Raw genomic sequence first — 56,200 nt, forward strand, 5'->3', positions numbered from 1 at the left:
CCGAGCGCCTTGAGCCGGGAGAGATCGTCGCCGCGCTCGGCCGCCGCGCCGAGGAGCTTTTCCACCACCACCGTGCCGGCGACGCCGCGTCGTCCCCGGCTGCGCACCGAAGGTCCATAGGCGGCATCGTCCTCGACGATCACCATCTCGATGCGGTGGCGCCCAGCGGCCATTTCAGCCGCCATCTCGAAATTCATGACGTCGCCGTCATAGTTCTTCACCACCAGCAGGCAGCCGGCGCCGGTATCGGTCTCGTCCATCGCCGCGACGATCTGGTCGGGCGTCGGCGAGGTGAAGACATGACCGGTGCAGGCGGCATCCAGCATGCCGGCGCCGATGAAGCCGCAATGCAGCGGCTCATGCCCCGCCCCGCCGCCGGAGATCACCGCCACCTTGCCGGGGCTCAGCGTCCGGCGGCGTACGAACTTGCCCTCGCGACCGAAGGCGACGAGATCCTCATGCGCGGCGACGAAACCGGCGAGACTCTCCGCCACCAGCGTCTCGGCCGCGTTGATGATCCGCTTCATCCGACCATCGCCCCGTCCCGCACCGCCTCAGCCGCGCTGGCCGAGAAGGAAGCAGCGTACCTGTATCGCGCGCATCATTCGCCTCCGTTCACCAGCGCCGCCATCTTCGCCACGAAGTCGGAGACGGCATCGTCGAAGCTGCGGTTCTTCTTCTCGTCGCCGAAATCCGGCACCATCATCGAGAGCGTGCGCATCTTTTCCGCCCCGCCGACTTCCGTCAGCCGGCCCGGATGCGCCGCCTGATAGGCTGCCAGGAACCGTTCCTGCTCGGCCGGGCTGAAATGACAGACCCGCAGGATGGTCGGCAGATGGCGGGCCGGCAACGGCGTATCGTAACCCGGGCTGGTGACCTGCGTCACGAAGCTGCGATGCTTGCCCAGCGCCGCCGCCAGGCGCTGGCGCGTGCCGGATGGCCGGTTGTCGAGAATGCCGGCGAGGATCGTCTTGTAGGCGATGACCGCCTCGTCGCTGGTTTCGCGCGCCATGCCTAGCCTTCCGCTTCCCGGCAGGCACTGGACGCGATCGCCGCGCGCACCGCTTCCAGACGCGACGGCGCCACCGACAGGCTGCCAAAGCCGAGGGCGAGGAGACGGCCGGCCGCCTGCGGCTCGGCGGCGAGGTCGCCGCACACCGACACCGGCCGATCCATGACTCGGCCCATCGCGCAGATGTGGTCCAGCAACCGGAACATCGCCGTCTCCGCCCCCGCATAGAGATGCGCCACCGCCGGATTGTCGCGCGCCGCCGCTGCGAGATACTGCATCAGGTCGTTGGTGCCCACGGAAAAGAAGGCCGCCTCGGCGAAGAGGTCGAGCGTGAAAGCGGCCGCCGGCACCTCCACCATGAGGCCGAGCGGCGGGCGTGTCCCGGCCACGCCCTGGCGCTGGAGCCGGGCCGCCTCCTCGTCGAAGAGCTGCGCCATCGCCGCCAGTTCGGAGGGCAGCGTCACCATCGGCAGCAGCACGCTGACCGGGCCGAGCGCCGCCGCGCGGATGAGCGCGCGGGCCTGGATGCGGGCGAGATCGGGATGGGCGAGCAGGAAGCGCACCCCGCGCTCGCCGAGCACGCAGGCCGGATCGCCCTCGACAAGACCGGGCAGCGCCTTGTCGCCACCGAGATCGAGCATGCGCACCGTCACCGGCTTGCCGGCGAGATGCGCGAGGATGCGACGGTAGCAGAAAAGATGGCGTTCCTCGCTCAGAACCTCGGCCGCAGTAGCCAGCAGGAACTCCGTGCGCACCAGCCCGACGCCGTCCACGCGCGCCGGATCGAGCGCGTCGAGATCGGCCAGCGTGTCGAGATTGGCGAACAGCCGGACCGGGCCGGCCGTGCCAGCCGGAGCCGGTCCCGCCGGGAGCGCACCGGATGCCCCGGTCGGCGCCGTGGCGGGGGGCGGGGCGGACAGGCGCTCTTCGGGCAGGCACTCTTCGGGATGGAGGCGGACGGTTCCCTCCGTGCCGTCGACCAGCAGCGGCTCGCCCGGCTCGCCCGGCGGCACACCGAGGCCAACGACCATCGGCACGCCGCGCGAGCGCGCCAGCATGGCGACATGACTGGCGGCGCTGCCGGCACCGAGGGCGATGGCGCCGCCCTTCGACCAGTCATGGGCGAGGAAGACGCTGGGCGGCATGTCGCGCCCGACATAGACCGCGCCCTGCGGGAAATCGGCGCGCCTACGGCCGGCGACGGCGTCGAGCACGCGGTGCTGCAGATCGGCCAGATCGATGGCCCGCAGCGCGAAGGCGTCGCCATCGGCAGCGAGCGCGTCGATATGGTCGTTCATCGCCGCCGCCCAGGCGAGCGCGGCGCCCTCCCCCTTGGCGATGCGCTCCAGCGCCGGGGCGAGCAGTTCGCCGTCGAGCAGCAGCTCGATCTGGAAATCGAGGATCCCGGCGCTCTCGGCGTCCGATCGTTCCGACAGCTCGCGCAGTTCGACGACCGCCCGCGCCACCGCCGCCTCGAGCGCGGCACGGGCGTCACCCTCGCCTGGCGCGCCGCCGGATGGCGCCGGCAGCTCGCGGGCCCGATGGACGGGTCCCGCCGCCCGGCCGGGCGAGGCGGGGCGGCCGCGAAAATCACGCGGAGCGGCCATCGGCACGCCCATCGGAACGGCCCGCCTTGCGGTCCTCGTCGAAATTCCGGCGCACCAGCTCGCTCAGCGCGGCGATCGCCTCCTCCGCCCGCGCGCCCTCCGCCCGGATCCTCAGCCTCGTGCCGCGCCGGATGCGGGCGCCGATGATCTTCACGATGCTCTTGCCGTTGAGCCAGTCGCCCGACCCGTCCACCGCCACCTCGATGGTGCAGGGGAAGGTCTTGGCGAGGCGGGTGAAGGCGACCGAGGGGCGGGCATGCAGCCCGACGCCATGGGTGACCTCCACCTCGGTCTGCCAGCGATGGGCGGAAGGCCGCCCGATGACGGGAACGATCTCGGCCATCACGCGGACAACTCTTCCGCCGTCGCCACCACGCGGGCCAGCGTCGAGCCGCCCGAGGCCTCGGCCGCCGCCACCACCGCGCCTTCGACCAGCGGCGCATTGCAGATGGCGACCTTGGCCGCGCGGGCCGGGCCGAGCAGTTCCACCGCCGCCTCGCTATTGGTCTCCGCGCCGCCGAGATCGACGAAGACGGCGACGCCGGCCTCCGACCACGCCGCCTCGATCGCCGCCCGGATGCCGGCGACATTGGTTCCCAGCCCACCCTCGACATTGCCGCCGGTCCAGGCGAGCGGCACGCAGTCGCCGACCATCTGGCGCACCATGTCGGCGGCGCCCTGCGCCACCAGCGGCGAGTGCGACACGATCACGATCCCCACATTGGCGAGGCGTGCGGTCATGATGGCGCGTGCTCCTTGAGAAAACGGCAGATGGTGACGGTGAGCAGGGCGCAGCTCGACGCGCCGGGGTCCTCGTGACCGACCGAGCGCTCGCCGAGATAGGACGCCCGGCCGCGCCGCGCCAGCATCATTTCGGTGGCCCGCGCCGCGACGCTGGCGCATTCGGCGATGCGCGCGGGGGCGGCGTGGCTGGCGACCTCGGCCTGCACCGGATAGAGCACGTCGAGCAGCGTCTTGTCGCCCGGCCCGGATCGCCCGCGCCGCGCCACCGCCGCGACCGCCTGGGCGAGGGTGGCGGCGAAGTCGGCCTCGTCCTCGCGGGGAGCGAGACCGCGCCCCAGCTCCATCAGCAGCGTGCCGTAAAGCGGGCCGGCGGCGCCGCCGATGCTCATCACCAGCACCAGCCCGATGCGCTCCAGCGCCGCCGGCAGCGGCAGGACGGCGATGTCGGCCCGCTCGCGATACACCGCCTCCAGCCCGCGCCGCATATTGGCGCCGTGGTCGCCGTCGCCGATGGCGCTGTCGAGCCGGGTGAGGTGATCGCAATGCCGGTCGATCTCGGCGCGGCAGAGCCCGATGAGTTCGGTGAGAGCGGCGGCGTCGAGCTGCATCGGCCTCATCCCCTGTCGCCCGCCCCCGTCTCAGCCGCGCGCGGCCAGCGCCTCGAACACCCGCGCCACCGCCACCGCGCCGGGATCGGGCGAGCCTTCCAGATCGCGCGTCCCGACATAAGCGGCACGACCGGCACGCGCGCGCGCCATCCTCCGCGTCGCCTCCGCCCCCGCCGAGGCGGCGGCCGCCGCTTGCGTGAGATTGCCGGCGGCGAGCGCCCTCAGCGCGGGATCGAGCGCGTCGATCATGGTCCGGTCGCCGGGCGCCGCGCCGCCATAGAACACCACACGGTCGAGCCCGGCGAGAAGGGCGGCGGGCATCGCCGCGCCTTCCGCCAGTGCCTTCGCGGCGGCGGTGAAGAAGATGGAGAGCAGGACGCCGCTCGACCCACCCATGGCGGTGCCGAGTTCGCCGCCGATCGCCTTGAACGTGGCGGCGGTGTCGGCCAGCGGCAGCCCCGGCAACCGCGCTTCCACGGCGCGGGCGCCGGTGGCGACGGTGGAGCCGGTGTCGCCGTCGCCGGCCCGCGCATCGAGCCGGTTGAGCTCGTCCTCAAGGCTGACCAGCGTGGCGCAGACCGCGCGGATGAGCGCCTCGCTTGCGCCGTCCGTGCTGGCGGGGGAGATTTCGCCGCGCGGCGCGGCGGGGGCCGGCCGCACCTCAACCGTTCCGGGCGCGACCGCCGGGCGCCAGGCGAGCGGTTCGGCCGGGGAGGCCAGCGCTGCCGCGCGGGCGGCATCGAGGCGCAGATAGGAGAGCGAGAAGCCGTTCATGTTCAGCGCCGTCATCAACGCCGCCGGGCCGATGACCAGCTTCACCCCGCGCCCGAGCTTTGACGCCAGCAGCGCCTCGGCGATCAGGCTCATTTCCAGCGGCGGCACGGCGCCGAGATTATTGATCAGCAGCGCGTAGTCGGCGGCCGGATCGAGGCGCGCGCCGAGGCGCTCGCTCATCAGCGCGACGATGTCGCCGGCCGGCTGCAGCGGGATGCGCTCCACGCCGGGCTCGCCATGGATGCCGAGGCCGAGCTCGCCCTCGTCGGCGCCGAGCCGTGCCTCGAAGGGCTGGCCGGGGATCGAGCAGGAGGATAGCGACACGCCGAGCGAGGCGATATCGCCCGCTGCCGCCCGCGCCGCCTGCGCCACCGTGGCGAGGTCGGCGCCCGTCTCGGCGAGGTGGCCGGCGATCTTGTGCACGAACAGCGTGCCGGCGACGCCGCGCGGCTGGGGAATGTCCGGCAGGGCGATGTCGTCGGCGACGATCGCCATCTCGACCTTGAAGCCCTCGGCGCGGGCGCGCTCGGCGGCGAGGCCGAAATTCAGCCTGTCGCCTGTGTAGTTCTTCACCACCAGCAGGCAGCCCGGCTCACCGGTCACGGCGCGGATGGCGGTGAGCACCGCCTCGACGCTGGGCGAGGCGAAGATCTCGCCGGAGACGGCGGCGGTGAGCAGGCCGCGGCCGACGAAGCCGGCATGGGAGGGCTCGTGCCCGGCGCCGCCGCCGGAGACCACGGCGACCTTCGATCTGTCCCAGTCGGCGCGCAGCACGACCTTGATGTCCGGATAGGTGTCGAGCCGGGCCAGCCGGCCGGGCGGCGTCGTGCGCAGGAGCCCGTCCAGCGCCTCGGTGACGATGCTGTCGCGGCGGTTGAAGAAATGTTTCATGGCTGCCTTCCCATCCGTTCGACGCGACATCCGGCGCGGGCGCCGTCCGTCCTAACGCACGTCGCCTGCTATACGAGCCGCTGGCCGTCCTGGCCGAAATAGAGCGGGTTCTTCAAAGACACGCTGATCCGGTCGCCGGGATGCACCGCCAGATCAGGATCGGCGAGCGTCACCAGCTTCTGCTCGCCGACCTTGATGTGCAGGTGGTTCTGGTCGCCCAGATGCTCGATCCAGTCGACCCGCGCATTGCCCTCGTCGGTCCGCGCGATGGCGATGTGCTCGGTGCGGGCGCCGACCGTCCGGGTACCCGGCGGGACCGGCACGCCGGGGAGCAGGTCGGCCGGCAGGAGATTGATGTGCGGCTGGCCGAGCCGGGCGGCGACGTGGAGATTGGCCGGATCGGCGTAGATCTCGCGCGGCGTGCCGATCTGCACCAGCCGGCCCTCCGCGAGGATACCGATGCGGTCGGCCATGGTCATCGCCTCGATCTGGTCGTGGGTGACGTAGAGCAGCGTCGCGCCGAGATCCTTCTGGATGCGCTTGAGCTCCAGCCGCAATTCGCCGCGCAGCTTGGCGTCGAGCGAGGAGAGCGGCTCGTCCATGAGATAGATGGACGGACGGCGCACCAGCGCCCGGCCGATGGCGACGCGCTGCATCTCGCCGCCGGAAAGCCGGGTGGAGCGGTTCTCCAGCTTGTGGTCGATGCGCACCATCTTCGCCACCTCGCGCACCCGCGCGTCGATGGTGGCGCCATCCATCCGCCGCGCCGGCGAGCGCAGCGGGAAGGCGAGGTTCTCGTAGACCGTCAGGTGCGGGTAGAGCGAATATTGCTGGAAGACGAAGGCGACGTCGCGGCTCGCCGGCGCGAGCCCCGCCATAGGCCGCCCGCCGATGCTCACCGTACCGGCATCCGGCGTCTCGATGCCGGCGATGAGGCGCAGCGTCGTGGTCTTGCCGGCGCCCGTCGGGCCGAGCAGCACCACGAACTCGCCATCGGCGATATGAAGGTCGATGGCGTCGACGGCTCGCTTGTCGCCGAATCTCTTGGTGACGCCCTTGAGAACAACCTCAGCCATGGCGGGCCTCCCGATGCAGTGCACCTTCGTGCAGGGATGAGGGAATGACGCGGCCGGAGCGGGCGTCGAACAGCGACAGCCGCTCGCTCTTGAAGGTGAGGCCGACGGGCTCGCCGATGCGGTAGCTGTGCTCGGCCGGCAGGCGCGCCCGCACCAGCCCGCCCTGCGTCTCGACCGTGACGATCTGGTTGGTGCCGAGATATTCGCTGCCATAGATCGCCCCGCGCAAAGGCGAGGCATCCGAGAAGCGCACATGCTCGGGCCGCACGCCGAGCGCCAGTTCGCCCGGTTCGACGTCCTGGCGGATCTCCGGCATCGCGACCTCCGCCGTGCCGATGCGCGCCGCCCGCGCGCCCTTTTGCAGCGCGCCGTTGAAGCGGATGAAGTTCATCGGCGGCGAGCCGATGAAGTCGGCGACATACATGGAGGCCGGACGGTCGTAGATTTCCTGCGGCGTGCCGAACTGCTCGATGATGCCGTGATTCATCACCGCGATCTTGTCGGCCATCGCCATGGCCTCGATCTGGTCGTGGGTGACGTAGACCGTGGTGGCGTGGATGCGGTTGTGCAGCTCGCGCAGCTCGCGGACCATCACCTCGCGGAACTCGGCGTCGAGCGTGCCGAGCGGCTCGTCCATCAGGAAGCACATCGGCCGCCGCACGATGGCCCGGCCGAGCGCCACGCGCTGGCGGTCGCCGCCGGCGAGGCCGGAGACCGGCCGGTCGAGGATGTGGTCAATCTGAAGGAGACGGGCAGTCTCCTCCACGCGCGCCTTGATCTCCGCCTTCGCCACGCCCTGCGCGAGCAGCGGGAAGCCGATGTTCTTGCGCACATTCATGTGCGGGTAGAGCGCGAAGAGCTGGAACACGAAGGCGATGTCGCGCTCGCTGGCGCGCCTGTAGGTCACGTCCTCGCCGCCGAGCCGGATGGTGCCTCCGGTCGGCAGCTCCAGCCCGGCGATCATGCGCAGCGTCGTGGTCTTGCCGCAGCCCGAAGGGCCGAGCAGGGCGAGGAATTCGCCGTTCTCCACCGTGAAGCTGGAATCCTGCACGGCGACGAATTCGCCGAACGCCTTGCGCAGATGCTCGACCCTGATCTCGGCCATGCGCCTACTCCGGGAACTTGGACACGATCATGAACATGAACGTGCCGGCGAGAAGGGTGACGAGGGAATAGGTGTAGAGCACCAGTGCGAAGGGCTGGAACAGCATGAGGAAGCCGAGCGCGATCACCGTGACGGCGACCGCTTCCATCGGCCCGCGCCGCAGGAAGAAGGGACGGCGCTTGGGGAGTGCGGAGCTTGGCGGGGTGAAGATGGGATCGTTCATTTGCGCACCGCCCCGAAGGTGATGCCGCGCAAGAGCTGTTTGCGCAGCAGGATGGTGAAGACGAGGATCGGCACCAGGAAGATCGTCGTGCCCGCCGCCACCGCCGGCCAGTCCTGCCCGCCCTCCCCGATGATGGTGGGGATGAAGGGCGGCGCCGTCTGGGCACTGCCGGAGGTGAGCAGCGAGGCGAAGGCGTATTCGTTCCAGGCAAAGATCAGGCAGAAGATCGCGGTGGCGGCGATGCCGGTGGTGGCCTGCGGCAGCACCACCTTGCGGAACGCCTGCAGCCGCGAATAGCCGTCGATCATCGCCGCCTCCTCATATTCGCGCGGGATCTCGTCGATGAAGCCCTTGAGCAGCCAGACCGCCAGCGAGACGTTGACCGCGGTGTAGAGCAGCATCATGCCCAGCGCGGTGTCGGAGAGGCCGAGCTGCCGGTACATGAGGTAGATCGGGATGGCGACGGCGATGGGCGGCATCATCCGGGTCGACAGGATGAAGAACAGCAGGTCGTCGGCCAGCGGCACCTTGAAGCGCGAGAAGCCATAGGCCGCCAGCGTGCCGAGCCCCACCGCCAGAAAGGTCGAGCCGAAGGCGATGATCAGCGAATTGGCGAAGCGCGGCAGGAAGTTGGACGAGCCGGCGATCACCATGTTGCGCTTGCGGGTGACGGCGTCGCACACCCCGTCCGGTTCGGGCAGCGAGGCGATGTATTCCGGCGTCTGCCGCGTGCGGGTGGTGAAGAGGTTGCAGTAGCCCTCGAGCGAGGGAGTGAAGAGGATCTTCGGCGGATAGGAGATCGAATCCGGCGGCGACTTGATCGAGGTGAGGAAGATCCACACCAGCGGGATCATGGTGATGAGCGCGTAGACGATCACCAGCGCCGCGGCGATGCGCTTGGAGCGGGAGCTGGGCTCGACGACCGAATGGGCGGCGGTCCCTGAGGCTGTCTTGGCCGAGCTCATCGCTGCTTCACCCTGTTGAGCGCCTTGACGTAGATGTTGGCGAGGCCGAACACCGCGACGAACAGCACGATGGCGAAGGCCGAGGAACGCCCCGTCGCCCAGGCCTCGAAGGCGTCGCGCTTGAGCGCGATCGAGGCGACCTCCGTGGTCGAGCCGGGCCCGCCGCCGGTGAGCAGGTTCACCATGTCGAACATCTTGAAGTTCTCGATGCCGCGGAACAGCACCGCCAGCATGATGAAGGGCAGCGCCATCGGTACGGTGATCGACCAGAACTGCCGCCAGTTCGAGGCGCGGTCGACCTCGGCCGCCTCGTAGATGTAGTCGGGAATGGAGCGCAGCCCGGCGAGGCAGATCAGCATCACATAGGGCGCCCACATCCAGGTATCGACGATGATGATGGCCCAGGGCGCCAGATGCACGCTGCCGAGCATCTGGATCTCGGAGGTGGGAATGCCGCTGACGAAGGACACCGCATAGGCGAACAGGCCGATCTGCGGCTCGTAGAGGAAGCGCCAGAAATTGCCGACCACGGCCGGCGACAGCATCATCGGAATGAGGATGAGCGTCGTCCAGAAGGCGTGGCCACGGAACTTGCGGTCGATGAGATAGGCGAGGCCGAAGCCGATCACCGTCTGCAGCACAATCGTCCAGAAGACGAAATGCGCCGTGGTCTGCATCGACGCCCAGATGTCGGGGTCGTTGAGCACGCGCGAGTAATTGCCGAGCCCGACATGCTTGACCTCTGCATTGGGCCGGTTGGCGCGGTAATTGGTGAAGGACAGGTAGATCGCCCAGAACAGCGGGAAGATGTTGATCGCCAGCAGAAGGGCGATGGTCGGCGCGATGAAGAGCCAGGCGATCGCCCGGTCCGACAGCGCGCGCATCCTCACCACGATCGGCTCGGGCGTCGCCCGCACGGCCGCCTCGGCGGCCTTGTCGGCGAAGGTGTCATGAGATGTTGTCACGCTCATACTCGCTGGCGTCGGCGGTTCGACGGGGGCGGGCCGGGGTCAGGTTTCGGGTGGAACCCGGGCCGCCATCGGAGATGGTGATCCTGCGTGTCAGGAGGATCTCGGCGGGCAGGTCGTGCGTCCTTCGAGGCCCGGCTAAGCCGGGCACCTCAGGATGACGAAGCCGTACAGGGACAAAACCCTCGTCATGCTGAGGAGCGGGGCGACGCCCCGCATCTCGAAGCACGCACACCGTTGCCGGCATACTCTCGTCAGATCTTGCCGTCTTCCTTGAAAATCTCCGTCCAGTCCTTCTCGAGACCGTCGAGAGCTTCCTTCGCCGTGCCCTTGCCGGCGATGACGTAGTCATGCACCCGCTTCTGCATCGCCTGCAGCAGCTCGGCATAGGACGGCTCGGCCCAGAAATCCTTCACGATCGCCATGGATTCGAGGAAGGCGGGCGCATAGGGCTGGCTGGTCTTGAAGTCGGGCGCGTCGACCACCGCCTTCAGGCAGGAATAGCCGCCGAGCTGCCACCACTTGGCCTGCACCTCGGGCTGGGCGAACCACTTGATGTATTGCAGCGCCGCGTCGCGCTTGTCGGAATAGGACACGACCGAGATGCCCTGCCCGCCGAGCTGGGCGAAATGATACTTCTCCGCCGGGTTGGGGAAGAAGCCGATGCGGTCGCCGCCGACCTTCTCGTCCTTGTAGAGGCCGGGCCAGGTGAAGGCGAAGTTCATCTGCATCGCCACCTGGCCGGATTTGAAGGCGTCGGCCGATTCCACCATGTAGACGTTGGAGGCGCCCGGCGGGGTGCAGCAATCATAGAGGGCCTTGTAGAATTCGAGGCCCTTCACCGCGTCCGGCGAATTGACGTAGCCCTGCATGTCGTAGGGCTTCTTGGGGTTGTCATACATGAAACCCCAGTCGTAGAGGACGTTGGTCACGCCCATGGTGATGCCTTCCGAGCCGCGCTCGGTGTAGATCGAGGCGCCATAGACGGTCTTGCCGTCGATCTCGCGCTTCTGGAAGAACTCGGCGATCTGCTTGAGCTGGTCGTAGGTCTTGGGCGCGGCGAGGTCCCAGCCATACTTGGCCTTGAACGCCTTCTGGATCTCCGGACGCTCGAACCAGTCCTTGCGGTAGGTCCAGCCGACCACGTCGCCCATCGCCGGCAGCGCCCAGTAGTTCGGCGTGTTCTTCGGCCATTCGGAATAGCCGACGACCGTCGCCGGAACGAAGTCATCCATCTTGATGCCTTCCTTCTCGAAGAAGTCGTTCAGCTTGACGTAGTGGCCGTTCTCGGCGGCGCCGCCGACCCATTGGCTGTCGCCGATGATGAGGTCGCACAGCTTGCCGCGCGAGTTGAGCTCGTTGAGGAAGCGGTCGGCATAGCTCGTCCACGGGACGAACTCGAACTTCATGTCGATGCCGGACTTGGCGGTGAAATCCTTGGACAGTTCGACCAGCGCGTTGGCCGGGTCCCAGGCCGCCCAGCACAGCGTGAGCTGCTCGGCCTTCGCCGCCTGCGGCGCGGACATGAACGCGCAGACGGCCGTCGCCCCGAGAAGGGGTATCCACTGCTTCAGCATGCTCTCCTCCCAGAGAACGAGGGGCTTTCTGCCCCCTCCATTGCCTCAAGCCGACGCGGCCTGCGCCGGTTCGATTTAGCTTTATGTTTAGTTATGTCTCATTTGCTCAACATGACAAGAGCAATTCGTTGCTGCATCGCAACGCGCGCCGGCGAGGTAACTCAACAAGCGCCGGCGGTCATCTGAGCCGGCAAATCAATCCTCCTCCGCGAGGGGCGCCCGCCGGCGACGCGGCATCACCCGACCGTGGCGGCCCGCTCGCTTTCCGCAAGCATGGAAGGGACTTCGCTTGCCGGGACAGGTACGGCCGTGTCCTTCGGCGCGACGGCCCGCGCCCGTCCCTGCCGGTCGCGGACGGACCCGGCTGCAGACCGCTTCACGAAGGTTGCCCGCTCCTCCGCCACATACGAAAATCCGGTTGCCCTGGCATGCCAGAGAAAACCTTCCGATTGCTGCGCCGCACCTAAACGAAAGTTCGATTCTTTCGAATCTACGGTGGTTGCCGTCGATATGAGTTTCATATAGCGTCAATACGAACATAAAAACGAAAGCGCCCCAACGTAAGGGAACGCTGCCTGGGAGGCCTGATTTGGACGCTCGCACGCGGGACGAGATTTACGACCTTGCGATCATCGGCGGGGGCGTGAACGGCTGCGGCATCGCCCGCGACGCGGCGGGCCGGGGCGTTTCGGTCGTGCTGCTCGAACAGGGCGACTTTGCCGGCGCGACATCCTCGGCCTCGACCAAGCTGATCCATGGCGGCCTGCGCTATCTCGAGCAGTACGAGTTCCGTCTCGTGCACGAGGCGCTCGCCGAGCGCGAGGTGCTGTGGGCGATCGCCCCGCACATCATCCGCCCGCTGCGCTTCGTGCTGCCGCACCATGCCGGGCTGCGGCCGGCTTGGCTGCTGCGTCTCGGCCTGTTCCTCTACGACCATCTGGGCGGGCGCAAGCGGCTGCCCGCGACCCGCTCGCTGGACCTGACGCGTGACCCCGCCGGACGGCCGCTGCGCGAGGGCTACCGCCGCGCCTTCGAATATTCCGACTGCTGGGTGGAGGACAGCCGCCTCGTGGTGCTGAACGCGCTCGATGCCGCCGAGCGTGGCGCCGACATCCGCCGCGGCACGCGCGTCGTCTCGGCGAGCCGCGAGCCGGAATTCTGGCGCATCGAGTTCGAGGAGGATGGCGCGCGCCGCGTCGTCAATGCCCGCGTGCTGGTCAATGCCGCCGGCCCGTGGGTGCACGAGGTGCTGGCACAGGTGGTGCGGGCCAACTCGCCGGCCAATGTCCGCCTCGTGCAGGGCAGCCACATCGTCGTGCCCCGGCTCTACGAGCACGACCGCGCCTACATTTTCCAGAACGCCGACGGGCGCATCATCTTCGCCATCCCCTACGAGCACGACTTCACGCTGATCGGCACCACCGACCGCGATTTCGGCCGCACGCCGACCAAGCCGGTCGCGAGCGAGGAGGAAATCGCCTATCTCTGCGCGGCAGCGAGCGAGTATTTCCGCCAGCCGGTGACGCCCGGCGACGTGGTGTGGACCTATTCCGGCGTGCGCCCGCTCTATGACGACGGCGCCTCCAAGGCCCAGGAAGCCACGCGCGACTACGTGCTGGAGCTCGACGACGCGGATGGCCGGGTGCCGGTACTCTCGGTCTTCGGCGGCAAGATCACCACCTATCGCCGCCTCGCCGAGCACGCCATGCAGAAGCTCACGCCCTTCCTGCCCGCCGCCTCGAAGGCATCCTGGACCGGCTCCTCGCCGCTGCCGGGCGGCGACTTCGCGGTGACCGACCAGCCGCGCGTCGTCGCGCAGCTGCTGCGCGCGCATCCCTGGCTCGACGAGCGGCTCGCCCGGCGCCTCGTCGTCGCCTATGGCACGCGGGCGATGCGCATCCTCGACGGCGCCCGCTCGGCGCATGATCTCGGCCGCATTTTCGGCGCCGACCTCACCGAGGCCGAGGTGCGCTATCTGATGCGTGAGGAATGGGCGCGCACCGCCGAGGACGTGCTGTGGCGCCGCTCCAAACTCGGCCTGCGCTTCTCGCCGGAGGAAACCGCGGCGCTCGACGCCTTCATGGTGGAGAATGCGCTGCCGCGATCGGCGCCGGCCTCGCTGCAGGGAGCCGCGCGATGACTCTGGAACTCGAACATGTCAGCCGCAGCGTGCACGGCGTGCCCCACATAAGGGACGTCTCGCTGCGCCTGGAGCGCGGCAGCATCAACGTGCTGCTCGGTGCCACCCTTGCCGGCAAGACCAGCCTGATGCGGCTGATGGCCGGCCTCGACGCGCCGACCTCCGGCCGCATCCTCATCGAGGGGCGCGACGTCACAGGGCTGCCGGTGAAGAAGCGCAGCGTCGCCATGGTCTACCAGCAGTTCATCAACTACCCCTCGCTGACGGTCTACGAGAACATCGCCTCGCCGCTGCGGGTGCAGGGGCTGGCAAGGGCCGAGATCGCGGCGCGCGTCGCCGAGGCGGCAAGGCTGCTGAAGCTCGAACCCTATCTGCAGCGCCTGCCGCTCGCGCTCTCCGGCGGCCAGCAGCAGCGTACGGCGATTGCCCGCGCGCTGGTGAAGCGCGCCGACCTCGTGCTGCTCGACGAGCCGCTGGCCAATCTCGACTACAAGCTGCGCGAGGAACTGCGCGAGGAGCTGCCGCGCATCTTCGCCTCGACCGGCGCGGTGTTCGTCTACGCCACCACCGAGCCGACCGAGGCGCTGCTGCTCGGCGGCAATACCGCCGCTCTCATGGAGGGCACGCTGACGCAGTTCGGCCCGACCGCCGAGGTCTATCGCCGGCCGGACGACCTCGCCACCGCACGCGTGTTCTCCGATCCCCCGCTCAACGCGTTGCGCGCCGCCAAGTCGGGCCACACCGTGCTGCTCGAAAGCGGCACCGTGCTGCCGGCGACGGGCGCGTTCGCCAGCGTGCCGGACGGCGCCTACACGATGGGCGTGCGCGCGCATCATCTGGAGGTCGAGGACGTCGCCACGGCCGAGCGCACGGTCCATGCCGACGGGCTGATCCGCCTCGGCGCCGTCATCGCGGTGACCGAGGTCACCGGTTCGGAGAGCTTCCTGCACATGGACATGGGCGATGAGCGGCTGACGGCGCTGGTTCTGGGCGTGCGGCGGCTGGAGCCGGGCGCGCCGGTGGAGGTGCTGATCGACCCCCGCCATATCCTGCTGTTCGACGCCGAGGGCCGCCGCGTGGCGCCCGTCCTCGACGCCGCGGCGGCCTGAGGGAGGGGAAGATGGCCAGCATCACGCTTGACGGTCTCGCCCATGCCTACCGGCCCGATCCGCGCGGCCCGCAGGACTATGCGCTCAAGGAGATCAACCATGTCTGGCGGCAGGGCGGCGCCTATGCGCTGCTCGGCCCCTCCGGCTGCGGCAAGACCACGCTGCTCAACATCATTTCCGGCCTCGTCATCCCGACGCGCGGACGTATCCTGTTCGACGGGCGCGACGTCACCCAGCTGCCCACCGAGGCGCGCAACATCGCCCAGGTGTTCCAGTTCCCGGTGGTCTACGACACGATGACCGTGCGCGAGAACCTGGCCTTCCCGCTGAAGAACCGGAAAGTGCCGCGCGAGGCCATCGCCCGGCGCGTGCAAGAGATCGCCGACCGCCTCGACCTGACGTCGGTTCTGGACCGGAAGGCCTCGAACCTGACCGCCGACGCCAAGCAGAAGATCTCGCTGGGCCGCGGGCTGGTGCGCGAGGACGTCGCCGCCATCCTGTTCGACGAGCCGCTGACCGTCATCGACCCTCACCTGAAATGGCAGTTGCGCTCGTCGCTGAAGGAACTGCACCGCGCGCTCGACCTCACCATGATCTACGTCACCCACGACCAGACCGAGGCGCTGACCTTCGCCGACACGGTGGTGGTGATGCATGACGGCGCGGTGGTGCAGACCGGCACGCCGGAGGAGCTGTTCGAGCGCCCCGCCCACACCTTCGTCGGCCATTTCATCGGCTCGCCGGGCATGAACGTGCTGCCGGCCAGGGTCGAGGGCCGCACGGCGCGCGTGGGCGACGTCGCCATCGCGCTGGCGCAGGCCTATACCGCGCTGCCGGCCGGCGAGCGCATCGAGCTCGGCGTGCGTCCGGAATTCGCCACCCTCGCCGCTCCCGGCACCGGCCTGCCGGTGAAGGTGACGCGGATCGAGGATATCGGGCGCGCCCGCATCGCCCGCATCGAGATTTCCGGCCATCCCGCCGCCGCCATGATGCCCGAGGCGCTGTCGCTCAACGGCGACGAGGCCGGGCTGCGGCTCGATCCCCGGCACATCCACATCTATGCCGGCGGCGTGCTCGTCGCGGGCGAGGGAGCGGCGTGATGGACAAGCCCGTCAACAACCGCGCCTGGCTGCTGGTCGCCCCGGTCTTCCTGATCGTCGCCTTCTCGGCGATCGTGCCGATCATGACGGTGGTGAACTATTCGGTTCAGGACACCTTCGGCAACAACCAGTTCTTCTGGAACGGGCTCGGCTGGTTCCAGGAACTGCTCGATCCCTCTACCGAACTCGGCGGGCGCTTCTTCGACGCGCTGTGGCGCAACCTGCTGTTCTCCGCGATCATCCTCGCCATCGAGGTGCCGCTCGGCATCCTGGTCGCGCTGTCCATGCCGCGCGAGGGCTGGAAGGTCGCCGCCACGCTGGTGATCATGGCGCTGCCGCTGCTGATCCCGTGGAACGTCGTCGGCACCATCTGGCAGGTCTTCGCGCGCGCCGACATCGGTCTGCTCGGCTGGGGCCTGAACGCGCTGGGCATCCCCTATAATTACACCGGCGACCTGCTCGCCGCCTGGATCACCATCGTGGTGATGGATGTCTGGCACTGGACCAGCCTGGTCGCGCTGCTGTGCTATGCCGGCCTCAAGTCGATCCCCGATGCCTATTACCAGGCCGCGCGCATCGACGGCGCGTCGCGCTGGGCGATCTTCACCACCATCCAGCTGCCGAAGATGAAGCGGGTGCTGCTGATCGCGGTGCTGCTGCGCTTCATGGACAGTTTCATGATCTACACCGAGCCCTTCGTCCTCACCGGCGGCGGCCCCGGCAACGCGACGACCTTCCTCTCGATCGACCTCGTCAAGCTCGCGCTCGGCCAGTTCGACCTCGGCAAGGCGGCGGCGATGTCGCTGGTCTACAACCTCATCGTGCTGGCGCTGTGCTGGGTCTTCTACACCGTGATGACCAATACCGGCACCGAGCGCGTCAGGGAGGAGACACCGGCATGAACCGCTCCTCGCGCTCCGGCACCGTCGTGATGGTGCTCTATCTGGTGTTCCTGATCCTGCCGATCTACTGGCTCGTCAACATGAGCCTGAAGACCAATTTCGAGATCAACTCGTCGGTCACGCTGTGGCCGCGCGAGATAACCTTCGAGCACTACATCAAGATCTTCACCGATTCGAGCTGGTACTCGGGCTACATCAACTCGCTCAGCTATGTGGTGCTGAACACCATCATCTCGATCTCACTGGCGCTCCCGGCGGCCTATGCCTTCTCGCGCTACAGCTTCGTGGGCGAGAAGCACCTGTTCTTCTGGCTGCTGTCGAACCGCATGGCCCCGCCGGCGGTGTTCGCCCTGCCCTTCTTCAATCTCTATTCCGCCATCGGCCTGTTCGACACGCCCTGGGCGGTGGCGCTCGCCCACTGCCTGTTCAACGTGCCGCTGGCGGTATGGATCCTCGAAGGTTTCATGTCCGGCGTGCCGCGCGAGATCGACGAGACGGCGGCGATCGACGGCTATTCCTTCCCGCGCTTCTTCGTGAAGATCTTCATGCCGCTGATCGCCAGCGGCATCGGCGTCGCCGCCTTCTTCTGCTTCATGTTCTCCTGGGTCGAGCTGCTGCTGGCGCGGACGCTCACCGCCACCAATGCCAAGCCGATCGCGGTGACGATGACCCGCACCGTCTCGGCCTCCGGCATGGACTGGGGCCTGCTCGCCGCCGCCGGCGTGCTGACCATCATCCCCGGAGCGCTGGTGATCTGGTTCGTGCGCAACTACATCGCCAAGGGCTTCGCCCTCGGGCGGGTGTGACGGGAGGATGTGATGGAAGACACCGCCACGCGCCTCTCCGAGAACTTCGCCTGGATGGCCTGGACCTGGCCGACCGCGCTGTTCTTCGCCGTCATCGCCAGCCTCCTCGCGGTCTTCACCGTGCTCGCCCTGCGCCGGCCCGAGCGGGCCCGCGTCGGCGTGCTCGGCATCCCCACGACGCGCGGCGACCGGCTGTTCATCACGCTGCTCGGCAGCGCCTTCATCACTCTCGCCTGGCTCGGCCTGGTGGGACCCAATCTCGGCTGGGCGCTCGCGCTCTGCCTTGTCTACGCACTGGCGGTGTTCCGCCTCGTGTGAATTCGCCTAAGCGGTGGAAAGCCGCGGAATTCTGGGAAGAAACGGGAGGAAAGACCCATGTTGCCGTCAAAGAGCCGAGGCCGGCTTCTGCTGGCCGCCAGCGCCATGGCGCTGATCGCTTTCGCCGCCCCCGTGCGGGCCGACGAGGCCGCCGCCAAGAAATGGATCGACAGCGAATTCCAGCCTTCCACGCTCTCCAAGGACGAGCAGATGAAGGAGATGGAATGGTTCATCAAGGCCGCAGAACCCTTCAAGGGCATGGAGATCAACGTCGTCTCCGAGACCATCACCACGCATGAATACGAGGCCAAGGTCCTCGCCAAGGCGTTCTCCGAGATCACCGGGATCAAGCTCACCCACGACCTCATCCAGGAAGGCGACGTGGTCGAGAAGATCCAGACCCAGATGCAGTCGGGCAAGAACATCTACGATGCGTGGGTGAACGATTCCGACCTCATCGGCACGCATTTCCGCTACAAGCAGGCGGTGCCGCTGACCGACTGGATGGCCGGCGACGGCAAGGACGTGACCTCGCCGACGCTCGATCTCGGCGACTTCATCGGCATCGCCTTCACCACCGCGCCGGACGGCAAGGTCTACCAGCTTCCCGACCAGCAGTTCGCCAACCTCTACTGGTTCCGCTACGACTGGTTCACCAACCCGGACATCAAGGCCAAGTTCAAGGCCAAGTACGGCTACGAGCTCGGCGTGCCGGTGAACTGGTCGGCCTATGAGGACATCGCCGACTTCTTCACCAACGACGTCAAGGAGATCGACGGCGTCAAGGTCTATGGCAACATGGACTACGGCAAGAAGGACCCCTCGCTCGGCTGGCGCTTCACCGATGCCTGGCTCTCCATGGCCGGCAATGGCGACCGCGGCCTGCCCAACGGCAAGCCGGTCGACGAATGGGGCATCCGCATGGAAGGCTGCCGCCCGACCGGCTCCTCGGTCGAGCGCGGCGGCGACACCAACGGCCCGGCGGCCGTCTACTCGATCACCAAGTACATCGAGTGGCTGAAGAAATACACGCCGGCCGCCGCCAACGGCATGACCTTCTCCGAGGCCGGCCCGGTCCCGGCGCAGGGCAACATCGCCCAGCAGATGTTCTGGTACACCGCCTTCACCGCCGACATGGTGAAGCCCGGCCTGCCGGTGATGAACGCCGACGGCACGCCGAAATGGCGCATGGCTCCCTCGCCGAAGGGCGCCTACTGGAAGGAGGGCATGAAGCTCGGCTACCAGGACGTCGGTTCCTGGACCTTGCTGAAGTCCACCCCGGTCGACCGGCGCAAGGCGGCCTGGCTCTACGCCCAGTTCGTCACCTCCAAGACCGTCTCGCTGAAGAAGAGCCATGTCGGCCTCACCTTCATCCGCGAGAGCGACATCTGGGACAAGAGCTTCACCGAGCGCGCGCCCAAGCTCGGCGGCCTGATCGAGTTCTACCGCTCGCCGGCCCGCGTGCAGTGGTCGCCCACCGGCGCCAACATTCCGGACTATCCCAAGCTGGCGCAGCTCTGGTGGCAGAACATCGGCGACGCCTCCTCCGGCGCCAAGACCCCGCAGGCGGCGATGGACAGCCTCGCGGCGGCGCAGGATTCGGTGCTCGAGCGCCTCGAGCGCTCCGGCGTGCAGGGCGACTGCGGCCCGAAGCTGAACGCCAAGCACCCGATGGAATACTGGGTGAAGCTCGCCAAGGAGTCCGACAACCTCGCCCCCCAGCCCAAGCTCGCCAACGAGAAGCCGCAGGGCGAGACCGTCGACTACGACACGCTGATCGGCTCCTGGCCCGCAACCCCGCCGAAGAAGACGGCAAACTGAGGCCCGCCGCGATCTCCACACCGGGGCTCGCAGACCGGCCCCGGCCCCTCGTCCCGGGCGCGCGACGCGCGCCGCCCGGGGCGATCTTCTCCCGCCGGGCGCCGACCCGGCCGGCCGTCGCCGCTTGATACGGACCGTCATCCCGGACAGGTGTAAAAGCCGTTCCGGGATGACGCCTTTTCGCGGAGTGCAACGTGACCACCTATCTTCTCGCGATCGACCAGGGCACCACCTCCTCGCGGGCGATCCTGTTCCGCCCCGACACCTCCATCGCGGCGCAGGCGCAACAGGAATTCCCGCAGCACTTCCCCGCCTCCGGCTGGGTCGAGCACGAGGCGGAGGATCTCTGGCGCACCACGCTCGCCACCTGCCGCGCGGTGATGGAGCAGGCCGGCGCGCGCGCCGCCGACATCGCCGCCATCGGCATCACCAACCAGCGCGAGACCACCGTGGTGTGGGACCGCAAGACCGGCGCCGCCATCCACCGCGCCATCGTCTGGCAGGACCGGCGGACCGCGGAGCTGTGCGCCCGGCTGCGCGCCGAGGGGCACGAGGCGCTGGTCAGCGAGCGGACCGGGCTCATCCTCGACCCCTATTTCTCCGGCACCAAGATCGGCTGGATCCTTGACCATGTGCCCGGCGCCCGCGCCCGCGCCGAGCGCGGCGAGCTCGCCTTCGGCACGGTCGACAGCTGGCTGCTGTGGCAGCTCACCGGCGGCACCGTGCATGCTACCGACGCCACCAACGCCGCGCGCACGCTGCTGTTCAACATCCACACCGGCGCCTGGGATGACGACCTGCTGGCACTGCTGCGCGTGCCACGCTCCATGCTGCCCGAGGTGAAGGACTGCGCCGCCGCTTTCGGCACGACGCGCGCAGAGCTGTTCGGCGGCGCCATCGCCATTGGCGGCATCGCCGGCGACCAGCAGGCCGCCACCGTCGGCCAGGCCTGCTTCCAGCCGGGGATGATCAAGTCGACCTACGGCACCGGCTGCTTCGCCCTCTTGAACACCGGCCCCACCGCCGTCGTTTCGCAGAACCGCCTGCTCACCACCATCGCCTACCAGCTCGCCGGCCGGCGCACCTACGCGCTGGAAGGCTCGATCTTCGTCGCGGGCGCGGCGGTGCAGTGGCTGCGCGACGGGCTTGGCATCCTGAAAACCTCGGCCGAGAGCGAGGCCCTCGCGGAAGCGGCCGATCCGGCCCAGCAGGTCTATCTGGTGCCGGCCTTCGTCGGGCTCGGCGCGCCGCACTGGAACCCCGACGTGCGCGGCGCGATGTTCGGCCTCACCCGCAATTCCGGCCCGGCCGAGTTCGCCCTCGCGGCGCTGGAGAGCGTCTGCTACCAGACCGCCGACCTGATCGAGGCGATGAACGCCGACTGGGCGCGCTCCGGCGCGACGCATAGCACCCCCGTGCTGCGCGTGGACGGCGGCATGGCGGCCTCGAACTTCGCCATGCAGCGCCTCGCCGACCTGCTCGCCGCCCCGGTCGACCGGCCGGTGATCCGCGAGACCACGGCGCTGGGCGCCGCCTATCTCGCCGGCCACCACGCCGGCATCATGCCGGCGCCGGGGCGCTTCGCCGATTCCTGGCGGCTCGACCACCGCTTCGATCCGTCCATGCCGGCCGAGACCCGCGAGGCCAAGCTCGCCGGCTGGCGCGACGCCGTCCGCCGCCTGACCATGCCGTAAGCGCCGCGCCTCCGGCTGCCTGGAGGCGCGGGCGCCCAGCCCGCCGGCGGGCGGCTTGAGTCTCGGCGCGGTTGCCACCATTCTGCGCCGGTGCTCAAGCCGGAAAACCGGAAGCAAGGGTGGGAAACGTCTTACGCATTCGCTGCGCGCGGCTTCTGTGCGCCATGGCTTTCTGCGCCGTCGCGCTGACGGCCGGTGCGCAGGCGCGCCCGCTGCGCATCGTCACCTCGTTTCCGCCCTCGATGATCGAGGTCTATCGGCAGGCCTTCCGCGCGGCGCGGCCGGACATCGATCTGGAATTCGTGCAGCGCAAGACCACGGCGGCGGTCGCGCAGCTCGCCGCCGGCGACCGCCTCGACGCCGACCTGTTCTGGGCGTCGGCGCCGGACGCCTTCGAGCTTCTGAAGCAGGAGAACCAGCTCTCGCCGCTGACGCCGCGCGACACCGGGGCGCCGGCGCTGGTCGGCGGCTATCCGGTGAACGACCCGGACGGCTTCTATCTCGGCTTCGCCCTCTCGGCCTATGGGCTGGTGCTGAACGAGAGCTATCTCGCGGCGCACGGCCTGCCGATGCCGCACCATTGGCACGACCTCACCGCGCCGATCTATCGCGGCCATATCGGCATCTCCTCGCCCTCGCGCTCGGGCACCACCCACCTCGTGGTCGAGGCGCTGCTGCAGTCGCAGGGCTGGGCGCGGGGCTGGCAGACCTGGCGGCAGATCGGCGGCAACCTCGCCACCGTCACCGCCCGCAGCTTCGGCGTCTCGGCCGGGGTGGCGCGCGGGCGCTTCGGCATCGGCATCACCATCGACTTCCTCGCTCAGCCCGCCGGGCTCGACGCCGTGCCGGTGCGCTTCAGCCCGCCCGAGGAGCAGGTCTTCGCCCCGGCGAGCATCGCGCTGCTGCGCCGCGCGAAGAATCCGGAGGCGGCAGAAGCCTTCATCGACTTCCTCCTGTCGGTGCCGGGCCAGCGCCTGCTGCTCGATCCGGCGGTGGGCCGGCAGCCGGTGCGCCCCGAATTCCACGCCGAGGGCGACACGCAGGGCCCGAACCCCTTCCAGCCCAGCGACGCCGCCGGCTGGCGCTTCGACGCCGGACGCTCGGCGGCGCGCTACGAGCTGGTGAATCTCATCTTCGATGAGCTCGTCACCTTCCGCCTCGCCGAGGCCTCCGCCGTCTGGCGCGCGGTTCACGAGGTCGAGGCAAGCCTTGCCGCCGCGCCGGACGATGTCGCCGCGCGGGCCGCGACACGCGCCCGCACCCTGCTCGGCGCCGTGCCGTTCACGCAGGAGGAGGCCGCCGGCATCGTCGGGGAGGTGAAGCTGGTGCGCGTGCCGCGCGGGCTGCAGGCGCCGGAAGAGCAGGCCCGGCTCGCCGCCCGGCTGCGCGACTGGGCGAGCGACAACCTCGCCGCCGCCCGGACCGCCGCCGAGGCGGCGCGGACGCGCCTGGTGGATCTCGGCCGGCTGTCCGGCGCCACGCCGGGGAGCGCCTCGCAATGAGCCCGGCCCGATGAACGCGCCCTTTACGGGCGGCAACCCGGGCCGCGATCTGGCGGGCGAGCTGGGCGGCGATCTGTCCGAGCGCCGCAAGCCGCCGCTGCGCTTCGGCATTGGCGGCCGGCTGCTGTTCGCCTTTGTCGGCGTCGGCGCGCTGGCGGTGGGCGCCTGCATCGTCGGCTGGCTCTCCTACGCCCAGCTCAGCGCCGAGCTCGATTCCACCGCGCGCGGCCATGTGCCGGCACTGGTGTTCGCCGCGCGCCTGTCGGAAGCCGGCGGCCGCCTCACCGCCGCCGCGGCCGAGCTCGCCACCGCCGAGCGGCGCGAGGCGCATGAGGGAGCGATGGCGCGCGCCCGCGCCCGGCTCGACGAACTGCACAACCTGCTCGACACCGCCCCCGCGGCCGGCGCGGCGACCGGGTTCGGCGCTCTGCGCCGGCAGGCGGAGGCGCTCGCCGCCAATCTCGACGCGGTGGAGCGCGCCGCCGGGCGCCGTTTCGACATCGAGGCGCGCACCCGCACCATCGTCGACGAACTGCGCTGGCTGCAGGCCGACCTCGTCGACGAGGTCGAGCCGCTGGTGGACGATGCCCGCTTCAACATCCACGCCGCGCTGGAGCAGGTCGGCAAGCCCGATGCCGCCGCCGACGCGCAGAAGGTGCTGCGCGACGAGAACGCCAAAACCGAGGCGATCCTCGCCCTCAACGCGCAGGCCCAGCTCACCGTCGGCCTGCTCGGCCGCATCGCCACCGTGCGCACCGCCGACGACCTGAGCCAGACCGGGCACTTTCTCGGCGAGGCGGCGGACGAGCTGGCGGTGGAGGGCAAGCGGCTGGAAATCTGGCCCGACAGCATCACCGTGCGCCAGATCGTCGACCGCCTGGTCGCGCTGGCCAATGTCGAGGCCGGCCTGCCGGGCTTGCGCGCCGCCGAGATCACCGCCGCAGAGGACGGCCAGCGCCTGCTGGCGGAAAACCGCGCCCTGGTGGGCGAGGTCGGCACCACCATCAACGAGGTGGCGCGGCGCATCGAGGGCGAGGCGCGCGACGCCGCCGCCCGCGCCGCCGAGGCGATCGAGATCGGCCGCGGCCTGCTGCTCGCCATCGCGCTGGTCTCGCTCGTCGTCGCCGTGCTGGTCGGCTGGTTCTATGTCCGCCGCAGCCTGATCGCCCGCCTCGAACGGCTCACCCTCGCCGCCGGCGCCATCGCCGGGGGCGGCCCGGTCGACTTGCCGCCGGCGACGCCTGCCGACCGCTTCGGCCGCGACGAACTCGACGAGCTGTCGCACGCGCTGTCGGTGTTCCGGCAGACCCGCGACGAACTCGTCCAGACCGCCAAGCTCGCCGCGCTCGGCCAGATGGCCGCCGGCATCGGCCATGAGCTGAACCAGCCGCTCGCCGCCATACGCTCGCACAGCCACAACGGCGCCGTGCTGCTCTCCCGCGCGCGCCATGACGAGGCGGCGGAGAGCTTCGCGCGCATCGAGGCGTTGACGGCGCGCATGGCGCAGAGCATCACCCATCTCAAGCGCTTCGCCCGGCGGCCGGCGCCGGCCATCGGCCCGGTCGACCTCGACGCGGCGGTGGAGGGCGCGCTTTCGCTGTTCACCCGCCGCATCGCCGAAGGGCGGATCGAGATCGTGCAGGAGGTCCCTCCCGGCCTGAAAGTGCTCGCGGAGGAGGTTCGTCTGGAACAAGTGCTGGTCAATCTCATCTCCAACGCCATGGACGCGCTCGACGACGCCGAGCGGCGGCGCATCGTCCTCGGCGCCCGGCGCGAGGGCGCGCATGTGCGGGTCGAGGTGCGCGACACCGGGATCGGCGTGGGCGACGCGATGCGCGCCCACATGTTCGATCCGTTCGTCACCAGCAAGCCGCCCGGCGCGGGCCTCGGCCTCGGCCTGTCGCTCTCCTTCAACATCGTGCGCGACTTCGGCGGACGGCTGGTGCTGGTGGACAGCTCGCCCGGCGGCAGCACCTTCGCCATCGAACTGAAGGAGGCGGCATGAGCGCGCCGAATCCAGCCCCCCTCCCGGACGTGCTGCTCGTCGACGACGACGAGAGCGTGCGCCTCGCCTATGCCCAGACGCTCCAGCTCGACGGGTTGGAGACCAGCGCCTTCGCGTCGTCCGCCGAGGCACTGCGCCGCGTCGGCGCGGAGTTCGCCGGCGTGCTGGTCACCGATGTGCGCATGCCCGGCATGGACGGCTTCGCTTTCCTGGAGGCGGTGGGCCGCGTCGACCGCGAGCTTCCCGTCGTCCTCGTCACCGGCCATGGCGACGTGCCGATGGCGCTCAAGGCCATGCGCGCGGGAGCGTGGGATTTCGTCGAGAAGCCGGCCGATCCGGTATTGCTGGTGGAGACCGTGCGCCGGGCCCTGCAGCACCGCCGGCTGGTGCTGGAGAACCGTGCCCTGCGCGCGCCGGCGGCGGCCGCCGAGGATGTGTGGGCGGCGCGCCTCATCGGCCGCTCGGAGGCGATGCAGCGGGTGCGCCGCACGCTCGCCGTGCTCGCCGACGCGCCGACCGACGTGCTGTTGTTCGGCGAGACCGGCGCCGGCAAGGAGCTCGCCGCCCGCGCGCTGCACGATGTCGGCCGACGGCGGGCGGCGCGCTTCGTCGCCGTAAACTGCGCCGCGCTGCCGGAGAACATGATCGAGAGCGAACTCTTCGGCCACGAGGCGGGCGCCTTCACCGGCGCGCGCGAGCGCCGCATCGGCAAGATCGAGCATGCCAGCCGCGGCACGCTGTTCCTCGACGAGATCGAATCCATGCCGCTCGGCGCGCAGACGCGGCTGCTGCGCGCGCTTCAGGAACGCTCCATCGAGCGGCTCGGCTCGAATGTCGAGATTCCGGTCGACATCCGCGTCGTCGCCGCCACCAAGGTCGATCTGGTCGCGCTCGCCCGCGAGGGGCGGTTCCGCGAGGATCTCGTCTACCGGCTCAACACGGTGACGGTGCGCCTGCCGCCGCTGCGCGACCGGCGCGAGGACGTGCCGGCTCTGTTCCGCCATTTCGTCACCCGCCTCGCCGAGCGGCACGGGGTCGAGCCGGAGCCGCCCGCGCCGGCCATGCTGGCGGCGCTGATGGAGCGGCCCTGGCCGGGCAATGTGCGCGAGCTGCGCAACGAGGCGGAACGCTTCGTGCTCGGCCTCGACCAGTTGCAGGCGTCGGGCGCCGAGGGCCCCGCCGACCTCGCCCCGCTGGAGGCGGCGGTGGATGCCGCCGAGCGGCAGGCCATCCTCGCCGCGCTGGCAAGGCATGGCGGCCGGGTCGGCCAGAGCGCCGACGCGCTCGGCGTCTCGCGCAAGACGCTCTACCTCAAGATGCGCAAGCACGGGCTGGAGCGGGCGGCGGTCGAGGACTGATGTTACCGGATTGACCCATGCGGCCGTCTCCAACGTTACCCAAACGACCCGGAATGGCGACGCGGTGACGACACGACGTCCAGTCAAGTCATTTTAAAATCTAGGAAATCTGACGTTTCTTCACCCTGGCACGGCCATTGCCATGAGGGTAGCAGCAGCCCTCGGGCCGCCAAGAACCCTATGTGGAGGAACACCCATGATCCGCTCCGCCGCCCTCGCGGCCACCCTTGCGCTCGCCTCCGTTTTCTCGACCATCGCCTTCGCCGACGGCAAGGTCACGGTCGTCACCTCCTTCTCCAAGGACGTGACCGACCCGATCAAGAGCGCCTTCGAGAAGGCCAATCCCGGCATCACCCTCGACGTCCAGAACCGCAACACCAATGCGGGCGTGAAATATCTCGACGAGACCAAGTCCAACCCGCAGGCCGACCTGTTCTGGGCCTCGGCGCCGGACGCCTTCGAGGTGCTGAAGTCGAAGGGCCTGCTGCAGAAATACACGCCGACCGCCGAGGGCATCCCGGCCAAGATCGGCGCCTACCCGATCAACGATCCGGACGGCTACTATTTCGGCTTCGCCGCCTCCGGCTACGGCATCATGTGGAACACCCGCTACCAGCAGGCCAACGAGCTGCCGGAGCCGAAGGAATGGGGCGATCTCGCCACCGCGCCCTATTACGACCACGTCGCCATCGCCTCGCCGGCCCGCTCGGGCACCACGCACCTGACCATCGAGACGATCCTGCAGGGCGAGGGCTGGGACAAGGGCTGGCGCACCATCAAGGACATGGCCGGCAACTTCCAGACCATCACCGAGCGTTCCTTCGGCGTGCCGGAGGCGGTGAATTCCGGCCAGGTCGGCTACGGCATCGTGATCGACTTCTTCGCCTTCTCGGCGCAGGGCTCGGGCTTCCCGGTGAAGTTCGTCTATCCCACCGTCACCACCGTGGTGCCGGCCAATGTGGCCATCGTCGCCAATGCGCCGAACGCCAAGAACGCGCAGGCCTTCGTCGACTTCCTGCTGTCGCCCGCCGGCCAGGAAGTGCTGCTTGAGCCGGCGATCCGCCGCCTGCCGGTCAACCCGGCCGTCTATGCCAAGGCGCCGGAGGGCTACCCCAACCCGTTCACCGATCCGCGCTTCGCCTCGATGACGCTGTTCGACGTCGACAAGTCCGGCAAGCGCACAGCGGTGGTCGACACGCTGTTCGACCAGCTCATCTCCTTCCAGCTCGACGACCTGAAGTCCGTCACCAAGTCGATCCATGCGGTCGAGGCCAAGCTGGCCGCCAAGGACAACCCGCAGGCCCGCGCGCTGGTCAAGGAGGCCCGCGACCTGATCGCCGCCATGCCGGTCTCAGAGGCCGACGCGTCGGGCGAGGCGATCCGCGGCTCGTTCTCCGGCTCCAAGGAGAAGGGCGCGCGCCAGGCCGAGCTCGAGCAGAAGTGGGCGAGCTTCGCCAAGGAGCACTACGCCAAGGCCAAGGCCAAGGTGGACGAGGCGGCCAAGCTCGCCAACTGACGTCCGCCGGTGCCGGCGAGGGCGCGGCCGCCGCGAGGCCGCGCCCTCCTTTCATCGCCTTCCTTTTCCCGCATCCACTGGAGCGCGTTCCATGTCGCTCGCCCTCTCCGGGGTCCCCTCGAAGCCCGCCAAGCCCTGGCGCCTGCCCGGCACGCCGGGCCAGATCGCGCTGGCGCTCGGCATCGCCGGCTTCCTGCTCGCCTTCCTTCTCATCCCGGTCGGCTCGGTGATCTATGTCGCCTTCACCGAGAAGGGCAGCGGCAGCTTCACGCTGGTGAACTTCGCCGACTTCTTCCGCACCGACCTGTTCCTGCGCTCGACATGGAACTCGTTCTACGTGTCGGCGGCGACGGTCGTGCTCGCCTCGGTCTTCGCCCTGCCGCTGGCCTACATCACCACGCGCTTCGATTTCCGCGGCGCGGTGATCGTACAGACGCTCGGCTTCCTGCCGCTGATCATGCCGCCCTTCGTCGGCGCGGTGTCGATGCAGCTGCTGTTCGGCCGCAACGGCACGATCAACCTGCTGCTGATGGACTGGTTCGGCCTGCGCATCCCCTTCATGGAGGGGCTGAACGGCGTCATCTTCGTGCAGGCCATCCACTATTTCCCCTTCATCCTGATCAACCTGTCGGCGGCGCTGCGCAACATCGACCGCGCGATGGAGGAGGCGGCGCAGAATCTCGGCTCGTCGGGCATGCGGCTGTTCCGCCGCATCGTGCTGCCGCTCGCCATGCCCGGCTATGTCGCCGGCGCCTCGCTGGTCTTCGTGAAGGTGTTCGACGACCTCGCCACGCCGCTGCTGCTCAATGTGAAGGACATGCTGGCGCCGCAGGCCTATCTGCGCGTCACCTCGATCGGCATCACCGATCCGATGGGCTACGTCATCGCGGTGGTGCTGATCGTCGTCTCGGTGCTGGCCATGTGGGTGTCGGCGCTGGCGCTGAAGGGCCGCGACTACGCCACCACGCAGCGCGGCGGCGGCGGGCTTGCCCGGCGCCGGATGCGGCCCTGGGAAAGCGCGGTCGCCTACGGCGTCGTCGGGCTGATCCTGCTGCTGGTGCTGGCGCCGCATATCGGCCTGCTGCTGCTGTCCTTCGCCACCATCTGGTCCTACAGCCCGCTGCCGGACAGCTTCACCACGGCGCATTACGCGCGCGTGTTCGGCGAGAGATCGGTCTACATCAAGAACACGCTGATCTACGCCTCGCTGGCCGGCGGCATCGACGTCGTACTCGGCACCGCCATCGCCTATCTCGTGCTGCGCACCAAGCTGGTCGGCCGGCAATGGCTCGACTGGGTGGCGATGGCTGCGCTCGCCGTGCCCGGCGTGATGCTCGGCATCGGCTATCTGCGCACCTTCTTCGACGTGCGCATGCCCGACGGCACGCCGCTCGCCACGCTGTGGATCGTCATCGTGCTGGCGCTGGCGATCCGCCGCCTGCCCTATGCGCTGCGCGCCTGCTACGCCGCGCTCCAGCAGATCTCGGAATCGCTGGAGGAGGCGGCGGAGAATCTCGGCGCCACCAAGGCGCGCACGGTGCGGCGCATCGTGGTGCCGCTGATGACCGGCGGCATCCTCGCCGGCTTCGTCACCAGCTTCGCCACGGCGGCGGTCGAGCTTTCCGCCACCCTGATGCTGGTGCAGTCGAACGCCGACGCGCCGCTCGCCTACGGGCTCTACGTCTTCATGCAGTCCGCCGCGGGCCGCGGGCCCGGCGCGGCGCTCGGCGTGATCGCCGTGCTGCTCGTCGCCGCCTGCACGCTGCTATCGCAGTACATCCTCGACCGTAACCAGAAGAACCGGGGAGCCGTCCGATGACCGCCACCGCCCTTGCCGACGGCCTTGCCGCCGATCTCGAAACGACGCTCAGGACCGAGGCGCTCGACGTGCGCATCGAGGGGGTGAACCTGTCCTATGGCAGCAACCATGTGCTCAAGGACATCAACCTGGCGATCGAGCCGGGCGAGTTCTTCGCCTTCCTCGGCCCGTCGGGTTGCGGCAAGACCACGCTGCTGCGGCTGATCGCCGGTTTCAACAATGCCGACACCGGACAGGTGAGCGTCGGCGGACGCGACATCGGCTCCCTGCCGCCGTGGAAGCGCGATGTCGGCCTCGTGTTCCAGAGCTACGCGCTCTGGCCGCACATGACGGTCGCGCAGAACGTCGCCTTCGGGCTGGAGGAGCGCGGCGTGGCGCGCGCCGAGGTCAAGCGGCGGGTGGCGGCGGCGCTCACCATCGTCGGGCTCGGCCATCTCGGCGACCGCCGGCCCTCGCAGCTTTCCGGCGGCCAGCAGCAGCGCGTGGCCCTCGCCCGCACCGTGGTGGTCGAGCCCAAGGTGCTGCTGCTCGACGAGCCGCTGTCCAATCTCGACGCCAAGATGCGCGTGCAGGTGCGCCGCGAGCTGCGCGACCTGCAGCAGCGGCTCGGCCTCACCACCATCTTCGTCACCCACGACCAGGAGGAGGCCAACACGGTCTGCGACCGCATCGCGGTGATGAATGACGGCATCGTGCAGCAGGTCGGCACGCCGATGGAGCTGTATGAGAAGCCGGCGAACCTCTTCGTCGCCAATTTCCTCGGCACCGCCAACGTGCTGGAGGGCGCGGTCTCGGGTTCCGGCGCGGGCCGGGTCTTCGAGACCACCGGCGGCTGGCGCGTGCCGGTGCCGGCCGGAGTCGAGGTGGCCCGCGACGCGCGCCTCGTCTTCCGCCCGCAGGTGGCGCGGATCGTCGGAACCGACGGCGGTGTGCTGCCGACGCTGGCCGGCGCGGTCATGCGCCGCGAATTCCTCGGCAGCATCATCCGCTACGGCATCGCCTCCGGCGAGCAGGAAGTGACCGTGGACGAGGCGTTCCAGCCCGGACAGACGCATTACGAGGTCGGCGAGACTGTGCGGGTCGAGGTCACGCCCGGCGCGGTGTTCTGGCTCGCCTGAGCCTGCGAACGAGAAGCGCTGGCGCGGTCGCGCGTGCGATCGCGCCGGTGAAGACCCGCCAGCCCTCAGGCCACGTCTTTCAGCACCTCCGCCAGACGGTCGAGGAAGATGTCGGCGTGCTCGCGGGTGAACACCAGGGGCGGGCGGATCTTGAGGATGTTGGCACCCGGCCCGGTGGCGCTGATCAGCACGCGGCGCTCGCGCAGGCCGTTGACGATGCGGGTGGTCAGCGCCGCCGCCGGCACCGTGCTCGCGCGGTCCTCCACCAGTTCGAGGCCGGTGAACTGGCCGGCGCCGCGCACGTCGCCAATCGCCTCGTAGCGCCCGGCGAGATCGCGCAGGCCGGCGCGCAGATGGTCGCCCACCACCCGCGCGCGCTCCGGCAGTCCCTCCCCCTCGATCACGTCGAGCACCGCGAGCCCGGTCGCGCAGGCCACCGGATTTCCACCGAACGTGTTGAAATAGCGCGCCTTTCTGCCGAAATCCTCGACCAGATGCGGCTTCATGAACACCCCGGCGACGGGAAAGCCATTGCCCATCGGCTTGCCGACCGTGACCATGTCCGGCACCAGCCCGTGGCGGGCGAAGCCCCAGAAGTCCGGGCCGACCCGGCCGAAGCCCGGCTGCACCTCGTCGGCGATGAACAGGCCGCCCGCCGCCCGGATGACGTCCACCGCCTCGGCGAGGAAGCCGGGCGGATCGGCGAAGACACCGTCCGAGGAGAAGATGGTATCGACCAGCAGCGCCGCTGGCTCGATGCCGTTGGCGCGCATGTCGGCGATCGCCGCGCGCACGCCGTCGGCGAAGGTTCGGCCGACGTCGCCGGCGCCGCGGTAGCCGTCGGGCGGCGCCACGAGCCGGACATGCTCGCCGCGCGGCACATAGTCGCCGAGCGAGGGCGACAGCTCGGACACGGCGCAGGTCAGGCCGTGATAGGCCAGCCGGGTGACGATGATGCCCTGCCGGCCGGTATAGGCGCGGGTGATGCGCAGCGCGAGGTCGTTCGCCTCCGAGCCGGTGCAGGTGAACATGATGTGCCCGAGCGCGTCCGGCACCTTGGCCAGCAGGCGCTCGGCGTAGGTCAGGATCGCCTCGTGCAGATAGCGCGTATGGGTGTTGAGCGTCGACGCCTGCCGGGTGAGCGCCTCCACCACCTTCGGGTTGCAGTGCCCGACCGAGGCGACGTTGTTGTAGACGTCGAGATAGGCATTGCCGGCGGGATCGTAGAGCCACACGCCCTCGCCGCGCACGAGGTGGACCGGCTTCTCGTAGAACAGCCGGTAGGCCGGCCCGAGCAGCTTCTCCCGGCGTCGGACCAGCTCCCGCTCCTGCGGCGACAGGCCGGTATCGGCATCGGGATCGAAGGCGTTGACCATGGACATCGGGTCAGTTCCCCAGGCAGGCGGCAACGAGGCGATCCCGGGCGTGGCCGGGGTCGAGCGTGGCGAAGCGCTCCAGCCCGCTCCACGCGGAGGGGCTGTTGCGCAGGATGTAATGACGGTTTTCCGGGTAGCGCACGGCGCGCCAGCTGGTGATCGCCACCGTGGTGAGCAGGCGCGCGGCGGTGAGGTCGAACAGCAGTTCGGCCTCGCTCTTCTCCAGCGGGCGCACCGCGCTGTAGGCGGAGGCGAACTCGACCACACCGTCGAGCGGGTCGCCGTCCGGAGCGATCTGGTAGCTCGCCGCCACAGCTACGTCGTTCACCAGCGCAGTCTCGACGAGGTCGCCGAAGTCGAAGATGCCGGTGACGCGGTCGTGGTCGTCTTCCGCCACCAGCACGTTGTAGGGGTTCAGATCATTATGGACGATCTGGCGGCGCAGCCCCGGCAGGACCGGCGCCACCTCGGCGTCGAAGCGATCGAGAAAGAAGGTCGCCAGCGCGCGCCGTCCCGGATCCTCGATATGCGCCAGCAGCGGACGCAGGCCGGCGGCGTTCTTGATGTCCCATTGCAGAAAATGGTCGGCCGCCGGGTGGCGGAAATCGGCGAGGGCGAGGCCGAGCCGGGCGAGCTGGACGCCGAGCGCCCGCCGCTGCGCGCCTGTGCGCTCCACCTGATGCAGCGGCACGCCGTCGAGCCAGGTCAGCAGCCGCACCACCATGGAGAGCCCGTCCGTCTCCAGCACGAAGGCCGGCGCGCCGGAGAGCGTGCGGCGGATGCACGGCACGGGAAGCGCCGCGTCGCGCGCCTCGATGTGCAGCATCGCCCTGGTCTGGAAGTCGGTCACCAGCCGGTCCTCGGCCGGATTGCTCACCTTGACCACGAAGGCCTCGCCCGCCGGCGTGGCGAAACGGAAGTTCTGGTCGCGCTCGGAGGTGAGCAGGCGCGCCTCGCCGGTGAGCCCGTACTGGTCGCGGGCGATGCGCTCCACCTCGGCGGCGGTGAGCGAGGGGGAAGGCGTCGCCAGCGAGCCCGCCGTCGGGACAGCGTTCGTCGGGACGGCGTTCGTCAGGACATGGGACATGGAAGACACTCGCAACATGCACCGTTCGGTCAGGGGGCGGAATTGGCGCCGCCTGCCAGGCATTCGCCGCCGTCGATCACCAGCGCGTGGCCGGTGATGTAGGAGGAGCGGTCGGAAACGAGGAAGACCGCCGCCTCGGCGACCTCCTCCGGCTGGCCGAACCGGCCCATGGGCACCATGCCCGAGACCACCTTCTCCAGCGCCCCGCGCCCGCCGAGCTGGGCGGTGTAGGGATTGTTGAAAGCGGTGTCGACCCAGCCGGGGCAGATGGCGTTCACCCGGATGCCGAAGCGGGCATAGTCGAGCGCGATCTGCTTGGTCATGGTGATCACCGCCGACTTGGTGGTGATGTAGGCGAGCATGCCCTTGTCGAGGAACACGCCGGCATTGGAGGCGGTGTTCAGGATCACACCCTTGCCCTGCGCCTTCATGATCGGCATCACCGCCCGGCAGGCGGCAAACTGGGCGTGGACGTTGATCGCCCAGGAACGGTCAAGCTGGCCGCCGTCGATCTCCTCCAGCGACCCCGCGACCTGAAGGCCGGCATGGTTGTGCAGGATGTCGATGCGGCCATATTTCTCCCGCGTCCCGGCGATCAGCGCGGCGATGGCGGCCTCGTCCGCCACGTCGAGCGTCGCCGGCACGGCCTTGCCGCCGGCGATCCGCGCGCTTTCGGCGGCGGCCGCTCCGTCGCGGTCGGTGACGACGACATGCGCGCCCTCGCGCGCCATCGCGATGGCCACCGCCCGGCCGATGCCGGAGCCGGCGGCGGTAACGAGGGCGATGCGATCCGTCAGCAATCCGGCACCCGTCATGGCCGCAGGCTCCGCTCGCTCGCCGGGTCGAAGAGGTGGATCTGGTCGAGCGCGACCTCGAAGCGCGCCGGCGCGCCCAGCGGCGGCACGCGGCCGGGGACGCAGCGGGCAGTGACTTCCTGTCCGCCGACCTCGCCGATCACATAGACTTCGGCGCCGCAGGGCTCGATGACGTTCACCTGCACGTCGAGCGCATAGCCGGCGCCCTCGGGCGCGTAGGCCAGCGCCTCCGGCCGCAGGCCGAGCAGGACCGGCACGGAGGGCGCCGCCTTCAGCGCCTCCCAGCCGGCCGGCAGCGACAGGGGAGCGGCGGCACCCTCCAGTGCAACGCCTCCGTGCGCGAGCGCGCCGCGCAGGAGGCTCATCGCCGGCGAGCCGATGAAGGAGGCGACGAAGACCGAGGCCGGCCGGTTGTAGAGCTCGTCCGGCGTGCCGATCTGCTGGATCTCGCCCTTGTTCATGGCGACGATCCGGTCGGCCAGCGTCAGCGCCTCGATCTGATCGTGGGTGACGTAGACCACGGTCTTCTTCTCGGCCAGGTGCATGCGCTTGATCTCGGTGCGCATGCTGGTGCGCAGCTGTGCGTCGAGGTTCGAGAGCGGCTCGTCGAACAGATAGAGCGCGGGATGGCGCACGATGGCGCGGCCCATGGCGACGCGCTGGCGCTGGCCACCGGACAGCTCGCGCGGCTTGCGCCCCAGAAGATGCTCGATCTTCAGCATGCGCGCCGCCTCGGCGACACGGCTCTCGATCTCGGGCTTCGGCGTCTTGCTGAGCTTGAGGCCGAAGGACATGTTCTCGGCCGCCGACATGTGCGGGTAAAGCGCGTAGGACTGGAACACCATGGCGATGTCGCGGTCCTTCGGCGCGACCCAGGTCACGTCGCGCTCGCCGATCAGGATCTGTCCGCCGGACACCGCCTCAAGTCCCGCGATCATGCGCAACAGCGTGGTCTTGCCGCAGCCCGAGGGACCGACAAGCACGACGAACTCGCCGTCATTGATGTCGAGGTCCAGCCCGTCGAGCACCCGGACGGGTCCGAAGTGCTTGGCGACCTGTCGTATCGTTACGCCTGCCAAGGCCAGTGCTCCCTGCTCAATAGCGCTTCACGAACAGGCCGCGGCGCGTATAGACGTCCGCGGCCTCCTCGATCAGGGCGGCGACGCGTTCCGCGCCGTAGTCGCGGCGCAGCTGCGCCGCCCGTTCGAGAAGCTGCTGCGCGTCGCGCGCGCGGCCCGGCCGCAACAGCTCGTAAGTGTCGAGGATGACCTCCTGCGGCACGCGCACGAGGTCGGCGGCGCGCTCGAAATTCTCCGCCAGCGTCACGCGTCCGGCGGCGCGGGCGATCCGCGCCTGCAGCAGCAGCGCCTCGGGCGTGATCGCCACGTCCTCCGCCCCGATCTCGCCGGAAAGCACCGCCTCCAGCGTCAGCGCCGAGAGCGGCTTGCCGGTAGGGGTCTTCACCCGCTCGGGTGCCTTCTCGGCGACGGGGTAGAGATCGAGATCGCTCGTGACCTTCTCACTCATGGGGCGAGCCTTTCGCGGGGCGGTAGTCGAGCTCAACGGGATCGGCGGCCGGATCGGTCAGCGCGGTCTCGATGGCGTAGAGCAACGCGACGCGCACGTGGAAGCGGGCGCCCAGCGCCTCGCCCTGGGTCGGGACGACGACCGGCTCGGGCGCCTCGCCGTAAGTGTGCCGGGCGGCGTTGCGGCCGAGCGCGCGGTAATGGTCGAGGCCGGCGAGCGGCGCGTTGGAGAACAGCTCGATGTTGAGATGCGGCATGCGGTCGGCCTGGTGCAGCACCGTCGTGCCCTTGGCCTGGATGCCGATGCCGTAGCCCGAGCCCGACAGCCGCGCGGCGGCGAGGCCGAGGAAGGACGTGTCGGCGGTGTGCAGCATGCGCACGAGGCGCGCCGTGCCGCCACCCGCCGCGATGCCCTCGACGAGGGCGGCGACGACGTCTTCCAGCCGGTGGCCGGCAGTGGTGCGGTGAAGCTGGCGGGCGAAGCCCGGGCTGACGCCGATCACCACCTCATGGGCTGCCGCGCCCTTCACGGCAACGCCGCGCGGCACCAGCCAGTCGGCCTCCCCGGCGCCGCGCACATCCTCCGCCGCCAGCACGCGCTCGCGGGTGAGCACGTTGCGTATGCCCTGCACCGCCTGCCAGCGCGGCTCCGACATGCGGTATCCCGTTCCGGGTCCGCGATAGTCGTTGGGGTCATTGACGGCGCTGACGACGCGGCCGTCGCGCACCATGGCGGAGGTCTGGAGATAGTCGCCGGAGATGCGCTGGCGCAGCATGAGGAGCAGGTTCTCCGCTTCCTCCGTGAAGCCGCGCCGGCCGAGCGCGCGCACCACGTCGATCGCGGTGATGCCGCGCGCCTTGATGGCGGTGCTGATCGGCGTCACCTCGCCGGCGGTGTAGCTCTGCGTCTCCTGCGAGCCGGAGGCGAAGACCACCGACATCATGCGCTCGCGCGGCACCTTGCCGAGGCCGAGTTCGTCCATCACCGCAGCGAAGGCCTCGACCGCGCGCACGCGCAGGCCCAAAACCTGATCCTCGTCGACCGGGGTGAGGCCGCCATCGGTCTGGAAATCGCGCTGGAGGACGAGATAGTCCTCGATCTCCTCGCCGTTGAAGAGCGAGGGATTGAAGGAGTTGTCGTATTTCTTGATCGAGCCGAAGCCCGAGCAGACGAGGTCGGAACCGGCCAGCAGATAGGGCGTGATCTTGGCGCCGACGCGAATCTCGGACTCGCTGGTGCGCGTGTCGTTGCCCGAGGCGCATTCGAGACCGAGCCAGACGGCGACGAGGTTCTCCGCCATCAGCTCGCGCACGCCGCCGGCCATGGAGGCGGTGAGCGGGGCGCCGTCGATGCCGCCATTCTGCGTGCCCTGCACGCCCATGGCCCGCTGCAGGCACAGGCAGCGGGCTTCCAGATAGAGCAGCGAGCGCTGCTCGTGGAAGCCCATCAGCAGCTCGGAGGCCGCACCCGAGGTGCAGCGCGCTTTGATGCCGCGCGAGGCATAGGCGGCGGTGAGCAGCGCCTTCGACCAGGGCGTGTCGTCGCCGTCGATGAAGGCACGCTCGGTGCCGTAGACCGACACCGTTTCGGCATAGGAGGCGAGGCCCGCCAGGCCGATCTGCAGTTCCTCCGCCTCCTCGATGGAGCACTGGAACAGCACGCCGCCCCGGCCGACAGCCGCGCCCACCGTGCAGGCCAGCGCGTTCGCCCAGCCATTGGAGGCGACGCGCATGGTGGTTTCGATCTCGTCGAAGCCGAGCGCCACGGCGGTCGCCGAATCGGCGGCGAGCTGCAGCGGGTCGTCCTTGGCGTTGGTGACGTGGGCCTGGTTGCCGGGGGTCTGGCGCTGGCGCATCTTCGAATAGGCGAAGGCGATCTCCAGCGCCGACAGTCGGCCCACGACCTCGGCGAGGCGGGCCGGCGTCAGTCCGCGGGCCAGCGCCTCGAGTTCCTGCCGGGGCACGTTGATGTCGACCAGCTTGCGGGCGATCTCGCCCGGGTCCATCGCCATGGCGATCTCGGCCATGGCGGGGTCGATGTGGTGCGCGGCGATGAAGGCGTCGATGATGTCGAAGTCGCCCGCCGCCTTGCCGTCCATCGCCGTCACCCGGCCGCCCTCGATGGCGAGCGCGGGGGCGGGATCATAGGGGCTGTGGAACACCGAGAAGCCGGCTTCCGGGTTCTCGGCGGCGAACAGGTCCTGGCGCAGCGGACGGGCGTCCCACTCGCCGAAGCGGCGCCAGCGGTTGGAACTGTTGGGTGCGTCGCTCATGTTCAGGCCTCCCGCATGGTCCGCAGGAGGACCAGCGTCAGGATGGTGACGACGATCAGCAGGATAAACGAGACGGCGGCGGCTTGGCCGATGTCGAGAAAGCGGAAGCCAAGCCGGTAGGCATAGAAGGAAATGGTCTCGGTCGCCTTGCCCGGCCCGCCCTGGGTCAGCATGTAGATCAGGTCGTAGCTCTTGAGCGCCGCGATCATGCGGATCAGCAGCGTCACCATGATCACCGGCTTCATCAGCGGCCAGGTGACGTAGAGCAGGATCTGCAGACGGCTGGCGCCGTCGATGCGCGCCGCCTCGACCGGCTCGCTCGGCATGGCCTTGAGGCCGGCATAGAGCATGAGCAGCATCAGCGACGTCTCGTGCCAGACGTCGACGAAGACGACGGTGGCGAGGGCGAGGTTGGGGTCGCCGAACCAGCCCTGCGGCGGGATGCCGACCAGACCGATCAGCCAGTTCACGATACCCAGGCTGGGGTTGAACATCAGCCGGAACATCAGCGCGACGGCGACCGGCGTCATCAGCACCGGGATCATCAGCACGATGAGATAGAAGGAACGCCCCGGCAGATACGCCTGGTTGAGCAGCAGAGCGAGGCCGAAGGCGACGATGAGCTCGATGACGACGCACGCCGCGGTGAGCTTCAGCGTCACCCAGGAGACGCTGGCGAAATCGTCGGAGAGGACGGCGACGTAGTTGCCGAAGCCGGCGAAATCGCCCATCCCGTAGGTGATGATGTATTCCTGAAAGCTCAGATAGATCGAGTAGATCAGGGGCGCGGCCACGACCAGCGCCAGGACGATCACCGTCGGCGCCACGAAGATGTACTGCGCGAGATTGCGGAACCGACGGGGATGTCCGGCGGTCGCGGTGGCGAAAGTCATGGATCGCGCCCCTGGCAGAGAGAATACGGGTCGGCTCACTTGAGCAGCGGGTCGCCCTTCACGAGGCGGCCGAACTTGTCCTGCGACTCTTCCAGCGCGGTCGCCGGGGCGACGTTGTTGGCCAGCACCGCGCCCATGACCTCGGCGAAGGTCTCCACGAGCTGGGTCGAGCGGGACATGATCGGCAGCCCCTTGGAGTGCGCGAGGGCGTTGCCGACCTGCGACATGGCCGGCCACTTCTTGATGAAGGCGGGATCCTCATAGATCCACATCTGGGTCGGCTGGCCGCCGGCGAGGGCGCGCTTGTAGGCGATGTCCTTCGACTCGACCCATTTCAGGAACTCCCAGGAGCAGTCGGGGTTCTTGGCGTTGGTCGGCACTGCCCAGCCCCAGGCGCCGAGGAAGCTGTCCTTGCCCGGCACGGGGGCGAAGCCCATCTTGCCGACCACGGTCGAATCCTTGGGGTCCTCCAGCGTCGGGAACAGGAACAGGTAGCTGATCGCGAAGATCGCCTTGCCCTGCTTCAGCGTGTTGGCGACGTCGTCGAAATTGGCGCCGAGCGCGCCCGGCTGCGCCGCCGAGTTGATGAGGTCGGCATAGATCGTCACCGCCTTGGCTGCCTCGGGGCTGTCCATGGTCGGCTTCCAGGTGGTGCGGTCGTAGAAGTCGCCGCCCTCGGCGAAGAGGTAGTTGGTCGCCTCCATCACCACCGGGTCGGCGCGCTGGGCGGCCATGGCGATGCCGTACATGTCCTTGTACTTGCCGGCCCACTTCACCACCGCGGCGAATTCCTCCAGCGTGGTCGGGATACGCCAGTCGCGCTTGAACTCGGCCTTGTAGGCGGCCTGGAAGGCGGGATCGTCGACGATGTCCTTCCGGTACAGGATGCCCATGGCGTACTGCCAGAAGGGCAGCATGTAGGTCTTGCCCTGCACGGTGCCGTTCAGCGCCATCAGCGCCGGGAAGTAGAGGCTGGTATCGACCTTGTCGCGGGCGATCAGCGCGTCGAGATCCTTGATCCAGCCGGCGGTCTTGAACTCGCCGACCCAGTAGCTGTCGACGACCAGCACGTCGTAGCTCGACGTCGGCGCCGTGAGGCTCGGCACCAGCTTCTCGTGCATGAGCGAGTAGTTGACCGCCTCGATGTTGACCTTGGCGCCGTACTCCTTCTCGAACTCGCCCTTCAGGCCCGCCAGCGCCTCGGTATCGGGCACGGTCTCCATCAGGATGTTGATGTCGGAGCCCTTGCAGACGTCGCTGGCGGCGAGCGCCGGGCCCGCGCCGAGGACGAGGGCGATAGCGGCGGCACACCCACCGAATTTCACGCGTGTCATGACAGTTCCCTTTTCTGGATGCTTGGACTGCGAGCGCTTCTTTGCTTCGGCTTGTTGCTCAGCCCTTCACCGCGCCGAGGCTGAGACCGGCGACCAACAATTTGCGGATGGCGAAATAGACGAGGACCATCGGCGCGATGGCCAGCATGGTCGAGGCGCAGACGGCGCCGATGGCGGTGCCCTGCTGGGTGACGAGGCTGGAGATGGCGACCGGCAGCGTCTTGGTCTGCTGGCCGGTGAGCATCAGCGCGAACAGGAACTCGTTCCAGCACAGCACGAAGGAGAGCACGCCTGCGGCGCCGATGCCGGGCAGCGCCGCCGGCAGAACGATGCGCCAGAACACCTGGAACGGCCCCGCCCCGTCGATCAGCGCCGCCTCGTCGAGCTCGCGCGGCACGCGCTTGAAGAAGCTCATCAGCAGCCACACCACATAGGGCAGGTTGAAGGTCAGGTAGGTGACGACGAGGCCGGCATGGGTGTCGGCCAGACCGACCTGCTTGAAGATCAGGAAGAACGGGATCACCAGCACGATCGGCGGCATCATCTGCGTCGCCAGGATCGCCAGCGGCATCACCGGCCCGCCGGTTCGGAACCGGTCGATGGCATAGGCCGAGAGCGCGCCGAGCAGCAGCGCGATCAGCGTCGTCGTCAGGGCGACGATCAGGCTGTTGAGGAAGAAGCTGCCGAAATCGAAGCGCAGCAGCACGTCGCGGTAATTGTCCAGCGTCGGCGTGAAGAACAGCTCCGGCGGGATTTGGTAGGCCACCACCTTGTCGGCGAAGGACGTGCGCAGCACCCAGAGCAGCGGCAGCAGGATCACCGCCGACGCCGTGCCGAGAATGAGATGGGATGCCCACTGCACCCAGCGTGACTCGCCGACCACCGCCCGCCTCCGCTGCGTCACTTGTTATATGTTATAACACTATGAGCCGTATTTCAGGCTGGCAAGCGAAATTTCGCGACTCGCCGCCTCGCTCCGTCAGACGGCTTCGGCCACCGGCACGTTCTGCTCCTCGTCGCCGAGGAACCGGGTCAGGAGCCGTGCGGCCTCGAGAATATCGCGCTGCACGGCCTCCCGCACGCCATCGGCGTCGCCGGCGGAAGCAAGCGTGATGATCTCGTCATGCACCGTGTTGGCGATGGCGTGGAAGCGGCCCTCGCTGGCCAGCGCGTTCAGCCACGGACCGGTCTGCAACCAGCACAAGTCGATCAGTTCCCACAGGAATTCCATGCCGGACGCCCCGTAGATCAGGAAGTGGAAGCGTTCATTATGGGTGAGATAGTCGGTGAAGCGCTTCTCCGCGATGTCGGCGGTCATGGCGGAGGAAAGCGATTCCAGCTCGGCGATGTCGCGGCTCGTCAGCTTCGGCGTTGCCTCCTGGGCCGCGAGGCCTTCGAGCCGCACGCGGACCTTGGTGATCTCCTGGAAACGGCTGCGCGTCAGCACCGGCACGATGATGGTGCGGTTGGGCTGCAGCCGCAGCGCCTGCGCCGCGATCAGGCGCTGCAGCGCCTCGCGCACCGGCGTCGCGGAGATGCCGAGATCCTTGCCGAGGCCACGTATCGTCATGGCCTGTCCGGGCTTGAAACGCCCGGAACGCAAGGCACTGCGCAGGGCCTCATAGGCCCGCTCGTGCAACGGCTCCTGCGCGAGTTGTTCCAGCCTCATGCGGCACTGCCCCCGGAGCCAGCCCGGCTGCCGGATAGCAGCCTCTCCCATGTAATATGTTATAACGCCGAAACTGTCCATATTTGGACATGACCCACCGCCCGGCACCGCGGTTACCGGTCATGGTGGCGCGAGTCGCGGCCGATACCAAGCGGCCGGGACGATAGGGGAACGGGAGTCCGGCCGGCGGCTAGCGCCGGCGCTCCAGCGTGGCGAAGAACAGCACGGTCAGGCCCAGCACGATCAGCAGCAGCACGAAGGCGGCGGCGGCGCCCTCGTTGAGCGACAGGCCGAGAAAGGCGCGGCGATAGGCGAAGAAGCTCAGCACCTCGGTGGAATTGCCGGGCCCGCCCTTGGTGAGGATGTAGGGCAGGTCGTAGGTGCGGAACTCGTTGATGAGCTGGATGATCACCGCGATCGCCGCCACCGGGCGCAGCATCGGCAGGGTGATGTACCAGAACTGCTGCAGCGGCGTCGCACCATCCACCTCGGCCGCCTCATAGGGGTCGCGCGGCAGCGAGGCGAGGCCGGCGGCGAGGATCAGCACGACGAAGGAGGTCTGCTGCCAGATGTCGATCGCCGCCATGGTCCACAGCGCGAGGTCGGCATTGCCGAGCCAGTCGACGCGCGGCAGGCCGAGGCTTTCCAAGAGCTGGTTGGCGATGCCCAGATTGGGCTGCAGCAGCATGCGCCAGATCAGCGCCACGCTGACCGGCGACATCGCCATGGGAATGGTCAGCACGGCGAAATAGACCGGCTTCATGGTCACGGTGCGGTTCAGCATCAGCGCGACGCCGAGGCCGATGACGAACTCGCCGACAACGGTGACGAGGGAATATTTGATGGTCAGCCACAGCGCGTCCCAGAACAGCGGGTCGCCCATCACCGTGGCGAAGTTCCTGAAGCCGACGAAGGGCTGCAGCATCGGCTTGAGCAGCGTCAGCGAGGAGAGCGAGATCAGCCCCGCATAGACCAGCGGGAAACCCATAACGATGGCGAGGGTGAGAAGGCCCGGTGCCGCGAAGGCCCAGCCGGTCCGCCAGTCCCGATCCGCGAGTGCCGCAAAGCGCATGCGCGTCGTCCGTTCCGTCTTCCGAGCAAAGAGAACCGGCGCGCCAGCCGAAGAGGGGGGTGGCGGGCGCGCCGGATGGCCGGGACTATCCGGGGCTCGTCGGAGAGCGCCCGGCCAATGGCATCACTTGTTGAGAAGCTGGGTCAGGCCGTCGGCGGCCGCCTTCAGCGCCTCCTCGGGCTTGGCCTGGCCGCCCGCCGCCAGCGAGAGCTGGGCGCCGAGCACGTCCTCGTACTGCGCCGAATAGGCGAAGATCGGGAAGGACTTGCCGGAGGCGACGACATCGAGGCCGGTCTTGTAGAAGGGGTACTTCTTCAGCACGGCGGCGTCGTCGAACACGTCCGAGCGCACCGGCGCGTGCCCTTCGAGTGCACGGGCGACCGAGACCTTCTTGCTCTGCACCCACTCGATGAACTTCCAGGCCGCGGCCTTGGACTCGTCCGACGTGTTCTTCGGAATGCCCCAGCCCCAGCCGCCGCTCTCGCCATGGCCGCCGGGCATGACGGCGAGCGCCAGCTTGCCGGCCACCGCCGGGCACTTCTCGGCATTGTCGAGCTGCGGCAGCATCCACCAATAGGTGACCATGCTGAACGCCTGGCCGGCGCACATCAGACGCATCGTGTCGTCGAGCGTCGCCGACAGGGCACCCTGCTGCGCGCCGTTCTGCACGTTGTCGGCATAGAGCTTCAGCGCGGTCAGGCCCTCGGGGCTGTTCAGCGCCACCTTGCGGCCGGCGTCGAGATAGGCGCCGCCGGCGGAGAACAGATAGTTGGAGAACTCCATGGCGTTCGGGTCGCCGCGCTGGCCCTGCATGGCGGCGCCGACCACGCCGGTATTCGCCTTGAAGAACTTGGACAGCACGACATAGTCGGCGAGGCTCGACGGCAGGGCGAGTTCCTTGCCGGTCTTGGCCTTGAAGTCGGCCTGGATCTTGGGGTCGTTCAGCAGGTCGGTGCGGTAGATCAGGCCCATCGAGTAATTGTACATGGGCAGGATCGGCGTCGCGTCCTTGGTCTGGCCGAGCAGGTCCAGCATGGACGGGATGAAGGGCTTCAGGTCGAAGCCGGACTTGGCGATATAGGGGTTGAGGTCTTCCAGCCAGCCGGCGGCGGGGAACTCGCCGGCCCACAGGAAGTCGACCTCGAGCAGATTGTAGTAGCTCTCCGGCGAGACGAGCTGGGCGACCAGCTTGTCGTGCATGTCGCCATAGCCGATCTTCTCGAACTCGACCTTGATGCCGGTCTCCTTCTCGAAGTCCGGCAGCAGCTTCTCGATGATCTGGGTCTCCGGCACGTCCTCCATGAGGGCGCGCAGGGTGACGTTCTGGGCGAAGGCCGGGCCGGCCGCCGCTAGCAATGTGGCGCCGAGCAGGGCCGCCTTGAGGCTACGCTTCAACTGCATCTCGTTCTCCTGTTCCTCTGGTGCGGGCTTTGCCCGCCTTGTTGGCGCACGCCCGGGCGGGCGCGGCAGAAAGAACCGTCACTTCACGCTGCCGAAGGTCAGCCCCTGGACGATGAAGCGCTGGATGAAGCGGGAGGCGATCACCAGCGGCAGCACGGCCAGCACCACGCCGGCCGAGACCTTGGCGATCTGCACGCCGTTCGACGTCTGGAGCGCGGCCAGCGCCACCGGCACGGTCGCGGTCTGCGGACCGCTCAGCACCAGCGCGAACAGGAACTCGTTCCAGGTGAGGATGAAGCCGAGCACGCCGGCCGCGGCGATGCCGGGCAGCGAGACCGGCAGCACGATGCGCCAGAAGGCGCCCCAGGCGGTGGCCCCGTCGGTCTGCGCCGCCCATTCCAGATCGACCGGGATGCCCTCGAAGAAGCCCATCAGGATCCAGATCAGGAAGGGCAGGTTCACCGCCGCGTAGACGATGATGAGGCCGGTCAGCGAATTGGTGAGCCCCACCGTGCGCAGCAGCGCGAAGGCTGGCAGCACGATCGCCACCGGCGGCAGCATCTGCGTGGCCAGCACGGCGAAGCGCCCGCCGCGCCCGCCGGTCTTGAAGCGGGCGAAGGCGTAGCCGGTCATCGCCGCGAAGGGCAGCGCCACGACGACCGAGCCGAAGGCGACGATCAGGCTGTTGAGATAGGACTGGCCGTAGCGGGTGGAGGTGAACAGCGCGACATAGTTGTCGAGCGTCACGGCCGGCATCAGCTCCGGGGAGTAGGACAGGTGTTCCGGCAGCAGGCTGGTGCGCACCACCCAGAACAGGGGCAGGAGGATGACGGCGCAGGTCAGCACGAGACCCAGGTGAAGTGCGACGCGCCGCATGGCCGACCCTCCGCTCCGTTCAGGATTTGACGAAGCGGAGGGTGGGACGCGGAAAGGCCCGCGTCGTCTCCGGATCGAACAGGTGCATGGGGCGCGGGTCGAGATAGAGCGGCACGCTCGCTCCTACCGGCGCGGTGAAATGGCGCGACAGGCGGGCGGCGATCTCCACCGGCTTCGTGTCCCCTTTGGCGCTGCCCTGCGCGTCGGCGAGCTGGCCGACGAGGATGTTCTCGACCCCCAGCGCCTCCATCGCCACGACGGTGACGTCGATGCGCACGAAGCCCGGCTGCGGCGCCTCGTGCAGATCCTCCGGGCGCAGGCCGAAGATGACGTCGCGTCCGTTGACCGGCGCATAGGCGGCGCGGTGCATGTCGGGAACCGGAACGCGGAAGCCATCGCCGATCACCAGGAGGCCGTCGCCCTTCACTTCCAGCCGGGCCGGCACGAGGTTCATCGGCGGCGTGGCGAGGAAGCGGGCGACGAAGGTGTCGACCGGGTCGGCATAGACGTCCAGCGGCTTGCCGACCTGGATCATGCGGCCGTCGCGCATGATGCAGATGCGGTCGCCCATGGTCATCGCCTCGACCTGGTCATGCGTGACATGGACGATGGTGCGCCCCAGCCGACGGTGCAGCTTCACCAGTTCGAGCCGCATCTCCGCGCGCAGCTGCGCGTCGAGATTGGACAGCGGCTCGTCGAGCAGGAAGGCGACCGGATCGCGCACGATGGCGCGCCCCAGCGCGACGCGCTGGCGCTGGCCTCCCGACAGCGCGGCGGGCTTGCGGTCGAGATAGGGGGCGAGGCCGAGAAGGCCGGCGGCATCGCGGATCTTCTCCTCGATGACCGACCTGGCCACGCCGCGCATCTTCAGGCCGAAGCCCATATTGTCGCGCACGCTCATATGCGGGTAGAGCGCGTAGGACTGGAAGACGACGGCGATGTTGCGGTCGCGCGGGGCGACGTTGTTGACGCTGCGCCCGCCGATGCGCAGATCGCCGGAGGAGATGCTCTCCAACCCCGCGATCATGCGCAGCGTCGTCGATTTCCCGCAGCCCGAGGGGCCGAGGAAGATCACGAACTCGCCTTCTCCGATGGTGAGGTCGACGTCACGCACGCCATAGGCGCCGTTGGCGTAGAGCTTGGAGACATGATCGAGCTCGATCGACGACATCAGAAATCCTCTGCGCGGGACCGGAGTGTCCCGTCGCGCGGGGCATGGCGGAGAGCGTGCGCCCCACCGGCCTGCCGACAGCGTGCGGATAGTAGTGGAACAAATTCGAACATCGCAAGCACTAAATCGAACGAACCATTTCTCGAACCGGTCACGTTCGCACAGACCCTCATCGTCAGGTCGTGTAGACGCCGCCCGTCACATTGATGCCCTGCCCGGTCATGAAGCGCGCCTGCTCCGAACACAGGAAGACGACCACGTCGGCAACGTCCTCCGGCCCTTCCAGCCGCCCGAGCGGGGTCTGCGCGATATAGTCGGCGACCACCTGCTCCGGGCTGACCTGGCGCAGCGTGGCTTCCCACTGCACCTCGCGCGACTGCATGCCCGTCGCGACGAAGCCGGGGCAGACGGCATTGACGCGGATGCCCCGGGGCGCCAGCTCGCGGGCGAGCGCCTGGGTCCAGCCGAGCACGGCGAATTTCGAGGCCGAGTAATGCGCCAGGAACGGCGCCCCGACCTTGGCGGCCAGCGAGGCGGTGTTGACGATGCAGCCCTTGCCCTGCGCCACGAAGTGCCGGGCGACGATCTGGTTGGTCAGGAACACGCCGCGGGTGTTGACGTCGAAGTTGAAGTCCCACTCCTCGTCGGTCAGTTCCAGTGCCGCCTGCATGGTGGACACGCCCGCATTGGCGACGAGGAGGTCACAGCCGCCGAGCCCGTCGAGCACCTGTGCGAAGGCGGCCTCGACCGAGGCGCGCTTGCGCACATCCACCGTCACCGCGATGGCGCCGCCGCCGATCGCGGTGGCCGCGTCCCCGGCCGCCGCCGGGTTGATGTCGCCGATCGCGACCCGCACGCCCTGCCGCGTCAATGCGGTGGCGATGGCCCGCCCGATGCCGGTCGCCGCGCCGGTGACGAAGGCCAGGCGGCCGGCGAGTTCGGGATAAACGGGCGTAGGGGCATGGGTCGGAATCATGCGCGGCTCCTCATGTTCATGCCGCAGCTTATCCAAACATGATCGCACATAAAGACAAATCTGATGTTTGATCTTGTTCGTTTGATGCGCTAGACAGGAGTCGCCGACCGGCCGCGAATCCGTTCATCTCCGAGGGATCCGCGATCAGGCAGGGTGGAACGATGGTCGACGACGTGTCTTTCCGGGAAAAATCCGTGGCCGAGCCGGCATCCGGCGAGGACCGCCAGCGCATGCTCTCGCATGTGCGCCATGCCCGCATCCTCGACCAGCTCAACCTGTCGGGCTCGATCGGCGTGACCGCCATCGCCGCCGAGCTCGGCGTGTCCGACATGACCATCCGCCGCGATCTACTCGAACTCGAGCGCGAAGGCCGGCTGGTGCGCGTGCATGGCGGCGCCGTGCTGGCCGACGCCCCGGCCAGCGTCGCGATGGACAGCGAGGAGCCGCGCTTCGATGCGCGCCTGCGTCGCGGCAGCGACGCCAAGGGCGCCATCGCCGCCCATGCCGCCAGCCTGATCGCGGGCTACCGCACCGTCGCCGTCGATGTCGGCACCACCACCTATCTGATGGCCGGCCATCTGCGCGATGCCGACCACGTCAAGGTCTTCACCAACAGCCTGCGCGTCTCCGCCCTGCTCGATGGCGGCGCGCCCGAGGTCTACGTGGCTGGCGGGCGCGTGCGCCCGGAGGAAATGTCCGTGTGGGGGCCGACCGCCATCGCCCAGTTCGAGAAGCTGTGGTTCGACGTCGCGGTGCTCGGCACCTCCGGCATCACCGCCGAGGGCTTCTTCGACTATTCCTTCGAGGACACCGACATGAAGCGCGTCTATCTGCGCCGGTCGGGCCTGCGCATCCTGCTGTGCGACAGTGCCAAGTTCCAGCGCATGTCGCTCGTCCAGGTCGGCACGCTCGCCGACATCAACATGCTGATCACCGACGCCGAGCCGCCGCCGCGCATCGCCGCGGCGCTCGCCGCCGCGCGCGTCGATGTGCGCATCGCGCCCCCGGCCGCCGGACATTGACGCGCCCCCGGGCCCCGTCCCTCAAGGAGTAGTTGGAATGGTATTCGAGTGTTTCGGCGACAAGAAGAAGGTCGTCATCGCTATGGCCCATATCGGGGCCCTCCCGGGCGCACCGCTCTATGACGCCGATGGCGGGCTCGACAAGCTGATCGAGGGCGTGCTGGCCGATGTGGAGAAGCTGCAGGCCGGCGGCGTCGACGCCATCATGTTCGGCAACGAGAACGACCGTCCGTATGTCTTCAAGGGCTCGCCCGCCAGCGTCGCCGCCATGTCGGCCATTGTGCAGGCGGTGAAGCCGCAGCTGAAGGTGCCGTTCGGCGTGAACTATCTGTGGGACCCGGCGGCCAGCGTCTCCATCGGCGCCGTCTCCGGCGCCTCCTTCGTGCGCGAGATCTTCACCGGCCTGTTCGCCTCCGACATGGGATTGTGGGAGCCGAACGCCGCCGAGGCGGCGCGCCTGCGCCACGACCTGCGGCGCGACGACATGAAGCTGCTGTTCAACATCAACGCCGAGTTCGCCCATTCGCTGGACCAGCGCCCGATCGAGCTGCGCGCCAAGAGCGCCGTCTTCTCCTCGCTCGCCGACGCCATCCTCGTCTCCGGCCCGCTCACCGGCCAGCCGGCCGACCAGTCGCATCTGCGCAGCGTCGCCGAGACGGTCCGCGACGTGCCGGTGTTCGCCAATACCGGCGTCAACATCGACAATATCCGCGACATCTTCTCGATCGCCTCGGGCGTCGTCATCGGCACCCATTTCAAGGTCGGCGGCAACACCTGGAACCCTGTCGAGGCGGCGCGCGTGTCGCGCTTCATGGACGTCGTGAATTCCATCCGCTGACCGCTCGCCGTCATCCCGGACCGGCCCCAGGCCGGAGCCGGGATCGCGGCCCGCTTAAAGTTCGGTACACGATCCCGGCTCGGCGGCTTCGCCGCCGTCCGGGATGACGACTTTCTCTGCTTACACTTGCCCATCGCCCCCAAGAGGCTCCCCACGATGAGCTGCGTTCTCGGCCTCGACATCGGCACCACCTCGACCATCGGCCTGCTGCTGCGGCTGCCGGGGGAGATTCTCGGCGTCGTCTCGCGGCCGGTGACGCTGGTCTCCAGGCATGCCGGCTGGGCGGAGGAGGACCCCGCGGAATGGTGGACGAACGTGTGCGCCATCACCCGCGAGCTGATCGACACGGCCGGCATCGACCCGGCCGAGATCGCCGGCGTCGGCGTCACCGGCATGCTGCCGGCCGTCGTGCTGCTGGACGAAGAGGGCCGGCTCCTGCGCCCCTCCATCCAGCAGAGCGACGGGCGCTGCGGCGCGGAAGTCGCCGAACTGCGCGACGAGCGCGACGAGGCGGCCTTCATCGCCAAGGCCGGCAACGGCATCAACCAGCAGCTGGTTACCGCCAAGCTGCGCTGGATCGCCCGCCATGAGCCGGACGTGTTCGCCCGCATCGCGACGGTGTTCGGCTCCTATGACTATGTGAACTGGCGGCTCACCGGCGAACGCGCGGTCGAGCAGAACTGGGCGCTGGAGGCCGGCTTCGTCGACGTGGCAAGCCACGCCATCGACGACGACCTCGTGGCCTGGGCGCGCATTCCGCGCGACGCCGTCCCGCGCAAGACGGCCTCCCACGAGGTGATGGGCCATGTCTCGGCCGAGGGCGCGGCGCAGAGCGGCCTGGCCGTCGGCACGCCGGTGATCGGCGGCGCGGCCGACATGATCGCCTCGGCGCTCGGCGCCGGCGTGACCCAGCGCGGCGACATCCTGCTGAAATTCGGCGGCGCCATCGACATTCTCGTCGCCACCGACCAGGTGAAGCCCGACCCGCGGCTTTATCTCGACTACCACCTCATTCCCGGCCTCTACATGCCCAATGGCTGCATGGCGACCGGCGGCTCCGGCCTCAACTGGTTCGTGCGCAACTTCGCCGGCGGCGAGGCGGCGGCTGCCGAGAAGGCCGGGCTCAGCCTGCACCAGCACCTCGACCGGCTGGCGGCCGAGCGCCCGGCCGGCGCCGACGGGCTGACCGTGCTCCCCTATTTCCTCGGCGAGAAGACGCCGATCCACGACCCCGCCGCGCGCGGCGTGGTCGACGGGCTCACCCTGTCGCACGACATCGGCCATGTCTGGCGGGCGCTGCTGGAAGGCTATGCCTATGCCTGCGCCCACCATGTCGAGGTGCTGCGCGACATGGGCCATGAAGCCAGCCGCGTCATGGTGTCGGATGGCGGCTCGAATTCGCGCGTGTGGATGCAGATCATCGCCGACGTGCTGCAGCAGCCGGTGCACCGGCTGAAGGGCCATCCCGGCTCCTCGCTCGGCGCGGCCTGGACGGCGGCGGTCGGCATCGGCGCCGCCGAATGGGCTGGCATCTCCCGCTTCGTCCGGCAGGACGAGACGCTGCGGCCCGAACCCGCCCATGCCGCGACCTACGCAGCCGGCTACCGACGCTACCGCGACCTCTACCGCCGCCTCGCCGGAAGGGGCGCGGCGTGAGCGCCACCCGGCTGCGCGCCGTCGCCTGGGACATCGACGGCACGCTGATCGACAGCGAGCCGCTGCATCATCGGGCGCTGCTCGCCGCCTGCCGATCGCTCGGCGCCGACCTTTCCGACCTGCCGGACCAGGCTTTCCGCGGCATTCATATGGGCGATGTGTGGAAGCAGGTCTCGCCCCGCCTGCCGGCCGAGGTCGCCGAGGCGGAATGGGTGGCGCGCATAAATGCGCATTACGTCGACAACCGCGACAGCCTGATCGCCCTGCCCGGCGCGGTCGCCACCATCCATGCGCTGGCGAAGCGCGGCGTGCCGCAGGTCTGCGTCTCCAATTCGAACCGCAGCGTGGTGGACGCCAACATCGCCGCGCTCGGCATCGCCGACGTCCTCGCCTTCTCGCTCAGCCTCGACGATGTCGATTGCGGCAAGCCCGATCCCGAACCCTATCGCCGCGCCTATACGCGGCTCGGCCTTCCCCCCGAAACGGTCGCCGCCGTCGAGGACAGCCGCTCGGGCGCGCTGTCGGCCCGCGCCGCCGGCCTCTATGTCGTCGGCTATACGCCGAGCGGCGGCGGCTTCGGAAATGTCGACCTCGAGATCGACCACCTCGAAAACCTGCTGACGCTGTTTTCCTGAAGGACGACCTATTTCGGCCGGCGGCGGGTGGCGAGCACGTTGCGGATCGAAAAGCTGGAGTGGATGCGCAGCACGCCCGGCAGCGTCGAGAGAATTTCCGTGTGGATGCGTTCGAACTCGGCGGCGTTTTCCACTTCGACCCGCAGCAGGTAATCCGAGCCGCCGGTCATCAGATAGCACTCCTGTATCTCCGGGTGCCGGCGCACCGCATTCTCGAAGCGGGTGAGATAATCCTCGGTCTGCCGCTCCAGCGTGATGTTGATGATCACCGCCATCGCCGCCTCGCGGGCGGAGTGGTCCACCAGGGCCGTGTAGCCGCGAATGACGCCGCCATGCTCCATCAGCTTGATGCGGCGCAGACAGGTCGAGGCGGACAGTCCGACCTCCTCGGCGATCCGGGCGGTGGGCATGCGCGCGTCGAGACGCAGCAGGCGCAGGATATTGCGGTCGATGGGGTCGAGCGCGCTCATGATCGTTCCTTCGAAAACTTCGACGATCCTCGCATGAAAAGGTATTCATTGAAAATCTTGCGCACGAATCGCCCACCAAATGCATGATCACTGCATTATGATTCACAACCGTTCGGCAAGCCGCGAGGACGGGTGATGTTCGGCGAGATTTCGGAACGGCAGCAGCAGGTGATCGACACGGCGCCCGGCGTCCTGACCGTTGATCTTTCCGCCCTCGCTGCCAATTACCGGCTGCTGTGCCAGCGCGCCGGAGCGGCGCGGGTGGCGGGCGTGGTCAAGGCGGACGCCTACGGCCTCGGCGCCATGCGCGTGGCACCCGCACTTCACGCCGCCGGATGCCGGAATTTCTTCGTCGCCCAATTCGCCGAGGCGCTGGCCCTGAAGCCGGCTCTCGGCGCCGACGCGCAGCTCTATGTGCTGAACGGCCTGCAGCCGGGAGCCGAGCGCCTGTGCGCCGATGCCGGCATCGTCCCGGTGCTCAACAGCCTCGAACAGATCGACAACTGGTCGCGTGTCGCCCGGGCCTGCGCCGTCGCGCTCCCCGCCCTGCTGCAGTTCGACACCGGCATGTCGCGCCTTGGCCTGTCGCCGGAGGATGAAGCGGCGCTGGCGGCGGCACCGGAGCGGCTGGCCGGCGTGCGTGTGCTCGGGGTGATGAGCCACCTCGCCTGCGCCGACGATCCCTTGAACGCACAGAACGCCGACCAGCTCGCCGCGATGCGACGCGTCGCGCAGGGCTTTCCGGGGGCCGCACTGAGCTTCGCCAATTCCGGCGGCATCTTTCTCGGGCCGGACTATCAGGGCGCGCTGGTGCGCCCCGGCATCGCGCTCTATGGCGGTGCGCCGACCGGCAACGTCGCCAATCCGATGGCGCCGGTGGTGCGGCTCGACGTGCGGGTGATCCAGACCCGCACCGTGCCGGCAGGCACCCGCATCGGCTATGGCGGGGTACATGTGACAAACGCCGAGCGCCGGCTCGCCACCCTTGCCGCCGGCTATGCCGACGGGCTGCCGCGCAGCCTGAGCGATCGCGGCGCCGCCTATGCCGGCGCGATCCGCCTGCCCATTGTCGGCCGCGTCTCCATGGACAGCCTCACCATCGACATCACGGCGCTGCCGCCGGGCGCGCTCGGCCTCGGCAGCCTGGTCGAGCTCATCGGCCCGCACCAGACGCTGGATGCGCTTGCCAGCGATGCCGGCACCATCTCCTATGAAATACTCACCGGCCTCGGGACGCGCTTCCATCGCGTCTATCGCTGACCGGAACGACAGGACAACACGCATGAAGATCGTCGTTCTCGGCGCCGGGGTGATCGGCGTCACCTCGGCCTATTATCTTGCCAAAGCCGGTCATGACGTGACGGTGCTGGACCGCCAGCCCGGCCCGGCACTGGAAACCAGCCATGCCAATGCCGGTGAGGTCTCGCCTGGCTATTCCTCGCCCTGGGCGGCGCCGGGCATCCCGCTCAAGGCGCTGAAATGGCTGTTCATGAAACGCGCCCCGCTGGTCATCCGGCCGATGGCGGACCTCGCCACCTGGCGCTGGATGGTCGCCATGCTCGGCAACTGTACCGAGGCCCGCTACACGCTGAACAAGGGCCGGATGGTGCGGATCGCCGAATACAGCCGCGACTGCCTGATCAAGCTGCGCGCCGAAACCGGCATTTCCTATGACGAGCGCATGCAGGGCACGCTGCAGGTGTTCCGCACGCAGAAGCAGCTCGACGGCATCGGCAAGGATATCGAGGTGCTTGCCGCCGACGGCGTGCCCTTCGAGGTGCTCGACCGCGCCGGCTGCGTCGCCGCCGAGCCCGGCCTCGCCGCCTCGGCGCATAGGATCGTCGGCGGGCTGCGCCTGCCGACCGACGAGACCGGCGACTGCTTCAAGTTCACCAACGCGCTGGCGACGCTCTGCGAAGGGCTGGGCGTGCGCTTCCGCTACGGCGTCGACATACGCGGCCTCAAGCTCTCCGGCGGGCGGATCGAGGCCGTCGCGACGGCTGGCGGCGACGTCGCCGCCGATATCTTCGTCGCCGCGCTCGGCAGCTACGCCCCGGCGCTGCTCGCCCCGCTCGGACTCCGGCTGCCGATCTACCCGGTGAAGGGCTATTCGCTGACCGTGCCGATCGTCGATGAGGCCCGCGCGCCGGTCTCCACGGTGATGGACGAGACCTACAAGGTCGCCATCACCCGGCTGGGGGACCGCATCCGCATCGGCGGCCTGGCGGAGATCGCCGGCTTCAACCTCGACCTGCCGCCCGCCCGCCGCGCGACACTGGAACATTCGGTCGAGGAGCTGTTCGGCGGTGCCGGCGACCAGAGCCGGGCCAGCTTCTGGACCGGGCTGCGGCCGATGACGCCGGATGGCACGCCGATCATCGGGCCGACGCGCTACGCCAATCTGTTCCTCAATGGCGGGCACGGCACGCTCGGCTGGACCATGTCCTGCGGTTCGGGACGCGTGCTCGCCGATCTGGTCAGCGGGCGTACGCCCGATATCGAGGCCGCCGACCTCGCGCTCGCGCGCTACCGGTGACGCCTGTGCCGCGTGCATCCGCAACGATGCGCGCGGCTGACCACAGAACTTTGTCCCGCGCCCCTTGATCGCGCCGCGCCGGCTCTACACAAGTCGACGGCGAGGATTAAACTCGCTGCCGAGACGACAGCGTCTCGTCTGGAACGACGGCGCCATGATCTTGACCGAAGACTTCTCACCTCGCCGCGGCGACGTCCTGCTCGTGGTCGACATCCAGAACGACTTCTGTCCCGGTGGCCGGCTCGCCGTGCCGCACGGCGGCGAGATCGTGCCGGTGATCAACGCGCTCGCCCGGCGCTTCGCGCATGTGGTGCTGACGCAGGACTGGCACCCGCCCGACCACCTGTCCTTCGTCTCCTCCCACGCCGATGCCCGGCCGTTCGAGACGATCGACGTCGATTACGGGGCGCAGATCCTGTGGCCCGACCATTGCGTGCAGGGCACGCACGGCGCCGCCTTCCACGACGATCTCGACATCCCGCATGCCGAGCTGGTGCTGCGCAAGGGCTACCACCCCGCCATCGATTCCTACTCGGCCTTCTACGAGAACGACCGCCGCACACCGACCGGCCTCGCCAGCTATCTGCGCGAGCGCGCCATGCGCCGGGTGTTCCTCGCCGGCCTCGCCTTCGATTTCTGCGTCCGCTATTCGGCCGAGGATGCCCGGCGGGTCGGCTTCGAGGTGGTGGTGATCGAGGACGCCTGCCGCAGCATCGATGTCGAAGGCTCGGCCGAGACGGCGCGCGCGCAGTTCCGCAAGCTCGGCATCGCCTGCGTGCCGGCCGACGCCATCGGTGGCCCGTAGCCGCCGCGCGGCGAATTCCTGGGAGAAGGCGTCGCCTCATGGCACATGTGCTGGTCGTCGGCAGCGTCAATCTCGACCGTGTCTGGCGGCTCGACGCTCCGCTGCGCGCCGGCGCGCGGCTGACCCATGAAGGAATGACGCCGCGCTGCGGCGGCGGCGGTTTCAACACCGGGGCGACGCTTCTGGCGCTCGGCCACCGCGTGAGCCTGGCCGCGACGCTGTCGACCGATGCCGCCGGCCGCGCCTGCCTCGACCGGCTCGAAGCCATGGGTTTCGACCTGCGGCATGTGCGCTTCAGCGAGGCGCCGACCGCACCGCTGGAGATTCTCGTCGACCCGACCGGCGAACGGACGATCATCGCGCCGGTCGCCACCGAGCTGCGCACCGTCACCGCCTTGCCGCCGATCGCCGTCGACATCGCCTATGTCAACGTCCGGCGGGCGCAGACGGACCTGCTCGCCGAGCTGGCGGGCCGCACCCGCGTCGTGGCGCAGCTGCCGCTCGAGAAAAGCGAGCGGCGCCCGGCCGAGGTGCTGATCGCCTCCGTGTCGGACCATGCACTTTTCGCCGGCGCCGACGCCTTCGCGCAGGCGCGGGAGATCGGTGGGGCCGCGCTGGCGGCCCTGGTGATGACGGACGGCGCGAATCCCGTGCAGCTCATCGACGCGGGCGGCCGGACCGGCGTGCCCGTCGTGCCGCTGGCGGCACCGGGCGACACGAAAGAGATTGGCGACACGAAAGAGGGTGGCGACACGACGGGGGCGGGCGACGCCTTCGCCGCCGGCTTCATCGATGGTTGCCTGCGCGGCACCTCGGTGACGGCAGCGGCACGGCGCGGCACGGAGATCGCCGGGCGCTTCCTCGCCGATCGCGGCGCGCTCTGGGCCAATCCGCCGCTGCGCCTGTCGTCGGAGCTGCGGACCGAAGGCGGCTGACCTTCGTCAAGGGCGGCGGCGCAAGCTCTGCTATGATGGTCTCTGTGCGCGTCAGGCCGTTGCGGCCGGACGCGGC

51 protein-coding genes (1 of these 51 running past the window's edge) are annotated in these 56,200 nt (G+C 68.9%); 22 read left to right on the forward strand and 29 right to left on the reverse strand.

The window, feature by feature from the left end; translation table 11 throughout:
• From AC1PZ7_RS01515 to AC1PZ7_RS01575, 13 genes are all read right to left on the reverse strand, one after another.
• Window positions 1-527: the 5' portion of a dihydroxyacetone kinase subunit DhaK gene (locus AC1PZ7_RS01515; RefSeq protein ID WP_482357755.1), read on the reverse strand. It extends 463 nt beyond the left edge of the window; the window shows 527 of its 990 coding nt (coding positions 1-527); it begins with the start codon at window positions 525-527; its stop codon lies off the left edge, out of view.
• A gap of 74 nt (window positions 528-601) precedes the next feature.
• Window positions 602-1,012, reverse strand: coding sequence for a hypothetical protein (locus tag AC1PZ7_RS01520; protein ID WP_482357756.1), 411 nt, complete (start codon window positions 1,010-1,012; stop codon window positions 602-604).
• 2 nt (window positions 1,013-1,014) lie between these two features.
• Entirely contained in the window at window positions 1,015-2,619 is a 1,605-nt protein-coding gene (locus AC1PZ7_RS01525) for a putative PEP-binding protein (protein ID WP_482357757.1), read from the reverse strand.
• Window positions 2,603-2,962 carry an HPr family phosphocarrier protein gene (locus AC1PZ7_RS01530; protein ID WP_482357758.1) on the reverse strand — a complete coding sequence of 120 codons (360 nt, stop codon included), beginning with the start codon at window positions 2,960-2,962 and terminating at the stop codon, window positions 2,603-2,605. Before AC1PZ7_RS01530 ends, AC1PZ7_RS01525 begins: the two co-directional genes overlap by 17 nt.
• On the reverse strand, window positions 2,962-3,360 hold the full coding sequence (dhaM, locus tag AC1PZ7_RS01535) for a dihydroxyacetone kinase phosphoryl donor subunit DhaM (RefSeq protein ID WP_482357759.1): 399 nt from the start codon (window positions 3,358-3,360) through the stop codon (window positions 2,962-2,964). The genes AC1PZ7_RS01530 and dhaM overlap by 1 nt, the downstream gene beginning before the upstream one ends.
• Entirely contained in the window at window positions 3,357-3,971 is a 615-nt protein-coding gene (gene dhaL, locus AC1PZ7_RS01540) for a dihydroxyacetone kinase subunit DhaL (RefSeq protein WP_482357760.1), read from the reverse strand. Before dhaL ends, dhaM begins: the two co-directional genes overlap by 4 nt.
• A gap of 30 nt (window positions 3,972-4,001) precedes the next feature.
• Complete coding sequence (locus AC1PZ7_RS01545; protein ID WP_482357761.1) at window positions 4,002-5,636, reverse strand: dihydroxyacetone kinase subunit DhaK; 1,635 nt, start codon at window positions 5,634-5,636, stop codon at window positions 4,002-4,004.
• A 68-nt stretch (window positions 5,637-5,704) separates the two neighbouring features.
• On the reverse strand, window positions 5,705-6,712 hold the full coding sequence (locus AC1PZ7_RS01550) for an ABC transporter ATP-binding protein (RefSeq protein ID WP_482357762.1): 1,008 nt from the start codon (window positions 6,710-6,712) through the stop codon (window positions 5,705-5,707).
• Window positions 6,705-7,817, reverse strand: a complete 1,113-nt coding sequence (locus AC1PZ7_RS01555; protein WP_482357763.1) for an ABC transporter ATP-binding protein — start codon at window positions 7,815-7,817, stop codon at window positions 6,705-6,707. The genes AC1PZ7_RS01550 and AC1PZ7_RS01555 overlap by 8 nt, the downstream gene beginning before the upstream one ends.
• A gap of 4 nt (window positions 7,818-7,821) precedes the next feature.
• On the reverse strand, window positions 7,822-8,040 hold the full coding sequence (locus AC1PZ7_RS01560; protein WP_482357764.1) for a hypothetical protein: 219 nt from the start codon (window positions 8,038-8,040) through the stop codon (window positions 7,822-7,824).
• The gene (locus AC1PZ7_RS01565) at window positions 8,037-9,005 is read right to left on the reverse strand and encodes a carbohydrate ABC transporter permease (protein WP_482357765.1); all 969 of its coding nucleotides are present in this window, start codon (window positions 9,003-9,005) and stop codon (window positions 8,037-8,039) included. The genes AC1PZ7_RS01560 and AC1PZ7_RS01565 overlap by 4 nt, the downstream gene beginning before the upstream one ends.
• Entirely contained in the window at window positions 9,002-9,976 is a 975-nt protein-coding gene (locus tag AC1PZ7_RS01570) for a carbohydrate ABC transporter permease (RefSeq protein ID WP_482357766.1), read from the reverse strand. The genes AC1PZ7_RS01565 and AC1PZ7_RS01570 overlap by 4 nt, the downstream gene beginning before the upstream one ends.
• A 251-nt stretch (window positions 9,977-10,227) precedes the next feature.
• Entirely contained in the window at window positions 10,228-11,550 is a 1,323-nt protein-coding gene (locus AC1PZ7_RS01575; protein ID WP_482357767.1) for an ABC transporter substrate-binding protein, read from the reverse strand.
• A gap of 589 nt (window positions 11,551-12,139) precedes the next feature.
• Here AC1PZ7_RS01575 and AC1PZ7_RS01580 point away from each other — a divergent pair.
• From AC1PZ7_RS01580 to AC1PZ7_RS01645, 14 genes are all read left to right on the forward strand, one after another.
• The gene (locus AC1PZ7_RS01580; RefSeq protein ID WP_482357768.1) at window positions 12,140-13,690 is read left to right on the forward strand and encodes a glycerol-3-phosphate dehydrogenase; all 1,551 of its coding nucleotides are present in this window, start codon (window positions 12,140-12,142) and stop codon (window positions 13,688-13,690) included.
• A complete protein-coding gene (locus AC1PZ7_RS01585) occupies window positions 13,687-14,799 on the forward strand; it encodes an ABC transporter ATP-binding protein (RefSeq protein WP_482357769.1) in 1,113 nt (370 codons plus the stop codon). The genes AC1PZ7_RS01580 and AC1PZ7_RS01585 overlap by 4 nt, the downstream gene beginning before the upstream one ends.
• Before the next feature lie 11 nt (window positions 14,800-14,810).
• Window positions 14,811-15,899: an ABC transporter ATP-binding protein gene (locus tag AC1PZ7_RS01590; protein WP_482357770.1), complete on the forward strand. Its 1,089-nt coding sequence runs from the start codon at window positions 14,811-14,813 to the stop codon at window positions 15,897-15,899.
• Entirely contained in the window at window positions 15,899-16,801 is a 903-nt protein-coding gene (locus AC1PZ7_RS01595) for a carbohydrate ABC transporter permease (RefSeq protein WP_482357771.1), read from the forward strand. Before AC1PZ7_RS01590 ends, AC1PZ7_RS01595 begins: the two co-directional genes overlap by 1 nt.
• The gene (locus AC1PZ7_RS01600; protein WP_482357772.1) at window positions 16,798-17,607 is read left to right on the forward strand and encodes a carbohydrate ABC transporter permease; all 810 of its coding nucleotides are present in this window, start codon (window positions 16,798-16,800) and stop codon (window positions 17,605-17,607) included. Before AC1PZ7_RS01595 ends, AC1PZ7_RS01600 begins: the two co-directional genes overlap by 4 nt.
• A gap of 12 nt (window positions 17,608-17,619) precedes the next feature.
• On the forward strand, window positions 17,620-17,925 hold the full coding sequence (locus AC1PZ7_RS01605) for a DUF2160 domain-containing protein (RefSeq protein ID WP_482357773.1): 306 nt from the start codon (window positions 17,620-17,622) through the stop codon (window positions 17,923-17,925).
• A 57-nt stretch (window positions 17,926-17,982) separates the two neighbouring features.
• The gene (locus tag AC1PZ7_RS01610; protein ID WP_482357774.1) at window positions 17,983-19,746 is read left to right on the forward strand and encodes an ABC transporter substrate-binding protein; all 1,764 of its coding nucleotides are present in this window, start codon (window positions 17,983-17,985) and stop codon (window positions 19,744-19,746) included.
• 194 nt (window positions 19,747-19,940) lie between these two features.
• Window positions 19,941-21,440 (forward strand): glycerol kinase GlpK, encoded by a 1,500-nt coding sequence (gene glpK, locus AC1PZ7_RS01615; RefSeq protein ID WP_482357775.1) that lies wholly within the window; start codon window positions 19,941-19,943, stop codon window positions 21,438-21,440.
• A gap of 164 nt (window positions 21,441-21,604) precedes the next feature.
• Entirely contained in the window at window positions 21,605-22,942 is a 1,338-nt protein-coding gene (locus AC1PZ7_RS01620; RefSeq protein WP_482357776.1) for an ABC transporter substrate-binding protein, read from the forward strand.
• A 10-nt stretch (window positions 22,943-22,952) separates the two neighbouring features.
• Entirely contained in the window at window positions 22,953-24,947 is a 1,995-nt protein-coding gene (locus AC1PZ7_RS01625; protein WP_482357777.1) for an ATP-binding protein, read from the forward strand.
• Window positions 24,944-26,305 carry a sigma-54-dependent transcriptional regulator gene (locus AC1PZ7_RS01630; protein WP_482357778.1) on the forward strand — a complete coding sequence of 454 codons (1,362 nt, stop codon included), beginning with the start codon at window positions 24,944-24,946 and terminating at the stop codon, window positions 26,303-26,305. Before AC1PZ7_RS01625 ends, AC1PZ7_RS01630 begins: the two co-directional genes overlap by 4 nt.
• Window positions 26,306-26,501: 196 nt before the next feature.
• On the forward strand, window positions 26,502-27,821 hold the full coding sequence (locus AC1PZ7_RS01635; RefSeq protein WP_482357779.1) for an ABC transporter substrate-binding protein: 1,320 nt from the start codon (window positions 26,502-26,504) through the stop codon (window positions 27,819-27,821).
• Between the two features lie 91 nt (window positions 27,822-27,912).
• Window positions 27,913-29,640 (forward strand): ABC transporter permease, encoded by a 1,728-nt coding sequence (locus tag AC1PZ7_RS01640; protein WP_482357780.1) that lies wholly within the window; start codon window positions 27,913-27,915, stop codon window positions 29,638-29,640.
• The gene (locus AC1PZ7_RS01645; protein ID WP_482357781.1) at window positions 29,637-30,758 is read left to right on the forward strand and encodes an ABC transporter ATP-binding protein; all 1,122 of its coding nucleotides are present in this window, start codon (window positions 29,637-29,639) and stop codon (window positions 30,756-30,758) included. Before AC1PZ7_RS01640 ends, AC1PZ7_RS01645 begins: the two co-directional genes overlap by 4 nt.
• A gap of 65 nt (window positions 30,759-30,823) precedes the next feature.
• Here the strand turns inward: AC1PZ7_RS01645 and AC1PZ7_RS01650 are convergent, their stop codons facing one another.
• The 15 genes from AC1PZ7_RS01650 to AC1PZ7_RS01720 form a co-directional block, all read right to left on the reverse strand.
• Window positions 30,824-32,140, reverse strand: a complete 1,317-nt coding sequence (locus tag AC1PZ7_RS01650; protein WP_482357782.1) for an aspartate aminotransferase family protein — start codon at window positions 32,138-32,140, stop codon at window positions 30,824-30,826.
• A gap of 4 nt (window positions 32,141-32,144) precedes the next feature.
• Complete coding sequence (locus tag AC1PZ7_RS01655; RefSeq protein WP_482357783.1) at window positions 32,145-33,221, reverse strand: phosphotransferase; 1,077 nt, start codon at window positions 33,219-33,221, stop codon at window positions 32,145-32,147.
• Window positions 33,222-33,250: 29 nt separating this feature from the next.
• Window positions 33,251-34,036, reverse strand: coding sequence for an SDR family NAD(P)-dependent oxidoreductase (locus AC1PZ7_RS01660; protein ID WP_482357784.1), 786 nt, complete (start codon window positions 34,034-34,036; stop codon window positions 33,251-33,253).
• On the reverse strand, window positions 34,033-35,115 hold the full coding sequence (locus tag AC1PZ7_RS01665; RefSeq protein WP_482357785.1) for an ABC transporter ATP-binding protein: 1,083 nt from the start codon (window positions 35,113-35,115) through the stop codon (window positions 34,033-34,035). Before AC1PZ7_RS01665 ends, AC1PZ7_RS01660 begins: the two co-directional genes overlap by 4 nt.
• A 16-nt stretch (window positions 35,116-35,131) precedes the next feature.
• Window positions 35,132-35,563 (reverse strand): diol dehydratase small subunit, encoded by a 432-nt coding sequence (locus AC1PZ7_RS01670; protein ID WP_482357786.1) that lies wholly within the window; start codon window positions 35,561-35,563, stop codon window positions 35,132-35,134.
• On the reverse strand, window positions 35,556-37,835 hold the full coding sequence (locus tag AC1PZ7_RS01675; protein ID WP_482357787.1) for a propanediol/glycerol family dehydratase large subunit: 2,280 nt from the start codon (window positions 37,833-37,835) through the stop codon (window positions 35,556-35,558). Before AC1PZ7_RS01675 ends, AC1PZ7_RS01670 begins: the two co-directional genes overlap by 8 nt.
• A 2-nt stretch (window positions 37,836-37,837) precedes the next feature.
• Window positions 37,838-38,728 carry a carbohydrate ABC transporter permease gene (locus AC1PZ7_RS01680; RefSeq protein ID WP_482357788.1) on the reverse strand — a complete coding sequence of 297 codons (891 nt, stop codon included), beginning with the start codon at window positions 38,726-38,728 and terminating at the stop codon, window positions 37,838-37,840.
• Between the two features lie 35 nt (window positions 38,729-38,763).
• A complete protein-coding gene (locus AC1PZ7_RS01685) occupies window positions 38,764-40,062 on the reverse strand; it encodes an extracellular solute-binding protein (protein WP_482357789.1) in 1,299 nt (432 codons plus the stop codon).
• Window positions 40,063-40,120: 58 nt separating this feature from the next.
• Window positions 40,121-40,924, reverse strand: a complete 804-nt coding sequence (locus AC1PZ7_RS01690; RefSeq protein ID WP_482357790.1) for a carbohydrate ABC transporter permease — start codon at window positions 40,922-40,924, stop codon at window positions 40,121-40,123.
• 117 nt (window positions 40,925-41,041) lie between these two features.
• Complete coding sequence (locus AC1PZ7_RS01695) at window positions 41,042-41,731, reverse strand: GntR family transcriptional regulator (RefSeq protein ID WP_482357791.1); 690 nt, start codon at window positions 41,729-41,731, stop codon at window positions 41,042-41,044.
• Between the two features lie 190 nt (window positions 41,732-41,921).
• Window positions 41,922-42,803 (reverse strand): carbohydrate ABC transporter permease, encoded by an 882-nt coding sequence (locus tag AC1PZ7_RS01700; protein ID WP_482357792.1) that lies wholly within the window; start codon window positions 42,801-42,803, stop codon window positions 41,922-41,924.
• A gap of 123 nt (window positions 42,804-42,926) precedes the next feature.
• Window positions 42,927-44,204, reverse strand: coding sequence for an extracellular solute-binding protein (locus AC1PZ7_RS01705; RefSeq protein WP_482357793.1), 1,278 nt, complete (start codon window positions 44,202-44,204; stop codon window positions 42,927-42,929).
• Between the two features lie 78 nt (window positions 44,205-44,282).
• Window positions 44,283-45,080: a carbohydrate ABC transporter permease gene (locus AC1PZ7_RS01710; protein ID WP_482357794.1), complete on the reverse strand. Its 798-nt coding sequence runs from the start codon at window positions 45,078-45,080 to the stop codon at window positions 44,283-44,285.
• Window positions 45,081-45,099: 19 nt separating this feature from the next.
• The gene (locus AC1PZ7_RS01715) at window positions 45,100-46,251 is read right to left on the reverse strand and encodes an ABC transporter ATP-binding protein (RefSeq protein ID WP_482357795.1); all 1,152 of its coding nucleotides are present in this window, start codon (window positions 46,249-46,251) and stop codon (window positions 45,100-45,102) included.
• Window positions 46,252-46,426: 175 nt separating this feature from the next.
• Window positions 46,427-47,227, reverse strand: coding sequence for an SDR family NAD(P)-dependent oxidoreductase (locus tag AC1PZ7_RS01720; protein ID WP_482357796.1), 801 nt, complete (start codon window positions 47,225-47,227; stop codon window positions 46,427-46,429).
• Window positions 47,228-47,388: 161 nt separating this feature from the next.
• On the opposite strand from AC1PZ7_RS01720, the gene AC1PZ7_RS01725 reads away from it, so the two are divergent.
• From AC1PZ7_RS01725 to AC1PZ7_RS01740, 4 genes are all read left to right on the forward strand, one after another.
• Complete coding sequence (locus tag AC1PZ7_RS01725) at window positions 47,389-48,249, forward strand: DeoR/GlpR family DNA-binding transcription regulator (protein WP_482357797.1); 861 nt, start codon at window positions 47,389-47,391, stop codon at window positions 48,247-48,249.
• A 37-nt stretch (window positions 48,250-48,286) separates the two neighbouring features.
• On the forward strand, window positions 48,287-49,087 hold the full coding sequence (locus AC1PZ7_RS01730; RefSeq protein ID WP_482357798.1) for a BtpA family protein: 801 nt from the start codon (window positions 48,287-48,289) through the stop codon (window positions 49,085-49,087).
• A 156-nt stretch (window positions 49,088-49,243) separates the two neighbouring features.
• Entirely contained in the window at window positions 49,244-50,743 is a 1,500-nt protein-coding gene (locus AC1PZ7_RS01735; RefSeq protein ID WP_482357799.1) for an FGGY-family carbohydrate kinase, read from the forward strand.
• On the forward strand, window positions 50,740-51,378 hold the full coding sequence (locus tag AC1PZ7_RS01740; RefSeq protein WP_482357800.1) for an HAD family hydrolase: 639 nt from the start codon (window positions 50,740-50,742) through the stop codon (window positions 51,376-51,378). The genes AC1PZ7_RS01735 and AC1PZ7_RS01740 overlap by 4 nt, the downstream gene beginning before the upstream one ends.
• Before the next feature lie 8 nt (window positions 51,379-51,386).
• Here AC1PZ7_RS01740 and AC1PZ7_RS01745 read toward each other — a convergent pair whose 3' ends face one another.
• Entirely contained in the window at window positions 51,387-51,848 is a 462-nt protein-coding gene (locus AC1PZ7_RS01745; protein ID WP_482357801.1) for an Lrp/AsnC family transcriptional regulator, read from the reverse strand.
• A 135-nt stretch (window positions 51,849-51,983) separates the two neighbouring features.
• Here AC1PZ7_RS01745 and alr point away from each other — a divergent pair, with 135 nt between their 5' ends.
• From alr to AC1PZ7_RS01765, 4 genes are all read left to right on the forward strand, one after another.
• The gene (alr, locus tag AC1PZ7_RS01750; RefSeq protein ID WP_482357802.1) at window positions 51,984-53,108 is read left to right on the forward strand and encodes an alanine racemase; all 1,125 of its coding nucleotides are present in this window, start codon (window positions 51,984-51,986) and stop codon (window positions 53,106-53,108) included.
• Between the two features lie 22 nt (window positions 53,109-53,130).
• Entirely contained in the window at window positions 53,131-54,384 is a 1,254-nt protein-coding gene (locus AC1PZ7_RS01755; protein ID WP_482357803.1) for a D-amino acid dehydrogenase, read from the forward strand.
• A 154-nt stretch (window positions 54,385-54,538) separates the two neighbouring features.
• Entirely contained in the window at window positions 54,539-55,189 is a 651-nt protein-coding gene (pncA, locus tag AC1PZ7_RS01760; RefSeq protein WP_482357804.1) for a bifunctional nicotinamidase/pyrazinamidase, read from the forward strand.
• A 38-nt stretch (window positions 55,190-55,227) separates the two neighbouring features.
• Window positions 55,228-56,124: a PfkB family carbohydrate kinase gene (locus AC1PZ7_RS01765; RefSeq protein WP_482357805.1), complete on the forward strand. Its 897-nt coding sequence runs from the start codon at window positions 55,228-55,230 to the stop codon at window positions 56,122-56,124.
• Window positions 56,125-56,200 lie beyond the last annotated feature (76 nt).

The sequence above is a fragment of the Ancylobacter sp. TW_SC_1 genome (assembly GCF_056836805.1).

Excerpts from the sequence above, each read along its gene's own strand:
- AC1PZ7_RS01520 (WP_482357756.1), bottom strand. The coding sequence starts at position 1,012 with ATGGCGCGCGAAACCAGCGACGAGGCGGTCATCGCCTACAAGACGATC.
- AC1PZ7_RS01525 (WP_482357757.1), bottom strand. The coding sequence starts at position 2,619 with ATGGCCGCTCCGCGTGATTTTCGCGGCCGCCCCGCCTCGCCCGGCCGG.
- AC1PZ7_RS01530 (WP_482357758.1), bottom strand. The coding sequence starts at position 2,962 with ATGGCCGAGATCGTTCCCGTCATCGGGCGGCCTTCCGCCCATCGCTGG.
- dhaM (WP_482357759.1), bottom strand. The coding sequence starts at position 3,360 with ATGACCGCACGCCTCGCCAATGTGGGGATCGTGATCGTGTCGCACTCG.
- dhaL (WP_482357760.1), bottom strand. The coding sequence starts at position 3,971 with ATGCAGCTCGACGCCGCCGCTCTCACCGAACTCATCGGGCTCTGCCGC.
- AC1PZ7_RS01545 (WP_482357761.1), bottom strand. The coding sequence starts at position 5,636 with ATGAAACATTTCTTCAACCGCCGCGACAGCATCGTCACCGAGGCGCTG.
- AC1PZ7_RS01550 (WP_482357762.1), bottom strand. The coding sequence starts at position 6,712 with ATGGCTGAGGTTGTTCTCAAGGGCGTCACCAAGAGATTCGGCGACAAG.
- AC1PZ7_RS01555 (WP_482357763.1), bottom strand. The coding sequence starts at position 7,817 with ATGGCCGAGATCAGGGTCGAGCATCTGCGCAAGGCGTTCGGCGAATTC.
- AC1PZ7_RS01560 (WP_482357764.1), bottom strand. The coding sequence starts at position 8,040 with ATGAACGATCCCATCTTCACCCCGCCAAGCTCCGCACTCCCCAAGCGC.
- AC1PZ7_RS01565 (WP_482357765.1), bottom strand. The coding sequence starts at position 9,005 with ATGAGCTCGGCCAAGACAGCCTCAGGGACCGCCGCCCATTCGGTCGTC.
- AC1PZ7_RS01570 (WP_482357766.1), bottom strand. The coding sequence starts at position 9,976 with ATGAGCGTGACAACATCTCATGACACCTTCGCCGACAAGGCCGCCGAG.
- AC1PZ7_RS01575 (WP_482357767.1), bottom strand. The coding sequence starts at position 11,550 with ATGCTGAAGCAGTGGATACCCCTTCTCGGGGCGACGGCCGTCTGCGCG.
- AC1PZ7_RS01585 (WP_482357769.1), top strand. The coding sequence starts at position 13,687 with ATGACTCTGGAACTCGAACATGTCAGCCGCAGCGTGCACGGCGTGCCC.
- AC1PZ7_RS01590 (WP_482357770.1), top strand. The coding sequence starts at position 14,811 with ATGGCCAGCATCACGCTTGACGGTCTCGCCCATGCCTACCGGCCCGAT.
- AC1PZ7_RS01595 (WP_482357771.1), top strand. The coding sequence starts at position 15,899 with ATGGACAAGCCCGTCAACAACCGCGCCTGGCTGCTGGTCGCCCCGGTC.
- AC1PZ7_RS01600 (WP_482357772.1), top strand. The coding sequence starts at position 16,798 with ATGAACCGCTCCTCGCGCTCCGGCACCGTCGTGATGGTGCTCTATCTG.
- AC1PZ7_RS01605 (WP_482357773.1), top strand. The coding sequence starts at position 17,620 with ATGGAAGACACCGCCACGCGCCTCTCCGAGAACTTCGCCTGGATGGCC.
- AC1PZ7_RS01610 (WP_482357774.1), top strand. The coding sequence starts at position 17,983 with ATGTTGCCGTCAAAGAGCCGAGGCCGGCTTCTGCTGGCCGCCAGCGCC.
- AC1PZ7_RS01620 (WP_482357776.1), top strand. The coding sequence starts at position 21,605 with ATGGCTTTCTGCGCCGTCGCGCTGACGGCCGGTGCGCAGGCGCGCCCG.
- AC1PZ7_RS01625 (WP_482357777.1), top strand. The coding sequence starts at position 22,953 with ATGAACGCGCCCTTTACGGGCGGCAACCCGGGCCGCGATCTGGCGGGC.
- AC1PZ7_RS01630 (WP_482357778.1), top strand. The coding sequence starts at position 24,944 with ATGAGCGCGCCGAATCCAGCCCCCCTCCCGGACGTGCTGCTCGTCGAC.
- AC1PZ7_RS01635 (WP_482357779.1), top strand. The coding sequence starts at position 26,502 with ATGATCCGCTCCGCCGCCCTCGCGGCCACCCTTGCGCTCGCCTCCGTT.
- AC1PZ7_RS01640 (WP_482357780.1), top strand. The coding sequence starts at position 27,913 with ATGTCGCTCGCCCTCTCCGGGGTCCCCTCGAAGCCCGCCAAGCCCTGG.
- AC1PZ7_RS01645 (WP_482357781.1), top strand. The coding sequence starts at position 29,637 with ATGACCGCCACCGCCCTTGCCGACGGCCTTGCCGCCGATCTCGAAACG.
- AC1PZ7_RS01650 (WP_482357782.1), bottom strand. The coding sequence starts at position 32,140 with ATGTCCATGGTCAACGCCTTCGATCCCGATGCCGATACCGGCCTGTCG.
- AC1PZ7_RS01655 (WP_482357783.1), bottom strand. The coding sequence starts at position 33,221 with ATGTCCCATGTCCTGACGAACGCCGTCCCGACGAACGCTGTCCCGACG.
- AC1PZ7_RS01660 (WP_482357784.1), bottom strand. The coding sequence starts at position 34,036 with ATGACGGGTGCCGGATTGCTGACGGATCGCATCGCCCTCGTTACCGCC.
- AC1PZ7_RS01670 (WP_482357786.1), bottom strand. The coding sequence starts at position 35,563 with ATGAGTGAGAAGGTCACGAGCGATCTCGATCTCTACCCCGTCGCCGAG.
- AC1PZ7_RS01675 (WP_482357787.1), bottom strand. The coding sequence starts at position 37,835 with ATGAGCGACGCACCCAACAGTTCCAACCGCTGGCGCCGCTTCGGCGAG.
- AC1PZ7_RS01680 (WP_482357788.1), bottom strand. The coding sequence starts at position 38,728 with ATGACTTTCGCCACCGCGACCGCCGGACATCCCCGTCGGTTCCGCAAT.
- AC1PZ7_RS01685 (WP_482357789.1), bottom strand. The coding sequence starts at position 40,062 with ATGACACGCGTGAAATTCGGTGGGTGTGCCGCCGCTATCGCCCTCGTC.
- AC1PZ7_RS01695 (WP_482357791.1), bottom strand. The coding sequence starts at position 41,731 with ATGAGGCTGGAACAACTCGCGCAGGAGCCGTTGCACGAGCGGGCCTAT.
- AC1PZ7_RS01700 (WP_482357792.1), bottom strand. The coding sequence starts at position 42,803 with ATGCGCTTTGCGGCACTCGCGGATCGGGACTGGCGGACCGGCTGGGCC.
- AC1PZ7_RS01705 (WP_482357793.1), bottom strand. The coding sequence starts at position 44,204 with ATGCAGTTGAAGCGTAGCCTCAAGGCGGCCCTGCTCGGCGCCACATTG.
- AC1PZ7_RS01710 (WP_482357794.1), bottom strand. The coding sequence starts at position 45,080 with ATGCGGCGCGTCGCACTTCACCTGGGTCTCGTGCTGACCTGCGCCGTC.
- AC1PZ7_RS01715 (WP_482357795.1), bottom strand. The coding sequence starts at position 46,251 with ATGTCGTCGATCGAGCTCGATCATGTCTCCAAGCTCTACGCCAACGGC.
- AC1PZ7_RS01720 (WP_482357796.1), bottom strand. The coding sequence starts at position 47,227 with ATGATTCCGACCCATGCCCCTACGCCCGTTTATCCCGAACTCGCCGGC.
- AC1PZ7_RS01725 (WP_482357797.1), top strand. The coding sequence starts at position 47,389 with ATGGTCGACGACGTGTCTTTCCGGGAAAAATCCGTGGCCGAGCCGGCA.
- AC1PZ7_RS01730 (WP_482357798.1), top strand. The coding sequence starts at position 48,287 with ATGGTATTCGAGTGTTTCGGCGACAAGAAGAAGGTCGTCATCGCTATG.
- AC1PZ7_RS01735 (WP_482357799.1), top strand. The coding sequence starts at position 49,244 with ATGAGCTGCGTTCTCGGCCTCGACATCGGCACCACCTCGACCATCGGC.
- AC1PZ7_RS01745 (WP_482357801.1), bottom strand. The coding sequence starts at position 51,848 with ATGAGCGCGCTCGACCCCATCGACCGCAATATCCTGCGCCTGCTGCGT.
- alr (WP_482357802.1), top strand. The coding sequence starts at position 51,984 with ATGTTCGGCGAGATTTCGGAACGGCAGCAGCAGGTGATCGACACGGCG.
- AC1PZ7_RS01755 (WP_482357803.1), top strand. The coding sequence starts at position 53,131 with ATGAAGATCGTCGTTCTCGGCGCCGGGGTGATCGGCGTCACCTCGGCC.
- pncA (WP_482357804.1), top strand. The coding sequence starts at position 54,539 with ATGATCTTGACCGAAGACTTCTCACCTCGCCGCGGCGACGTCCTGCTC.
- AC1PZ7_RS01765 (WP_482357805.1), top strand. The coding sequence starts at position 55,228 with ATGGCACATGTGCTGGTCGTCGGCAGCGTCAATCTCGACCGTGTCTGG.